Origin of the sequence: Plantactinospora sp. WMMB782 (genome assembly GCF_049179135.1) — a bacterium.
Lineage (GTDB): Bacteria > Actinomycetota > Actinomycetes > Mycobacteriales > Micromonosporaceae > Plantactinospora.
Genome location: NZ_JBMHMC010000007.1, coordinates 2446150 through 2501194, shown reverse-complemented (window position 1 = coordinate 2501194; position 55045 = coordinate 2446150). Strand labels below are relative to the sequence as shown.

Genomic DNA, 55045 nt, shown 5'->3' with positions numbered 1-55045 from the left:
TCTGGCAGACGCGCCGAGTCGCACGCCGTGGGTTACGCCGCCAGCCGCGGCATCGCTCCGTCGCGGGTGCCTTCGTCACCCCGGCAGGTGCGGCGCAGCGGTGGTGGCGCGTGCCTTTGCCGGGCCGGCAGGTGTGGCGCAGCGGCGGTGGCGCCGGCCTCTGTCAGGCCGGCAGGTGCGGCAGGCGTTCGGCGCGGCGCGGGCCGGGGCGGCGGCCGGGCGAGAGCCGGACCACGGAGCCCTGGTCGTGCAGGGCGGGAGCCAGCGTGCCGGGACGACCGCCGGCCCCCTGGTGCAGGGCGGCGAGCAGCCGGGCGGCCGGCATCGGCCGGGCGAAGAGGTGCCCCTGCCCGGCGGCGCAGCCCAGCTCCCAGAGCGCCCGCCGCTGCGGCTCGCTCTCCACGCCCTCGGCCACCACGCTCAGGTTGAGGCTGCGTCCCAGGTCGACCGTGGACCGGATCACGGCGGCGGCCTCGGCCGAGGTCTCCATCGCGGTGACGAACCCCCGGTCGATCTTCAATTCGTGTACGGGAATCCGGGACAGCACCGACAGCGACGAGTACCCGGTGCCGAAGTCGTCCAGGGCGAGTTGGATCCCGGCGTCCCGCAACTGCCCGAGCACCTGGTCGACCACCTCGAGCTGGCTGAGCGTCAGCGTCTCGGTCAGTTCCAGCACCAGCCGGTCCGGCGGCAGGTCGTGCGCACGCAGCCGGGCCAGTACCGAGCTGGGGAACCGGGCGTCCAGCAGGCTGCGCGGCGAGACGTTCACCGCCACCGGCAGGTCGAACCCGGCCTCCCGCCAGGTGTTGACGGCGATCAGCGACTGGTCGAGTACGGCTTCGGCGAACGCCGGCAGCAGCCCGGACCGCTCCACCGTCTCCAGGAACCGCAGCGGGTCGATGGTGCCCCGGGCGGGATGCCGCCACCGGGCCAGCGCCTCGGCCGCGACCACCTCACCGCTGCCGAGGTCGACGATCGGCTGGAAGTTGACGGTGAACTCCTGGTCGGCGACGGCCCGGGGCAGGTCCCCGCCGAGCGAGAGCCGGCCGAGGTCGGCGGTGTCCCGGGCCGGGGCGTACGTGGCGATCCGCCGTCCGGCCCGCTTCGCCTGGTACATCGCCACGTCGGCGCGGCGCAGCAGTTCGGTCATCCCGCCGCTGCCGGGCGCGACCGCGATGCCGCCGCTGGCCTCGACGCTGATCCGCATCCCGTCCAGCTCGATCGGCTCGTGCAGCGCGCTGAGCAGCGCCTCGGCCCGGTGCGCGGCGACCGCCGGTGCGGGCAGGCCGTGGAAGAGCACCGCGAACTCGTCGCCGCCGAGCCGGGCGACCAGGTCCTCGCCGTGTACGGCACCGCGCAGCCGCTCGGCCACCTGGATGAGTACCCGGTCGCCGGCCGCGTGTCCGAGGGTGTCGTTGACCTCCTTGAAGTGGTTGAGGTCGATCAGCAGCAGCGCGACGACCCCCTCGGTGCGGCGCTGCCCGAGCTGCGCGGCGCCCCGGTCGAGCAGGTGTCGCCGGTTGGCCAGGCCGGTGAGCGCGTCGTGTGCGGCGGCGTGCGCGTGCTCCTCGGCCACCCGGTTCAACTCGGCGTACGCGGACGCGTTGCGGACCGCCGTGCAGAGCGCCGAGGCGAAGGTACGCAGGGTGTACTGCTCCCGCTCCGACAACTTCACCGGCCCCCGGAAGCGCAGTCGCAGCATCCCGATGTGACTCCCGTCGTACCCCTTCATCTCGATCGGGACGACCGATCCGTTCACCGTCGAGGGCTCTGCGGCGAGCCCGTCGTACGTGACGGTCTCGCTGTTACCCCGCACGGTACGCCCGGTCGCCCGCAACTCCACCTCGACCTCGTCGGCGGAGAAGAGGTTGGCGGCCTGGGCGACGGCCGTGTGCAGTACGGCATTGATGTCCACCACGTTGAGCGCGTCCGTGGTGTGCGCCAGGTCCTGCCACGCCTGCCGTTCGGCCCGCGCCCGCACCCGCGTCGAGTACGCCAGGTGCAGGCTGAGCGCCAGCGGCGGCACCGCCACCAGCAGCCAGGTCTGGACCTGGAGGAGGATCAAGGTCAGGACGGTCACGACGAATCGCACGCCGTAGCCGATGAGTCTGAGGTCCCAGTTGGAGGTGAACTGCCGGAGGATCTTCCGCCGGGCCGCCAACGCGAGGACGGGCATCGCGACGATCTCGTCGACGAGTGCGGCGACGGCGTACGCCAGGGCGACTGGGGCGATCATGTGATGCAAGGTGGTGGGCGTCCATACCCAGTCGATGAGTGACAGCGTGGTGCCGGCTGCGGCGGCCACCAGCATGTTCTTACTGACGTTGAATATCGTCTTAACCAAAGATGAACGATGGATCCGACTCGAGATTACAAGGCTGATCCCGGTGCAGAGCACCACCCACGATGTTGGCGCGACGGCCACACCGATCACGATCGCGGTGTCGTTCCAGGTAATGGCGTGCGTGGTGGAGCGGATGCGGATCGGTGCCCGCACGTTCGCACTCACCGTGATCATAACGATGAGCGCCAGCGCCATCACGAGGTCGCTCGTGGACCGGGGTGGCTGGGGAATCCGCAGCACGGACCACACTGTCGCGACCGCTGCGAAAACAGCGACGAGACCGAGGAGCGGCACCAGCCGCTGATCGGTCTCGTTGTCGAGGCGCTGTCCCTGGCTCACATCGGTTCCTCAACGTCACCGAACCCTGGTGGTCAGTAACGGTAGCAACCTGACGTGCGCTGTGTGACGGGTCCTATCTCCTAGTACCAGTCGTTGGAACGCATCGGCCCTGCTCCCTTCACGGTGGGGGTGTCCGCGAGCAACCAAATTGTTCGATTAGTCCCCGTCGCTTGTTGCTCTCGATCGATGGTTGAAGCTTAGGACCAGAAGCAGACGGTTAGCGACAATAAATGTCGCTATAATCAGTATTAGTCAACTAGCGCCTGATTCGTCACGCTCTGTCCATATCCCCGAAACTCAGAGCGCCAGTTCGGGCCCTTCGTGGCGGGCTGAACCGCCCACTTTCCAGAGGTACCCGCCGGGGTTGGCTTGAGCCTCGCCCGGAATCAGCGACTCGGTCGTAAGGGGTGATGGTCTGGTAGGGATCGGCGGGGCATGCACTCGACCCGACTGGCATCGAGTGTCGACCGAGTCTTGCTGCGTCTCCATCAGGTGACCTGGTAGAACTCGCTTCGTGTCGATCTGCTGACCCTGGGTTCCGGTCCCGGATGGGCCACCGATGCTCCCAGAAGGCCGTCTCATTGTGTCGAACTACGTGTGACACCACCGGAAGACGTCGAATGACGTCGGTGAATGTATCTGTGTGTCCGTCGATACACTGCGGGGGGTCACCTGTTCGCCTCGTCCTTTTTGTGCGTCTTGGGGTCGTAGATGATCGAGGTTCGGCTTCTCGGGCCGGTGCAGGTCCGCTCTGACGGCGAGTCGCTGCCCCTCGGCCCACCGAAGCAGCAGACGGTGTTGGCGATGTTGGCGATCCGCCCGGGGCGGATGGTGACTTTGGGGGAGTTGATCGACGAGCTGTGGCCGGCCACGGCGCCGGCGTCAGCTGTCGCGAACGCCCGCAGCTACGCGGCGCGCCTGCGGCGGACGTTCGACCAGGCGGACGCGACCAGAGAACTGTTGGCCCGATCCGGTCCCGGCTACGAACTCCGGGTCCTTCCGGACGACATCGACCTGATCGCCTTCGAGGCGGAGTGCCAGCAGGCCGGCGAGGCTCTCGCGGTCGGGGATCTGTCCCGCGCCGATGACCTGCTGCGCCGCGCCGAGAACCGATGGCGGGGACCGATGCTGTCGGGCGTACCGCTCGGACCTGTGCTCTCGGCACGGTGCACGACGGCGCTCGAGCAGCGATTCGGCCTGGTCGAGCAGCGGGCCGAGCTGCACCTGGCCGCAGGACGGCCCCGCCTCGCCATCCCACTGCTCCGGGACCACCTGCGGGCCAGTCCACTCCGGGAACATGGCCATGCCCTGCTGATCCGGGCCCTCTACGAGGACGGTGACGTGCCGGCCGCCCTGGCGGCGTTCGCCACCGCACGGTCGGAGCTGGTCGACCAACTCGGCATCGAGCCCGGCGACGAACTGCAACAACTGCACAAGGCAGTACTTAATCGCGATCCTGCTCTGGAGCGACTCCAGACCACCACCCGACAGGCGCAAACCGGCTCGCCGATCGTGCCGGATGCGCCGATCCTCGATTCCTTTGCGGGTGTCGGTCCAGAGCCGGGGGTGCCGTCCTGCTGGCTCCCCCGGGCCGTCACGGACTTCACCGGGCGGACCGAGACGTTACGCAAACTGACGGAGGCCGTGGAACAGGCGAGGGCGACCGCGCCCGTTATACATGTCATAAACGGAATGGCCGGGATCGGCAAGACCGCGCTCGCCGTACACCTGGCTGGTCGGCTCGCTGGCCGCTATCCCGACGCGCAGCTATTCATCGACCTCCACGGACATAGCAGCAGCGCCCCGATGGAGCCGGCGGCCGCCTTGGTCACCCTACTTCGGCAGCTCGGCGTGCCGGCAGGCCGAATTCCAGCCGATCTTGATCACCGAGCTGCTTTGTGGCGGGCAGTACTGACCGCCCGCCGAGTCATCGTCCTGCTGGACAACGCCGGCAGTCGCAAGCAACTCGAACCCTTGCTGCCGTCCGCACCTGGAGCACTGGTGCTGGTGACCAGCCGTCACCGACTGCTCGCCGGTGAGGGCATCGTCCCGGAATCCCTACCAGTCCTTTCCCAGAACGAAGCGGTCGAACTGCTGACGACGGTTGTCGGGCCCGAACGCATCCGAGTCGAGGCGGAGTCCGCAGTTCACGTGGTGCGCAGGTGCGGGTACCTGCCATTGGCACTGCGACTGGCGGATGCTCGCCTAGCGCACCGACCCGGGTGGAAGGTCCGGGATCTTGCGGAGCGGCTCGACCGGGATTTGGCGGTGCTTGGCGAACTCTCTGTGGAGGACCAAAGCCTGGCGAGCGTCTTCGCGCTCTCGTACGAACCACTTCGACCGCCCGTGCAGCGGATGTTTCGGCTATTGGGCCTCTACCCGGGTGAGTCGTTTCGAATGACCGTGGCTGCGGCACTCAGCGGTCTGCCGCTGGCGGATGCCGAATCCGCTCTCTCTGAGTTGGTGGATCGGCACCTTGTCGACGAGCCCAGTGCCGGGCGCTTTCGCCTGCACGACCTAATTCGTCAGTACGCCCATCACCTTGCCGTCACGACCGACTCCGAGGCGCAGCGTCGACAGGCGCTCGAACAGCTTCTCGACCACTACCTGCAGATCGTGGCCGTCGTGTCGGAGATGTTGACGCTACCTCCGCAGAACCTACGAATGCCGCTAGGTGCACCGATGCGTCAGGATCTCCTAGCGGCTGCGGTACCCGATACAAGCTTGATGGAACAGGAGCGGGTCAATATACGCTCGCTTATCCGCCTTGCTGTGGAGGGCGGGTACGGAAACTACGGGTGGTTGCTGCCTCGACTTACATGGAGGTTCTACTACATCGGGGGGTACTCGGACGAGATTATCGAGACCCACCGCCTAGGTCTTCAAGCGGCCACTCGGGCTGGAGATGCGGCCGCCACTGCGATGATGCACAATTACATCGCTTCCGGCTATCTCAATCTCTCTGACTATCAAGCGGCTATCCAACACGTGCAGAAGTCGATCGAACTGAGGAAGAACGTCGGCGACAGAGCTGGAGAACAGAGCAGCTGGGCGAACCTGGCGGTCGTCTTCACAAGAATAGGCCGTATCGGGGAATCCGTCGATATACTTCAGCAGGTGCGGCGGGAGGGTATGACCTTCATCGGAACAAACCTCGGAACATCACTGATGCTGCTCGGCAGATACGAGGAAGCGCTTCGCGTCCAGCGAATCACCATGTTCGCGGCAATCGACTTCAAAGAAGAGCTTCGCCGTTGCGCAGGACCTGGGCAATCTAGGGGCGATCCGATTGCGTATGGGCTACCCCGTGCAGGCAGCACGATTGATCAAGGCGTCTCTGGCGCTCCGAAAACGAGTGGGTCATCGGAATGGCGAAGCCGGCGCGATCAACGAGCTCGGCAGCGCGTACCGCCAGATGGGCCGGCTGGCCGAGGCCCAACAACTGCACCGGAGGGCGATAGCCGCAGCCGCCGATGCTGGGGAGCGGGACGTCGAGTCGGCAGCGCTGAATGATCTAGGACTTACTCTGTCGGCGACAAGCCGGCAACCAGAAGCGTTGGAAGCACACCGGCGTGCACTCGAACTCGCTACCCGGATAAGCCATCCATACGAGCAGGGGCGGGCGCTGGCTGCGATGGCGGGCTGCCTGCAACCGCACGACCAGGCTGAGGCGCGTCGCCACTGGGAGCGAGCGCTGACCATATTTCAGAAGTTGGGCGTACCGGAGCGCTTCGAAGCTCAGCGTCGTATTGCCATGCTGACCTAGTACGAGCGGTACCGGTCCAACCAGGCCGTAGGTCAACGCCTAGCCCTTACCTGCCTGGCGGCCATGATCGAGTCGATGTGGACGACGTATCGACCGCGTATCGAGTTTCTATCGTCGGCACGGTTAGTTTCTTCCACGTCGGCCACGGGGGTTGTCCGGAAGACGGACAGACGGCGCGGGGACCGGCTGACGGTGATCGCCCCCCGGTCACCGCAGCGGGTGAGGGTGAGGGAGCGGGTACGGCTGTCGTGTGGCACTCGCGACAGAGTTCAGAATGGGGATCGCTCCCTCGCCCGAACCGCCCGACAGAGGTCGGAAGACGAACCGGACCCTGCCGCTCGAATTGACGTACTCTCAGATTGCGTGACCAGGGCCGTCACCTCGCGGAGCAGCTGATGACCGATCCAGTCCCTTCCGGGGCGGCGCGAGACTCTGCCGAGGCTGGCCGGCCGCCAGTACCGGGCGACCCGCCTGTCCGGCCGTCGCGTCGGTGGCTGACGGTCTGGAGCCTGTTCTTCGTGCTGGTGTGGATGAGGTGGGATGTCCCGGCGGCAGCTCAACGCTGGTACGCGCTGCTCCTGCTCGCGGTTGCGTCAGCGCTGCTGGTGGGCGCGATGCGCATCGACCGGAACGTCCCTTCGCCGTCGACGAGGAGCGGGTGGCGTGCCTGGGTGCTGTTCGCGACCGTCGCGATCCCGTCCTGTGCCGCCGTGGTCGGCGGCGGACTGACCCTACGGAGCCCTGCGGTTCCGTTCCCCTTCACGGCGAGCAGCATCGTGGTGGTAATCGGCGTGCTGGGGTGGACGAGCTGGTGGCGTCAGCGGCGGAAGAGGTAGCCCGTCACCAGGGAGAGGAAGGGGCAGCCGTCACCAAGGAGAGCTGGCCCGCTGCCGTGGCGAATCCGGACAGGACGGCGGCACGGCCCGTCGGCGGACGCGGGCGGGCGGCGCCGGCCCGGCCGGTAGGCTCGCGGACGTGACCGACCCCGCGCAGCTCGAGCAGACCCACCCCGCGCAGCCCGAGCACGGCGAGCGCGCGCGACCGGAGCAGACCGACCCCGCACAGCTCACCCACGTCGACGCCGCCGGGTCGGCCCGGATGGTCGACGTCGCCGCCAAACCGGTTTCGGTGCGCCGGGCCGTCGCGGCAGGCCGGCTGCGGACCACGACCGAGGTTGTCGACCTGCTGCGCCGGGACGGGCTGCCGAAGGGTGACGCGCTGGCGGTCGGCCGGCTCGCCGGCATCATGGGCGCGAAACGCACCCCGGACCTGATCCCGCTCTGCCATCCGATCGCGTTGCACGGGGTCACCGTCGACCTGGAGCCCGGCGACGACACGGTCGAGATCACCGCGACGGTCCGGACCGCCGACCGGACCGGCGTGGAGATGGAGGCGCTGACCGCCGTGGCCACCGCCGGGCTCGCGCTGATCGACATGGTCAAGGCCGTCGACCCGGCCGCCAGCATCGAGGGGGTGCGCGTGTTGCGCAAGGAAGGCGGCAAGACCGGCGACTGGAACCGGCCGGCGGACCGGCCGTGATCCGGGCGAGGGTGGTCGTCGCCTCCAACCGCGCCGCCACCGGCGTCTACACCGACACCAGCGGCCCGCTGCTGGTCGAGGGCCTGACGAAGCTCGGCTGCCAGGTCGACGAGCCGGTGGTGGTGCGCGACGGCGATCCCGTCGGCGTCGAGTTGCGCCGTGCCGCGGCCGAAGGCGTCGACGTGGTGCTGACAAGTGGCGGCACCGGCGTCAATCCGACCGACCGGACCCCCGACGTGACCCGGGAACTGCTCGACTACGAGATCCCGGGCATCGCCGAGGCGATCCGGGCACACAGCCGGCACAAGGTGCCGACGGCCGCGCTCTCCCGTGGCCTGGCCGGCGTTCTCGGCCGGATGCTCGTGGTCAACCTGCCGGGTTCGACCGGCGGTGCCAGGGACGGGCTCGCCGTACTCGGGCCGATCCTCGGGCACGCGGTCGACCAGCTCCGCGGCGGCGACCATCCGCGTACCGACTGAACTCGTCGGCGGGTGGTCGTACCGCGAGGATAGGCTCGGACGGTGAACGTGAGGAGCGGGCAGCAGGCCCCGGGACGTGCGACGGACGGGGCGTCATGACTGCCGAGACCGCCGTCGCGAGCGATTCGTCGACCGTGCCGCCGACGCTGGGCTGGGCGCAGGCCCGGTCCCGGGTGTACGAGGCCGGCGTCGCCGCCGCATCGGAGCCGGTCGAACTGCCGGTCGCCGAGGCGGACGGCCAGACCCTCGCCGAGCCGCTGATCACCCTCACCGACCTGCCGGCGTTCCCGACGTCGAGCGTGGACGGCTGGGCGGTGCGGGGCAGCGGGCCGTGGCGGGTCGTCGGACGGGTCCTCGCCGGCAGCACCCCGGCACCGCTCGCCGAGGACGGCACCGCCGTCGAGATCGCCACCGGTGCGATGCTGCCGGACGGTGCGACCGGAGTGCTCCGGGTCGAGGAGTCGACGCGGACGGCCGACGGGCTGGTCACCGGCACGCTCCGCTCGACGCCGGAGTGGCGGGCTCCGGGCGAGGAGGCGCACGCCGGGGAGGAGCTGCTGCCGGCCGGTACCCCGGTCGACCCCGGCGTGATCGGGCTGGCCGCCTCGTGCGGCTACGACACGCTCCGGGTCCGCCGGGCGCCCCGGGCCGCCCTGATCATCTTCGGCGACGAGCTGCTCACCACCGGCCGCCCCGGCGCCGGCCGGGTACGCGACTCGCTCGGCCCGGCCGTCCCCGGCTGGCTGCGCCGGTACGGCTGCTCAGTCGGCGCCGCCGACGTCGTCGGGCCGGTGGCCGACACCCTGGAGGCGCACGTCGAGGCGCTCCGCCAGGGGTTGCGCACCGCCGATCTCGTCTGCACCACCGGCGGCACCATGCACGGGCCGGTCGACCACCTGCATCCGGCGCTGCGCGAACTCGGCGCGGAATACGTGGTCAACACCGTTGCCGTACGCCCGGGTTTCCCGATGCTCGTCGCCCGGGTGACCGGGCCGGACGGCCGGGTCCGGTTCGTCGCCGGGCTGCCCGGCAATCCACAGTCGGCGATCGTCGCGATCGTCTCCCTGGTCGCCCCGCTGCTGGCCGGGCTGCGCGGCCGGGTGCTGCCGGAGCTGCCCCGGGTGACGCTGGCCGAGCCGGTGGCCGGACGTGGCGACCACACCCACCTGGCGCTGGTCCGGGTCGACCCGGCCGGCGACCTCGCCACCCCGGTCCGGCACGTCGGCTCGGCGATGCTGCGCGGCCTGGCCGGGGCGGCCGGGTTCGCCGTCATCGCCCCCGGCGGCAAGGGCGAGCCGGGTGACCGGGTGCCGCTCGTACCGTTGCCACTGCTGCCCGGCGAGCGCCCCCAGTGAGGAGTGTGAGATGAGCGTACGCAGCGAGCCCGCCGTCGAGACCGGAGCCGTGCCCGTGCCGTCCGGCACCCGGGTGCACGCCGCTGTCGGCACCGACCCGTTGGACGTGGCCGCCCACGAGTCCCTGGTCGCCGACGACGCCGCCGGGGCGGTGGTCTCGTTCCAGGGCGTGGTACGCGACCACGACGACGGCCGGTCGGTGCTCCGGCTGGAGTACGAGGGGCATCCGAGCGCCGCCGACGTGCTCCGGGAGGTGGCCGCCGAGATCGCGGCCGATCCGGACGTGCACGCGCTGGCGGTCTCGCACCGGCTCGGCCCGCTGGAGATCGGCGACGTGGCCCTGGTCGCGGCGGTGAGCACGGCGCACCGGGCGGCGGCCTTCGCGGCCTGCGCCCGGCTGGTCGACGAGGTCAAGGCCCGGCTGCCGGTGTGGAAGCGGCAGCTCTTCGCCGACGGCACCGAGGAGTGGGTGAACTGCCCCTGACCGGTGCGGCCGGGCTGCCGACCCGGCCGCGACGCTCCGCGCGCAGCTAGCGCTGGTCGGCCAGCCGGCGGTCGGACCGGGAGCGGTCGAACCGGGCGTGTTCGGCGTAGAACGCCGGCTCGGCACCGGGCCGCCACGGCAGCGCGGCGACCAGCAGGATGACCGCCAGGGCCAGCGAGTTCTCCATCAGGGCGCCGAAGAAGCCGTCCTGGTAGTGCGAGACCTCCGGCAGTTGGTGCTCGTACGGCCAGATCGGCGAGATCAGGAACAGCAGGTAGAGCCCGATCGCCGCCCCGCCGTGCCGTAGGCCGGTCAGGGTCGGGAACCAGATCGGGGCACGCAGCCCGGTCATCGCGGCCGGACCGGCGCCGGGGTTCGACAGTGGGTGCCGTGGTCCCCGGCTGGCCGTCCGGCGTCGGCTCGCGGCGTCGGCCAGGATCAGGATCGCCGGGATGACCCAGACCAGGTGGTGCGACCAGGAGATCGGGCTGATCACGTTTGTGGTGAGCCCGACCAGGGTGAAGGCGGTCAGCTCGTCGCCGTCGGCGTGCGAGTGCGAGGCGCGGGAGAGCCCGAGCGCCAGCAGCAGCATCGCGAACGCGAGCCAGAGCAGGGTGGGAGTCTCGATCGAGTCGTAGAGCCGGGCGAGCACCCCGGCCAGCGACTGGTTCGGCGTCATGTCGGCGGCGCCCACCCGCTCGGTCTGCCAGAGCACCGACATGAAGTAGGTGGTCGACTCGCGACCCGCGATCGCGAACGTACCGACGGTGACCGCGATCGCGGTGCCCACCGCGGTCATCGCGGCCCGCCACTGTCGGGTGATCAGCAGGTAGACGATGAAGAGCGCGGGGGTCAGCTTGATGGAGCTGGCCAGGCCGATCCCGACCCCGGCCCAGACGCCGCTGAAGAAGAGCCGGCGCAGTGGGCCGTCACCGGCGGCGACCCGGCTGCCGCGCCGGGCCCGCCAGCGCAACGCCACCAGGTCGGCCAGGACGAGGCCGAAGAGCAGCAGGTTGACCTGGCCGTAGCCGAGCGTCTCCCGGGCCGGCTCGATGGCGACCGCCATCGGCACGGCGAGACCGAGGGTGAACCAGAGGGACCAGCCGAGCCGGTCGGTGATCGGCTTGAGCAGCGCGGCGAGTACGACCGCCAGGGTCGCGACGCTGGCCACGATGTTGATCCAGCCGGCCAGGCCGAGCGGGATGCCCGCCATCGGCAGCATGACCAGGCCGGCGAAGGGCGGGTAGGTGAAACCGAGAGTGGTCCTGGGCGCGATGAAGTCGTAGAGCTCGTGCCCGCCCGCCCACCAGACCACCGCACCGTGGTAGATCTTCATGTCGAAGAAGTTGTACGGCCGTCCGAAGGTGCCGATGGCGAGCCAGGCGGCGTAGCAGACGACGGCGACTATGCCGATCCGTACGACTGCTCGACGGTCGATTCCACGAGCAAAGCGGCGGGCTGAGGCGAGGCGGCCTAGCCGTCTTTCGACGGTCGCCGGCATGGCGTGGCCACCCCCGTACCGATGTCGGTCTTCCGTCCAGGTCCTCCAAGGAGCCTAGAACGGCGTGTCACCTGAGTGCCTCCTGCGTTATGCGACCGTGTCCGATCCCACACTGGTTCGCGACATTTCCACCGCGTTAACGCAGGGAGTGCGGTTCAGGTGATTCACAGCCGCTCGGTGAGGTGAAACTAGCATATGTCCGGCATGGACCGTGGCCGGATCGGCGAACCCCGCCGTCAGCCGTGGGCCGGTCGGCTGCTGGTCGCCTGCTCAGCCCGGAAGTTTACGGGCTGCCGCCGCGGAACGTACGGCGATCCGTGCGTCCCGGCGGGCGGACCGGACCGCCCGGCGTACCCGCCGACGGCCGCCGTGCACCGCGTGACTGGTCCGCCAGCCGAGGCTGGGCCGGCCCTGCGTGTCGGCGGCCGCGAGCAGCAGGCCGCCCATCAGCCCGAGGTTCTTCATGAAGTGGATCTGGTGCAACCGCCGCTCCGCCGGATCCTCGTGCTCCCAGAACGGGTGCCCGGCCAGCGTGGTCGGCACCAGCGTGCCGGCCAGCAGCGCCGCGGCCGGCCGGGTGAAGTGCCCGGTGGCCAGCAGCAGTCCGCCGAGGAGCTGGGCGGCGCCGTTGGCCCGGACCAGACTCGTCGGGTCGGTCGGGATTCCCTCGTGGACGCCCTGCAACAGCGGGGTGACCTTGCCCGTCACCCGCTTCGCCCGGTCCACGTGCAGTTCGGGATTGGCCACGGCGCGGGCGCCGCTGACCACGAAGATCGTGCTCAACAGGGTGCGGGCCACGGTGCGTACGGGTTTCATGGGTCAAGTCTTACCCGTTCCAGGCGTCTTTCACCCGTCGAAGTGGGAGACTGGACGGCGCGTTCGCGGTACCGTCGCGAGCTGTGACGACCGTGCGTCTCCGCGCAGAGGGCCCCGCCGACGCCGTGGCGATCCGGCAACTGGTGGCGGAGGCGTTCGCCAGCCCGGACCACCGGCTGCCCGCGGAGGTACGCCTCGTCGAGGCGTTGCGGGGCACCGACGCCTGGATCCCCGAGCTGTCCATGGTGGCCGAGGTCGACGGCGAACTGGTCGGCTACGCCCTGCTCAGTCGGGTCGAGGTCTGGCCGGGCGCGATACCGGCGCTGGCGCTCGGCCCGGTGGCGGTGCGCCCGTCCCGACAGCGTCGCGGCTACGGACAGGACGTCGTCCGCGCCGCCCTGGACGCCGCCGCCGAACTCGGCGAGCGCCTGGTCGTGGTGCTCGGCAACCCCGCCTACTACCGCCGTTTCGGCTTCGCCCCGGCGGCCAGGTTCGGGTTGACGAGTCCCTGGTCCGGGCTGGGCGATCCGTGGCAGGCACTGGTGCTGCCCTCGGTGGACGGCTCCGACGATCCGGTGCGGGCCGGCGAAGTGACCTTCCCGGCGCCCTGGTCACAGCTGTGACGGGCGCCGGGCCGGCCGCGCCGGTGGTGCCGGCGCCGGCCCAGCCCGGCTGCGCGGCGGTGCCGGTCAGGCCGGCTGGGTGCGCAGGTACCGGCCGAAGTGCGGGACGGTGAAGGCCACCGTGCCACGCTCGCCGGAGTAGATCAGCCCCTTCTTGATCAGGGCGTCCCGGGCCGGCGAGAGGCTCGCCGGCTTGCGCCCGAGCGAGCGGGCGATCTCGGCGGTGGAGACGGCCGCGTCCAGGTCGTCCCGGAGCCCGCCGCCCGTTCCGCCGCCGGTACCGTCGCCGCCGGTGCCGTCCTCCCCCTCGGGCGTCTCGACCAGGGAGAGCGTCGCCATCGCCCGCATGTACTCCCGTTCCGCCGGGGTCGCCCGCTCGAACCGGGAGCCGAAGAACCCGACCGCCAACTCGGCTTCGGCCTCCGGCGCGGCGACCCGGACGTCGGCGGCGGTCACCGGGGACCGGGGCGCGGAGTCCCAGGTCGCCTTCCCGTACGCCTGGACGAAGTACGGGTAGCCGCCGGACTTCTCGTAGAGCAGGTCGAGGGCCTTCGGCTCGTACTCGACCTGCTCGCGGGCGGCCGGGGCACAGAGCGCCTGGTCGGCGGCGATCCGGTCCAGCCGGTCGATGCGCTGGTAACGGAAGAGCCGCTCCGAGTACGACTTCGCGGCGGAGAGTACCGCCGGCAGGTGCGGCAGCCCGGCGCCGACCACGATCAGCGGCGCGCCGAGCTGGGACAGCTCGTGGCAGGCCGCGCAGAGCCCGGAGACGTCCTCGGGGCCGAGGTCCTGCATCTCGTCGAGGAAGACCGCGACGCCGGTGCCGACGTCGGCGGCGACCTCGGCCGCGTCGGTGAAGAGTTCGACGAGGTCGATCTCGATGTCGCCGGAGTCCGCCCGCCCGCTCGCCGCCGGTACGTCGATGCCGGGTTGCCAGCGGTCCCGCAGCCGGGTCGCCCCGGCACCCCGGCCCGCACCGGTCGGCGCCGAGCGCAGTGCGAACGCCTTGAGTACGCCGAGGAAGTCGTCGATCCGGTCCGGTGCCCGGTGCCGGGGTGCCAGCTCCCGGATCGCCATGTGCAGGGCGGCGGCCACCGGGCGGCGGATCGACTGGTCCGGCCGGGCCTCGATCTTCCCGGTGCCCCAGAGTCGGGTGATCGCCTGGGAGCGGAGTGTGTTGAGCAGGACGGTCTTGCCGACGCCGCGCAGGCCGGTGAGGACCAGGCTGCGTTCCGGGCGGCCCCGTGCGATCCGTTCCAGCACGATGTCGAAGACCTCGAGCTCCCGGTCCCGCCCGGCGAGTTCGGGCGGGCGCTGGCCGGCGCCCGGCGCGTACGGGTTGCGGACCGGATCCACGTATCGCACGCTATCGGGCCGTCTAGCCGGGACGCTAGACATCCGTAGATCGGGGTATTCGTGTCGCGCCGGCCGGGTAGCCGGGCCGGGCCGCTTCCGGTGCCGTCGAGTGAAAACTAGGGCTGTCTAGCATCCACGCTAGACAGCCGTAGTTTTGTCAACGCCGCCGCAGGCAGAGTACGAAGTCCAGCTCGTCCAGTTCGCTGTTGAAGAAGTAGAAGTTCGTGTAGTTCCGCACCTCGGCGCACTTGGCCTTGGCATCCGTGGCGCCGGTGGTGACACCGTTGAAGCGGGCCAGCACCTCGTAGGCCTGCGGCGCACAGTTCGTGATCGCCAACCTCGGCACCGCCTCCGTACCCTCGTTCCGGACGCACTGGCCGACCTTGACGAACCGCGCGTCGGTGGAGGGCTCGACCTGCTCGACCGGTGCGGTCGTCGGCGCCGGCCCGGCCGGGGCGCTGGCCGTGTCGTCCGGCGCCTCGGTCTGCTCGCTGGCCGGCGGTTGCGCGTCCGGCTCCTGCTGCTCGCGGCCGAACAGGTAGATCCCGGCCGCCGCGCCGCCGAAGACCAGCGCGGCCAGGCCGATCAGCACGGCCGCGAACGCCCGGTTGCCGCGGCCCTTCGGCATCGGGTCCGGTGCCGAGGTGGACCAGGACGGATCCGGAACCGGAGTCGCCCACACCGGATCGGCGTCGGACGCCATCCAGCCGTCGGCCGGCCGGGTGTGCGGCGCGGGTCCGCCCGGGTACCCGGCAGCCCCCGCCTGGTCGTGATCGCCCCAGGGGTCGACCGGCTGGCCGTACTCGTCGGAGGCCTGCCGGCCGGGATCGTTCCACGGCTGTCCCGGCGGGCCGGGGTACGGCCCGCCGGGCGGTCCGTAGTTGGCCATCGACTGTCCTCCTGGTACGGATCGGGAAGGGGCTCACCCCCCGTCGGGGAGCGGCCCGCTGTGGTCACCGTAGCGTGACCGTCGATGACCCCACCTCCCGGAAGCGCGCCAAACTCACTGACGGTCGCGGTGGCGGCCGGGCTCCTCGGAGTACTGCTCGGGCCGCTGCTGCGCCGGCAGGTTCGCCGGTACACCCGCCCCGCCGGCCCACCCACCGGGCTGGTCGGGGCCGTCGCGGCCGTCGTGTTCGGCACGCTCGCCGCCCGGGTCGACGGCGTACTCCCGTTGCTCGGCCACCTGTGGCTCGCCGGTTTCGGAATCGTGCTCGGCTTCGTCGACGTGGCGGTGCGACGACTCCCCGACCGGCTGACCCTGCCGGCGGCGGCCGGTCTCGCCGGGCTGCTCGGCGCGGCCTCGGTCACCTCCGGCCAACTCGCCCGGTACGCGCTGGCGGCGACCTGCGCCCTGGCGCTGGCCGGGGCGTACGCCGGGCTGGTCCTGCTCTCGCCCGCCGGGCTGGGGCCGGGCGACGCCAAGCTCGCGCTCGGACTCGGCTTCGCCACCGGCTGGTACGGCTGGAGCAGCACCCTGACCGGTGCACTCGCCGGCCTGCTGCTGGCCGGTGGCTACGCCGCCGTGCTGCTCCGGCTGGGGCGGATCGGCCGACACGACCACCTGCCGCACGGCCCGGCGATGCTCACCGGCACCCTCGGCGTGGTGCTCCTCGCCGCCTGAAGCCCGGCTGGCCGCTTGCCACTTGCCGCCGGCTCACCACTGCAAGCCCGGCTCACCAGTGCAAGCCCGGCTCACCAGTGCAAGCCCGGCTCGCGCGTCAGAGTAGTCGGAGCTGGCGGTCCCGCGGCCGGCGCGGAGCGCTGTCGCCGAGCCGTTCGAAGAGTCCGGCGTCGATCGCGTCGAGGAACGGCGACGGTACGCACTCCCGCTCCTGGCCGTGCCGCAGCCGCCGGCCGACGTGGCTGAGGTAGAGCCGGTCCTGTGCCCGGGTCAGTCCGACGAAGAAGAGCCGCCGCTCCTCCGCCACCTCGTCGTCGGTCGGGGTCGACCCGGGGAAGCGCAGCGGCAGCAGCCCGTCCTCGCAGCCGGGCAGGAAGACCACCGGGAATTCCAGGCCCTTGGCGGCGTGCAGGGTGAGCAGGGTGACCGCCTCGGCGCGCGGGTCGAGGGCGTCCACCTCGGCACCGGTGGCCAACTGGGAGAGGAACAGTTCCAGGTCGTCGCCGCAGCGCCGGGCGAGCGGGGTGAGCAGGTCGGCGGCGGTCCAGATGTCGTCCGGGCCGATCCCGCCGGTGGCGTCCAGGGTGGGGGTGGCGTGCCGTTCGGCGAGTACCTGCCCGGCCAGGCGCACCCGGGCGGCGACCGAGCCGCCGAGACCGTCGGCGTGCCGCAGCTCGCGGGCGATCACCGAGACGCCGGGCCGGTCCCGCAGCCGGTTGTGCGAGCGCTTCTGCACCGGGATGTTCGCCCGGGCGAGCGCGTCCAGGATCGGTGCCGCCTGCGCGTCCGTGCGGTACAGCACCGCGATGTCGGAGAACGAGACGTTCGAGGTGCGCCCGTCGATCCGGCCGGAGTCGAGGGAGCGGTGCGACAGCCCGCCGACGAGTTCGTCGACCGTGCGTACCACGAAATCGGCCTCGTCCGCGACGGAGGCCGCCGGGTAGCGGCCGACCAGCGGTGCCTCCGGGTCGAGCCGGGCCGGGTCGAGCCGGCGGCCCCGGACCAGGGTGGACGGTGCGATCGCCTGCACGGCGGCGGCCAGGATCGGCGCCGACGACCGGTAGTTGCGGGTCAGCCGGACCAGCCGGGCGTCCACGAAGTCCTGCGAGAAGCGCAGGAAGTACGTCACGTCGGCGCCCCGGAACGCGTAGATCGCCTGGTCCGGGTCGCCGATCGCGCAGAGGTTGCCGTCGGCCGGGCTGAGCAGCCGGAGCAGCTCGTACTGCGTCGCGTCCACGTCCTGGTACTCGTCGACGAAGATCCACCGCCACCGGTCCCGGTACCGCTCGACCAGCTCCGGGTCGTCGCGCAGCAGCGCCACCGGCAGGTCGACCAGCTCGTCCAGGTCCACCAGGTCGGCGGCGCGGAGCAGTTTCAGATAGGTGGCGTCGTCGTCGCCGGCCTCGGCCCGCGCGGTCGCCCGCTCGGCGTCGTCGGCGATCCGGAAGTCGTCGGGCAGTCCGGCGGCGCGGGCGTTCTCCCGCAGGATGGTCAGGCCGAGCGAGTGGAAGGTGCCGACGGTGACGTCCTCGGCGACCGGCCCGAGCAGCCCGTCCAGCCGGTGCCGCAGCTCCTCGGCGGCCCGCCGGGTGAAGGTGATCGCCAGGCAGTGTTCCGGATAGACGTTCAGCTCGGCACAGAGGTACGCGATCCGGTGGGTGAGGGTCCGGGTCTTGCCGGTGCCCGGCCCGGCGACGATCAGCAGCGGTCCGCCGGGCGCGGAGGCGGCGACCCGCTGCATCGCGTCCAACCGGTCCAGCAGCCCGGTGCCGACCTCCTCCATGCCGGCGAGCATCGGTTCGAACGGCTCGTGCGGCGACGGCGACGGCGCGAGCGGCGGAGCCGGCTCGGCCGGCGCGGCGGCGGCCCGGGGACGCCGCCGCGACGCCGTCGGGGCGGCCGGCGCCGGCTCCGCCGGACCGTCGGCCCTGGCCGCCGCCTTCGGCTCCGCGGGCGGTCGCTGTCGCGGCACGGGTACGTCGAAGAGCGCGTCCGCGAAGAGCGTCTCCGCCTGCCCGGCGGCACCACCCCGACCGGTCCCGCCCCGGCCGCCGCCACTCGAACCGGCGGGCAGTTCACCCGGCTCGAAGAGGGTGATCACGCCGTACTCGCCGTCGTAGCCGGGGATCCGGCGTACCTGGCCGCGCCGGAGTCGGGTGATCGCCTCGGCGAGCGGTTCGCCGCCGACCCGGCGGATCTCGTCGACCGGGCTGACGGTGAGGATGTCCAGCTCGGCACCGAGGCCGGCGACCAGGGTGTTGAGCTGCCCCTCCACCGTCTTCGACTTCGGCCCGACCCCGTTGATCTCGCCGAGGATCTCGGCCAGTTGGATCAGGTGGGTGACCCGGGGCGCGCTCGCCGGCCGGTGCCCGTCCGGCCGGTCGGCCAGGTCCTCGACCCGGCTCAGTACGCCGACCGTGAGCGGCTTGCCGCACTCCGGGCAGCGCCCGCCCGCCTCCCGGGTCCGCTGCGGTTCCCAGTTGACCCCGCAGAGCCGGTGCCCGTCCGCGTGGTACTTCCCCTCCTCCGGGAAGAACTCGATGGTGCCGGCCAGCCCGTCCCCGGTGCGCAGTGCCTCCCGGACCGCGTAGTAGTCGAGGTCGGTGGCGAAGAGGGTCGCCTCCCGGGCCAGTGCCGGTGGCGAGTGCGCGTCCGAGTTGGAGACCAGCCGGTAGCGGTCCAGGCTGGAGACCCGCCAGTTCATCTCCGGGTCGGAGGAGAGGCCGGTCTCGACCGCGAAGATGTGCTCGGCGAGGTCGGCGTAACAGTCCGCGATCGCGTCGAAGCCGGACTTCGAGCCGAGCGCGGAGAACCACGGGGTCCAGATGTGCGCCGGCACGAGATATCCGTCCGGGCTCGCCTCCAGGACGATTTCCAGCAGGTCGCGGGAGTCGAGGCCGAGGATCGGCCGGCCGTCGGAGCCGATGTTGCCGATCCGGCCGAGCGTGGTGTTGAACCGGGCCACCGCGTCCAGGTCGGGCAGGTAGATCAGGTGGTGCACCTTGCGGGTCCGGTCGTCCCGCTTGTAGATCGTGGAGATCTCGACGCTGAGCAGGTAACGCATCGGGCTGGCCTCGGCGACGCTCGCCAGTCGGGGCGGCAGCCGGCGGGCGATGTCCCGTTCCGCCTCCGGGCTGAGCCGGTAGAGGCCCGGCTCGGCCGGGTGCAGCGACTCGCGCAGGTGCTCGTACCAGGCCGGGTGGGTGAAGTCACCGGTGCCGAGCAGGCTGATCCCCTTGCGCCGGGCCCACCAGGCGAGGTTCGGCATGGTCAGGTCACGGCTGCACGCGCGGGAGTATTTCGAGTGGATGTGCAGGTCCGCGACGAAGGGCACGGCGGCGGAGGGGGAGCCGTCAGCGGGTGCGGCGCGCAACGGAGACACGCCGCATCCTGTCACGGACGCGTACGCGAGCGCGTGTCGCCACGCGAGAGTGTGATTTGCCGCCCGCCGCCATGCTCGGTCCGGGTCCTGCCGGGGTGGCCGAGACCTGTTCGTGTGCCGGGCTCGTCGAGGACGAGCCGGGACGGGGGTGGACAAGCCGAGCAGACGACCGCCCGGCCAGCCAACGCAGGTACAGGCGTCCAAGCCCCAGATACTTCACGCCGGACGTCAACGCACAATGTCGCGGGCAGCGTCTTCAACATGTGACGTTCGAGCAGTACGTGAGCACCTACGGCCCGGCGCTGTTGCGGTTGGCCCGATTGTTGACCGGTGATCAGCACCGGGCCGAAGACCTCGTCCAGGACGTGTTGGCGCGGGCGTGGTCGCGATGGAGGCGGATCGCTCGGTCGAACCAGCCGGACATGTATGTCCGACGGATGCTCATCAACGCAAACACGTCCTGGTGGCGTCGGCGTCCCAATCGTGAGATAAGCACCGCGAGCTTCGCCGATCGGCCACAGCGCGGCGACGTGGGCAGCGAGACCGTCGCAAGAGACGAAATGTGGCGGCTGATACAGGAACTGCCAGGCCGCCAGCGCGCGGTCGTGGCGCTGCGCTACTACGAGGATTTCGACGACTCGACGATCGCCCAAATCTTGGGCTGCTCGTCGGCCACCGTCCGTACCCACGCAATGCGGGCACTTAACACGCTGCGGGAACGCTACAGGACGCTGGCGACCGCGACCCGTTGAGAGGAGAACTGTACATGACAGATCTTGAGGAACACATCACCATCGCATTGCGAGATCACGCAGAGGGTGAGATCGATGCGGAACTGCTGCTTGCCCGCGCCACCACGAGGGGCCGGGCGCGTCGTGCCCGGCATGGAGCGGTGCTTGCGGCGAGCCTGCTCGCTCTTGCAGGCTTCGGGACAGTGGTAGGCATCAGTGATCCTCGAACGCCACCTGCCCCGTCAGAGGCTGCGACATCCACCGGATCGCCAGAAATGCGACTGGCCGCCGCCGCCATGGCTAGCGAGACGACCAGCTACGAGTACTCGATGACCTGTGCTCTTGCCGCCCGGCCCGGTGCCACGGTCACGGACGGGGAGCGGTCGATCCTCAACTCTTCTCGTTTCCGTATGGACGTTACCGGCGCCTTCGATCCGGCCACCGTAACCGGCTACCTTCGGATGCGGAAGTCCAACCTTGACTACGAGCAGCGACTAGTAAGAGGCGCCAGGTTCACCCGACTGCAGCGCCCAGGACTGAAGCCGGGCGAGAACAATTGGAGCAAGCCGGTCAACGGGCAGCAAGGCTTTGAGTTCGGAAGCTCGATCCCAAACCTTCCCAGCGCGGTTGCCGATCCAGCCGGTCTGCTGAAGCTACTTCGTACTCGTGGTTCAGTGAGCGAGCCGAAAGCCGGCGAATATCACTTCACAATATCGCCGCCACATGCGGGGAACTTCGAGCACACCGGTGATGTACTGATCGGCGCCGACGGCAGGGTGGCTCAGGTGACCATCTATCCGAATAAGTTCATGAACTACGATGGCATCACCAATCTCTGCACCCTCAAGCTGTCGAACTACGGCACGACCGTAACGGTCGAGCGACCGCCCAACGGATAGATCAAGCCGAACTGCTCCGCGCCACCGTGCCGTGATCGTGTCGCCGTACGCGGCGTCGGATACAAGCTGGAGAGTATCGATACCAATGGATAATCCGATCGTCGGGACGAAGACGGGCTATTGCCGGGCAGGTCGGCGATGCGGTGTCCTCGGCACCCGGTCCAGCCCGGCCGACCCTTCTCGATCACCCCGTGCTGCGTAGCTCGACCAGGGTCACCTGAGGCGGGGCGCCGACCCGAACCGGTGGGCCCCAGAAGCCGGCGCCGTTTGTAACGTAGAGCTGGGTGCCGTCGATGGTGGCGTGCCCGGAGACGACCGGCTGCTGCAACGCGACGAGCAGGTTGAACGGCACGATCTGCCCGCCGTGGGTGTGACCGGAGAGTTGCAGGTCGACGCCGTGCTTCGCCGCCTCGTGCACGTTGACCGGCTGGTGTGCGAGCAGCACCACCGGCCGGCCCGGGTCCCGGCCGCCGAGCGCCGCGTCGAAGTCGGGGCCCTGGGCGGAACCGAGTTCGCCACCGGTCGGGTCGTTCACCCCGGCGAGGTCGAGGGCGCCGCCCCGGGCCAGGATCTCCGCGCGGCGGTTCTGCAACACCCGCAGCCCGAGCCGGTCCAGCTCGACGACCCACTCCTCGACGCCGGAATAGTATTCGTGGTTGCCGGTGACGAAGAAGTTGCCGTACCGGGAGCGTAGGTCGCGCAAGGGTGCGGCGGCGGGACCGAGTTCGCCGACCGTGCCGTCGACGAGGTCACCGACCACGGCCACCAGGTCGGCGTCGAGCCGGTTGATGAGCGACACGATCCGCTCGGTGTGTGCCCGGCCGGTCAGCGGTCCGATGTGGATGTCGGAGACGGTGGCGATCCGCAGCCCGTCCATGCTCCGGGGGAGCTTGGCCAGCGGGATCCGCACCCGGTCGACCTGTGGCGGGCCGAGGGCGGTGCGGACGCCGTAGCCGACGATCCCGGCCGAGGTGAGCCCGGCGAAGATGGCGGCGCCCCGGGCGAGCAGCAGCCGCCGCCCCGGATCGTGCCCGGCTTCCGGCGGTGCGTCCGGGGTCGGCGGTGCGTCGAGGGCCGGCGCTGCCCCCGGGGTCCGCGGCGCGTCCGAAGCAGGCGTGGCGTCCCGGGCCGGCGTCGCGTCCACGGTCGGCGGCAGGTCCAGGGTCGGTGGTGGGGCCGGGGCCGATGGTGCGGGCGAGGCGGCGCCGGCAGGTGCGGGTGTGGCCGCCCGGACCCGGCGGCGGCGCAGGGCCAGCCGGGCGGCCAGCATCGGGATCTCCAGCACGGCCAGCAGGACGAGCAGGTAGAACATCACGGCCAGCCAGAGGTAGCCCGGCCAGGCCAGCCAGTAGTAACCCTGCCGGGTGCCGACCAGGGTCGCCGGGGTGAGCACGGCCAGCAGCAGCACGGCCACCCCGCCGGCCCGGCGCCAGCGCCCCGGCCGGGTGGTGTCCCGGACCAGCCGCTTCCACAGGTAGAGATGAATCAGGCCGACGACCAGGGTCAACGTGCCGACGAAACCGAGCAGAGCCAGCACGGGCGCCTCAGCCGCCCGCGAACGGAGGCAGGACGTCGACCGTCGCGCCGGCCGGCAGCGGTGCCCGCCGGTCGTGCCAGGCCACGCCGTCGACCAGGAAACTCGCCATGGTCAGCACGGTGGCCAGCCGGGCACCGTGCCGGTCGGCCAGCGCACCGGCGAGCGCGTCGAGGCTGCCGGCGCCGGGCACGGTCTCCTCGGGTACGCCGGCAGCGGCCCGCGCGGCGGCGAAGTAGCGTACGACCAGGGTGGGTGCGGAGGTCATCGTCAGCCGCCGATCGCCGACATCGGTCGGACCGGTTGCAGGAACGTCGGGTCGTCGATGCCGTGCCCGGCCCGCTTGCCCCACATCGCCGCCCGCCACCGGTCGGCGAGTTCGTCGTCGGAGGCGCCGCCGCGCAGTGCCGCCCGCAGGTCGGACTCGTCGGTGGCGAAGAGGCAGTTCCGGACCTGCCCGTCCGCGGTGAGCCGGGTCCGGTCGCAGTCCCCGCAGAACGGCCGGGTCACGCTGCCGATCACACCCACCCGGGCCGGCCGGCCGGCGGTGTCCGTCCAGCCTTCCACCAGCCACGTCTCGGCCGGTGCCCCACCCCGCTCGGCCGGATCGGGCAACAGGGTGAACTCGGTCCGCAGGGCGGCGAGGATCTCCTCGGCGGTGACCATCGTCGACCGGTCCCAGCCGTGCTGGGCGTCCAGCGGCATCTGCTCGATGAACCGGAGCTGATAGCCGTGGCGCAGCGCGAAGCGGAGCAGTTCGGGCGCCTCGTCGTCGTTGACTCCGCGCATCAACACCGAGTTGATTTTCACCGGGGCCAGCCCGGCGGCCACCGCCCCGGCCAACCCGTCGAGTACGGCGTCCAGCCGGGGCCGGCGGGTCAGCTCGGTGAACCGGGTCGGGTCGAGGGTGTCCAGCGAGACGTTGACCCGGTCGAGTCCGGCCGCGCGCAGCGGCCCGGCGAGCCGGTCCAGCCCGATCCCGTTCGTGGTCAGCGAGAGCACCGGCCGGGGTAGGAGCGCGGCGACGGCGGCGACGATCTGCGGCAGCCCGGGGCGGATCAGCGGCTCGCCACCGGTGAACCGGACCTCGGTCACCCCGAGCAGGCGCACCGCGACGCCGACCAGGCGGACGATCTCGTCGTCGGTGAGCACCTCCGACTTCGGCAGCCAGGGCAGTCCCTCGGCCGGCATGCAGTAGGTGCACCGCAGGTTGCACCGGTCGGTGAGCGAGACGCGCAGGTCGGTCGCGACCCGGCCGTACCGGTCGACGAGCCCCCCGACGGGAATGGTCATCGCTCGACGGTAGCGCGTCAGACCGACAGTGCGGCCCGAGCCGCCGTACCTACCGCATCCCGGTATGCCGCACCGAAGAGCGCGGTGTGCACCAGCAGCAGGTGGAGCTGGTGCACCGGCCGCCGCTCCCGCCAGCCGTCGGCCAGCGGCCAGACCTCCTGGTAGGCGTCCACGATCGTGCCCAGCTGCGGGGCACCGCCGAAGAGGGCGAGCTGGGCCAGGTCGGTCTCCCGGTGCCCGCCGTGTGCCGCCGGGTCGACCAGCCAGACCCGGCCGTCGGCGCCCCAGAGCAGGTTCCCCGGCCACAGGTCGCCGTGGATCCGGGCGGGCGGCTCGGCGCCGCCGTACTCCTCGATCCGGGCGATCACCTGCTCCACCAGGGTGACCTCGGCCGCGGCGAGCGCGCCGTTGTCGACCGACTGCCGCAGGTAGGGCGCGAGCCGGTGCTCACCGAACCAGACCGGCCACGGGCCGGCGGACGGGGTGTTGTCCTGCGGCAACGCCCCGACGAAGCCCGGCCAGGCCGCGCCGAAGGTGTCGGCGCCGGCCCGGTGCAGGGCGGCCAGCCCGGCGCCGAACCGCCGGGCCGCCGCCGGGCTCGGCTCGCCCGGCTCGACCCACTCCAGCGCCAGCAGCTCCGGCAGGGCCGCGATCACCTCGGGCACCGGCACCGCCCCGGCGGCGCGCAGCCAGCGCAGCCCGGCCGCCTCGGTGGCGAAGAAATCCTCGGGTACGGGCTCGGCGGCCCCCTCCGGCCAGGACTTGGCGAAGACGGAGTTGCCGTCGTCCAGGGTGAGTCGGCTGGCGGCGCAGATGTCGCCGCCGGGCACCGGCGTCTCCCGGATCCGCTGGTGGGTGAGGAAGAGCGGAAGCTGGTTCGGATGCTCCCGCAGGTACGCCAGGTCCATCTGGGCAAGGTAGCTGTTCGGATGCCCCGATCACGAGTACGTCAGGTGCAGCGTCATCCCGGCGTCGGCGTGCGCCAGGTTGTGACAGTGGTTTGCCCACGTCCCCGGATTGTCGGCCCGGAACGCCACCTCCCAGACGTCGCCGGGAAGGAGGTCGAACGAGTCCAGCCACAGCGGACTCCCGGTGACCGGCCGGCCGTTGCGGGACAGCACCAGGACGTGGTGCCCGTGCAGGTGCCACGGGTGCACCACTAGCGCCCGGTTCACGATCGTGAACCTGACGACGTCGTCGCGGCGTACGACCTGCGGCGGGATGTCCGGGTGGGCGGCGCCGTTGACGGTGTGGGCGTATCTCGGAACCAGCCCGTCCAGGTCGAGGCCGCGGTCGAGGACCAGGGTGTAGCTCCGGTCGAACCGGGACCACGGCACCGGGGAACCGGCGCCGTAGCCGAGCGGATCCAGCACCGGCCAACCGTCGGTGGTCGCCGAGGACACCGGCCCGGTCGCGTAGACCGCCCGTCCGTCGACGAACAACGCCACCGGGGTGGCGGGCGCACTGAACACCAGGTCGTAGCGACCGCCGGCCGGGATGAGTACGGCGGTGTCCAGCAGCGGCGTCGGGCCGGCCAGGTCGTGGCCGTCGATCGCGTGGACCCGGAACGGCGTCCCGGCCAGGGCGTACCGGTGCGTGGTGCTGTCGGTGTTGATCAGCCGCAGCCGTACCGGCGTACCCGGCCCGACCGGCTCGGTGCGCGGTGCGGGCAGCGGAAGACCGGCCAGCGTGTGCACCGGCACGGTGACGTCGACGCCGGTCGCCGGCCCCGGGCGCACCACGAGAACCCCGTAGAGGCCCATCCGCACGCCGATGTCGGACACCGCATGGGTGTGGTACCAGTACGTTCCCACCTGGTCGGCCCGGAACCGGTAGACGTACTCCTGTCCGGGCAGTACCGCATCCTGCGTCACGCCGGGCACGCCGTCCTGGCTGTTCGGCACGTCGTACCCGTGCCAGTGCAGTGTGACGCCGCGGCCGATGTCGCGGTTGTGCAGCGTCACCTCGATGATGTCGCCGAGGGTGGCGGTCAGCTCCGGTCCGGGTACCTGTCCGTTGAAGGCCCAGGCCGCGACGTCCCGGCCGCTGACCTGCACCGTCGCGGTCCCGGCCGTCAGGCTGAACCGTCTGGTCGGCTCGCCCACGGTGCCGGGCGCCTCCGGAAGAGCATGATCATGAACGCCGGAGTCGGCTTTCGGAGCGGCGACGAGTACGGCGCCGGTCAGCAGTGTCGCCACCGCCACCGCGCCGGCTCCCCTGGTCACCGCCCCGGACGGGCCCGGGCCGACGAGCCGCCACGAGACAACGGTCGCTCCGACGATCCCGGCGACCGCCAGGAGTCCGCTGCCCACCGACGCCGGGTAGCCGTGCAGGACCGTCACGAGCAGGGCGGCGCTGTGGGCGTACCCGGCGAAGAGCAGCGGGACCGCGACGGTGCGGATGTCGGCCGGGGGCCGCAGCAGCCGCGAACCGGCGACGACCGAGGCCACCAGCGACAGCGGGGCGGCGACGAGGACCTTCTCCGCCGCGAACCACCAGCCGGCGCGGGCGAGTGCGGCGACGGTGACCGCGCGGGCGGCGGTGGCGAGCACCGCGAGGGCGACAAGTGCCAGGCTCAGCCGGCGGCGTCGGGCCGCCGACGCGGCCCCACCGCCCAGCCAGCTCGCGGCGGCGAGGACCGCGATCACCAGGTCGCCGACGAGCAGCGCGCCGACGCTCATGCCGACCCCTCCGCCCGGACGGCCGGGCCGACCGACCGAGGGACGCCGGCTGTCGGGGTGGCGCTGGCCGGCGTCGACCGGGCCAGGTCGCGCGCTGCCTGGAAGACGCTGACCACGACGTGCACCGCGATGATCCCGTTGACCGCGTGCAGGGCGGCGATGGTGAGCCCGATCGGGGTGCTGCCGCCCACGGAATCGGTGGCCGCGTTCGCGAACATGGCGAGCAGGGCCTGCACGAGGACGAGCCCCAACGGCAGGACGGCCAGCCCGACGAGCCGGCCGGGTGCCTTCGCCAGCACGGCGAACAGGATGGTGAGCAGCGTGAGTGCCGGGATCACCGCCGTGCCGTTGACGCTGTGCAGCACGTACGCGCCGTCGACAGCGGGCCTGGTGAACGCGCCCACGGCGGCGAAGACGAACTGCAGGGCGAACGCGACGAGCAGCACCGCACTGAGGATGACGAAGATCTTGCGCATGATGGCCTCCTGGAGCAGGGTCCGGGGACTCGATGCTCGCCCGGGTGGCCGGGGAAAACGTCGTACCGCCGCAGGCACCTGCTCGGGCGCGGATACCACGGCCGCGGTATGCCGGCCGTACCGCGGTCGCGGGATGCTCGTCGACGACAGCCCGTTCTACAGTTCGGTGGTGCGCCGTGACCTGCCGTTCGCTCTCGCCGGCCTCGCCCTCGGTGTCCTGCTGGTCGGGAACGCCGCTCTGGCACCGGACGCCGGACCGGTGCGGGCGACGGACATCGTCCTGGTGCTGGTCATGGTGGTGGCGACGGCGGTGTGCCAGCGGCACCCGGTGCCCGCGTTGCTCGTGGTGACCGCAGCCATGCTGGCCCTGCACGTCCGGGTGCACCCGGGTGCGTTCGCCGCGTACCCCGTTCTCGGCACGGTCCTGGTCGCCGCCTGGCGGGGGCACCGATCGGTCGCCGCCCTGGCCAGCCTCGTCTTCCTCGGCGGTTTCCTGGCCGGGGACGTCTCCGCCGCGTCCGCCGACCGACCCGGCCAGCTGATCGTCGAGCGGACCAGCCTGCTGCTGGGCTGGTTCGTGGCGGCGAACGTCGCCGGTCTCGTCGCCCGGCAACACCGGGCCTACCTGGAGCAGGTCGAGCAGCGGGCGATCGAGGCCGAACGCACCCGCGAGGAGACGGCGTTGCGGCGCGCCGGTGAGGAGCGGCTGCGCATCGCCCGGGACCTACACGACTCGCTGACCCACAGCATCTCGGTGATCAAGGTGCAGGCCGGGATCGCCGTGCACCTGGCCCGCAAACAGGGTACGGAGCCGTCGGCCGCCCTGCTGGCGATCCAGGAGGCCAGCGCCACGGCAATGCGGGAACTACGGTCCACGCTGGATGTGCTGCGCTCACCCTCGGACGTGCACCGGCTCGGGCTGGCCCGGATCGGCGAACTCGTCGAACGGACCCGGGCGGCGGGCGTTCCGGTGCGGGTGACGGTCACCGGTCAGCCCTGGGACCTGCCCGCCGAGGTCGACCAGGTCGGCTATCGCGTCGTCCAGGAGGCGCTGACGAACATCGCCCGGCACGCCGGCCCGGCCACCGCCGAGATCCGCGTCGAGTACGCCCCGGCGGAGCTGACCGTCTCGGTGACCGACGACGGGCAGGCGTCACCGGTCCGGCCGGTGCGGCCCGGTCTGGGCCTGCACGGCATGCGGGAACGGGTCACCGGGTTGGGCGGCAGCCTGGACGCCGCCCCGCGCGACGACGGCGGATTCAGGGTGCGGGCCACCTTCCCGCTGGACCGGCCCGGCGCCGACCGCGTTGCCGTCGACCGTGGCGCCGCCGACCGGACCGAGCAGGCGGAGCAGACGGCGTGATCCGGGTCCTGCTCGCCGACGACCAGGCTCTGATGCGGGCCGGCTTCCGGGCGTTGCTGGACGCCGAGGACGACCTGGAGGTCGTCGGCGAGGCCGCCGACGGTGCCACGGCCGTCCGGCTCTCCCGACGGCTGCGGCCCGACGTCGTACTGATGGACGTGCAGATGCCGGAACTCGACGGCATCGAAGCCACCCGGCGGATCGCCGCCGACCCCGACCTCTCGGCGGTCCGCGTCCTCATCCTCACCAACTTCGAAATCGACTCCTACGTCTTCGACGCACTCCGGGCCGGCGCCAGCGGCTTCCTGCTCAAGGACGCCGACCCGGCCGACCTGTTGCAGGCGGTCGCCGTCGTGGCCCGTGGCGACGCGCAACTCGCCCCGACGGTGGCGCGGACGCTGATCAGCGAGTTCGCCACCGCCCCGCCGCCGGCCGACCTGGCGGCCGGACGCGACGTGCTGACCGCCCGTGAGCAGGAGATCGTCGAACTCGTCGCCCGCGGACTGACAAACGACGAGATCGCCGAACGGATGGTGATCAGCCCGTTGACCGCCAAGACACACGTCAACCGGGCGATGAGCAAGCTGTACTGCCGCGACCGGGCCCAGTTGGTCGTCTGGGCCTACGAGTCGGGGCTGATCACGCCACGTCGCCGCTGACGGCTCACGGGCGGGTCAGGGTGGCGGTGGCGGCGTTCGTGGGCTCGCCGAACTGCTGCCAGTACATGGCGATCCGGCCACTGTCGACGACGATCAGCGTCCAGTCCGCCGCGGCAACGCAGATCGACTTCGGGTTGCTGGTGGTGCGTTGGCGAAGATGCATCTCCCGGACGGTGGGTCGGGGAGCCATGATCGTGAGGGTGCCTCGGCAGCCGAGGCTCGAGGAACGGAAGGTGCCGATGTCCGAACCCGCTGTGAAGCTGACGGAGACCTGCCACGTCCGCACCACCCCGCCCGGCTGACTGACCCGTCCGGTCCAGTGCCCGACGAACGGTGCCGGTACGACCGCCAACGCATCGGTCGGTGACGGCGGTGGTGCCGACGGTGATGCCGAGGTCGGCGTGCCGCTGGGTGTCGACGCGTTCGCCGGCCTGGTCGGAGTTCGACCGGAGTCGGACGCGAACTTGTACGTCAGACCGACCGCCACCATCACCAGGACTAGACCGAAAGCGGCGGCCGTCCAGCGCCAGCGCCCGCCCAGTCGCGTCCACAGCCCGCCCGGCGACCGGTCGGGCCCGGCCGGGACGGCGGGCCGAGCCCGCTCGACCGGCAACCGTCGAGTGACAGGTGGCGGCTGGTCGACCGGCAGTCTCTGGTTGACAGGTGGCGACTGGTCTACCGCTGGCGGTCGGTCGACCGGTACGGGGCGGGTGTCGGTGGTCGGTGGTCGGTGGGCCGGGGGACGCGGCCCACCGATGCTGCCCTGGGCGACCGCGAGTTCCGGCTGGTCGAGTACGACGGGTGGGCGGCCGAGCGCCCGGTGCAGCAGTGTGCCGACCAGCGGGATCCGGGTCGAGCCGCCGACCAGGAAGATCGCCGCCAGGTCCGACTCGTCGACGTCGGCGTCCCGGAGTACCGCCCGGGTGGCCGCCACCGTCCGTTCGAGGATTGGCCGGGCAAGTGTCTCGAACTGTTCCCGGCCGAGCGGCACCTCCGCGTCCAGCACGGGTACGTGGATCGACGTTTGGGAGGTCCGGGAGAGCATCTCCTTGGCCGCCCGTACGCCGTCGGTGAGCAGTTGACGGTGACGCAGGTCCGCCTGGGTCCGTGGCTGGCGGAGGTAGCCCCAGGCGTCGTCGTCGGGACGGAGGTGGGCGGAGATCGACGCCACGACGGCGGCGTCGATGTCCAGCCCTCCGGCGTCGGGCAGCCCCTGGCTGGCCACCACGTCGAAACCCGCGTCGGTGCGTCGGATCAGGGTCGCGTCGAAGGTCCCCGCGCCGAGGTCGTAGACGAGGGCCAGTTGTCCGGCGGACAGGTCGACGTCGGGGAGCCCGACGAAGTGCGCGGCGGCGGAGACCGGTTCGTGCACCGTCGTCGGCTCGGGCAGGCCGGCGAGCCGGGCGGCGGCGGTGAGGGTGGCGAGCCTTCGTGTTCCCCAGGTCGCCGGATAGGTCAGGCAGACCGCGCCTACCTGGCCGGCGGCCTGCTCGGCGGCGTCGCGTACCCGGCGCAGGATCGCGGCGAGCAGCGCCTCGACGGGGATCTCCTGCTCGCCGAGGAGGACGGTCCGGTCGTCGATGCAGCGTTTCGGGTTCGGTTCGAGCAGTGCCGGCCGGGAGACCCCGGCGTGCCGGGCGTCGAGGCCGACAAGGGTGGTGTCACCGTCGACGAAGACCGCGGAGGGCAGCAGCAGGGCGCCGTCGAACAGGACCGGCCGGACCTCGTGGTCGCGACCGCGCAGTGCTGCCACCGTGTTCGACGTGCCGACGTCGATGCCGAGGTGCACCGTGCCAAGTGGAGCCGGACTCTCACCCATCAGCCGGAAATTCTAGGCCCATCCCGCACCTTCCCCGGCCCGCTACGGACTGACGGGGTGACCGCTGTGCGCGCCGCCAGGCCGCCTGTCGCCTGAGCGGTAGGATGAAAGTATGACCGTGAAGCTCAGCATCAGCGTGCCCGACGACGTCGCCGCCTATCTGCACAGCCAGGGCAACGCGTCCGCTGCCGTCGTCGATGCTGTCCGACGGGTCCTTCCGGAAGCACGCCGGGCACGTCAGCGGGAGGCGGCCCAGGCGTACGGCGAATACCTGCGTCGGCGGTCCGCCCGACAGTCCGCCGACGATCGGGCACTGATCGAGGAGAGCAACGACATCGCGCTGCGCGACTCGCAGTGGTGAGGCGCGGCCAGATCTGGACCCTGCTGCGGGGTAACAGTCAGCACCGCGTCCTGGTGATCAGCAACGACGAGTACAACAGCGTCGAAGAACTCGCCATCTGGGCGCTGACCGTCGTCCGCGACGTACCGCATCCGAACCATCTGGCAGTGCGGCTGGGCGACGACGACCCGCTCGCCGGGGCGTACGTCAGGATCCACAGCGTCGTGCAGATCCTGGACCGGACGGCCCTGCGCGACAGTCACGGCTTCGTCTCGCACACCACCATGGGCGCTGTCGAAACCGCACTTCGCGAGTTCCTGGAGCTGCCGTAACAGCGGGGACGTCTCCCCCCGAGGCCCGCCTGGGGATCGCTGCGGTTACAGGTCCTCGATCAGGTCGTTGGAGATGTCGCGGATCGTGTCCCGGAAGTCGTCACCCAGCCGGTGGCTCGGGCTGCTCGGCGAACTCGTGCTCGCGCGCCGAGGCGCGCTCGAACCGCTCCCGGGCCTTGTCGGTGCTGCCGCTCCAGAACGACCGGGTGTACCGCGTCGCGTCCACCGCCACCTGGACGCCGGTACGCGTCTTGTCGGGTGCCCAGTGGCAGCCCTCGGACGGCCATCCGGCATCCGATCGGCGGCGTTCGTAGGAAGACCCGGGGCCGATCAGGGAGCGGAACCGCTCACCCGACAACGCGGTGCAGACGTTGGGCAGGCTGTCATGCGGGCCGGTCTCGAAAGTGGCGTACCGGATGCCGAAGAAGGCGGCCGGGGCAGCACAGAGCACCAGCAGGCCACCGAGGAGAACGACAGTCAGTACGAGTCCGGTACGACTCCTGCGCGGCGCCGGCATCTGCGCAGGGGGCGGAGTAACAGCGGCATGGGAAGGCTGCACGACGCGTAGGGTAGCCATCCTTTCCGTCGCCGACTGCCCCGTCGCCCGCATCGGCACGGTCCACTCTGGCCGGAGCAGGAGTCGCCGGTCCCGGCCACCCCCGCTCCGGACTCGGGGTCAGTGCAGCGCGGAAAGGAGCATCGGCAGCGAGCGGTGCAGTTCCCGCTCCCAGTACGCGGGCTGGTGGGTGCCCCGGTAGTAGTGGGTCACGACCGGGACGCCCCGACGGCGTAGCTCAGCTTCCAGGGAGACGTTCAGGACGCGGTCGAACCTTTCGATGTCCTGGTCCACCTCGCCGGTGTCCGGGCCGTCCAACGGGCCGAGCTCGCCGTCGCCGCAGCTGAGGAAGACCGGCGTGTGCCGGAGCGCACCCGCGAGCTGGTACGGGTCGTGGCGCTCCCAGTTCGCGCGCTGCGCGACCGGGTCCCCCCACAGGTCGAGATAGGGGGCGCCGTTCGGGTCGTCGAACGCGAACTGCCAGCGGGCGACCGATTCCGGATGCAGCAGGTGGACCGGGCCGCTGTAGCTGGCCACCGCCCGGAACATGCCCGGCCGGTGCCCGGCGTAGAGAAGCGCGCCGTAGCCGCCCATCGACGCCCCCGCAACGGCCCGGCGGGTGCCGGCACCGTAGCCGCGTTCCAGGATCGAGCGCACCTCGTCGAGATGGAACGTCTCCCACGCCGGTGCCCCGAACCGGCCCCCGTTCCACCAGTTGGTGTAGTAGCCGCCGGGATTCCCGCCGTCCGGCATGACCACGAGGACGTTCCTGAGCGCGTGTAGTCGCGCGACGTCGGTCTGCGTCACCCAGTCCTCGTGCGAGCCGAACATGCCGTGTAGCAGGTAGAGCACCGGCCACCGGTCGTGCCGGTCACGCCGGTCCCAGCCGTCCGGCGTGAGCAGCCGGACCTTCGCGTCGCCGCCGAGCGCGGGCGACGCGATCGTCAGATCGACCAGACGGTCGCCGACCCGCTGCTCGGCGACCACCGCGGCCTTCGATGCCGCCGTGCCGGTCGTGCCGACGCTCGCGGCTGCCGGCACGGAGCCGATCACCGCCGCCGTCAACAGTCCCGCCACCAGCGGTGTAGCGATTCTTCTCATGCGACAAGGGTCGTTTCCGGCGCGGTGCCGGAACATCGGGTACGGCCCGCACGTTCCCCTGAATCCAGCACGACATTCAGGTCAGGGGTGTCGGGCCAGCTCCCTGACGAAGACGTGCCAGGTGTCGGGGGTGAAGGTGAGGGTGCCGCCGTCACGGTCCTTGCTGTCCCGCACGAGCACCCGCCCCGGCAGGTTGTCGGCCACTTCGACGCAGCTCCCGCCGTTGGGAGTGGAACGCGTGCTTTTGCGCCAGGCAGCGCCGGTCATGTCCATGACTTTGCCACTTCCTTGAGCAGGTCCAGGGATTGACGGGCAGGCAACGCGACCGCGCTGACATCGTCCCAGACGGCGTGCAGTGCTGTCACCTGACTGGGGCTGGTGACAGTCTGTCCCTCCAGGTGGTTGTCGAGATAGCCGACGTCCTCGGCGTCCGTAAAGCTGGCGAGTTCCAGCGGTCCGCCCCAACCGAGGTGGGCAGGGGCGTCTGACGGGATGACCCGGATGGTGATGTTCGGTCGCTCCGCGAGTGCGACGAGGTGCTGGAGTTGCTCCGGCATGATCTCTGGCTCACCGCGTCGGAGAACGAGTTCGTCGACAACAGCCGAAACGCGTGGTGGATTCGGGCGATCAAGAATGGCCTGCCGGCTCAGTCGAAGCTGAACTCTGCTTTCCAACTCGTCGGACTGGAGTGGTGCGCAGGAGAGAACCATCCGGGCATACCGTTCGGTCTGGAGGAGGCCAGGGATCACGAGGGCGCCGTACAGCCGCAGTGCGGTGGCCTTCTCCTCGTATTCGAGCCAGGGGCGTAGCCAGACCGGGGCGAGTTCCTGCATGACGAAGCTCTCGTAGAAGACCGCCAGCGAGGTGCCGAACTCGTTGTCGACGGCCTGGAGATAGTCGGGCTTCGCCGGCCGGGTGCCGCGCTCGACGGCGCTGACGTGCTGGGCAGAGAAGTAGAGCCGGGCTCCCCACTCGTCCTGGCTGAGCCCTTCGGCAGCTCTCCGGCGCCGCAGCTCCCATAGCACGAACTCACTCGCTGACATAGTCATTCGTACTCTCCGAATCTCTACGAAAAATCTATGATCCGCTACGCCCCTACACCTCCGTGGCCGGCCCGAACACCCGGCCGTCGCCCATCTTCCCGGGTCGGCCATTCGGCGTCCAGAGTGGAAGGCAAGCGCATTCGTCCGGACCCACCGCGCTGTTCTCCCCAAGGACGGGCGGATGTGCGCGGGGACGGCGTCGGGGTGTACGCCACCGGTGCCGTCCCCGCTTCCAACGCATCGTGTCGACGGCCGAGGAAGGAGTGACGGAATTGCGATCTCGATCAGCTCTGCTGCACCGTCGGGACTGGCGCCGACTCTGGCGCTACTGCCAATGCGGATACCGCTGCGGATTCCGTCGGCGATGCGCCGGGTCCACCGCGTCCGCGCCGTTCCCGTTGTCGCGCCTGCGGTCCAGGAACTCCCGGTGGTGACGCGCCGGCCGTACGCCGGGTTCCGGCCGCACACCCCGGTCCGCCCGGTGTTCCGCTGCCGGGAGTGCGGCGGAGCCTGGCCGTGTCAGCCGGCCCGGCTGGTGCTGCTGGCGATGTACCGGGACGACCGGCACCGGTTGGCCGCCTTCCTGGCCGCCCGGCTGCTGGCCGCGATCGAGGACCAGCCCTACGGCGAGCCGATGGAGCTTGCCGAGCGGTTCCTGGGCTGGCTTCCCGCAACATCGAAGACATCCGATGCAAAAGGCGGCAGCTCGCGCATGACGTCTGACCAGCGGAACTACCGAGAGTAGCTGTGGATGGCCTCGGGCGTGTCGTCCACAGGGTCTCCGGCCACGGTCGCCGGCTCGGCAGGCTGCCCGGCATGACCTCGAACGACCGGGCCGTCCTCACCGTCCGCTCGACCGCCGACCTGCTCGCGGCCGTGCCGTACCTGCTGGGTTTCCATCCGGCCGACAGCCTGGTGGTGATGGCGCTGCGCGGCAACCGGGTCGTCTTCGTCGCCCGGGGCGACCTGCCCGAGGTCACCGGGCCGGCGGCGGCCGACGAGATCGGCGAGGCCGCCGCGCAGGTCGCGGCGATCGTCGCCCGCCAGCGCGTCGAGATCACGACCGTCGTCGGGTACGGCGAACCGGCCCGGGTCACCCCCACGGTCGACGCGGTGACCGCCGCCCTCGGCCGGGCCGGACTGCCGGTGCTGGAGGCTCTCCGGGTGACCGGCGACCGCTACTGGTCGTACGTCTGTGACGAGGCCGGATGCTGTCCACCGGACGGGCGGCCGTTCGACTGCTCGACCAGCCAGCTCGCGGCGGCGGCCACCTTCGCCGGCCAGGTCGCGCTGCCCGACCGGGACGCCCTGGCCCGGCGGCTCGCCCCGGTCGACGGCCCGGCCCGGGACGAGCTGCGGAAGGCGGCCGGCCGGGCGGAGCTTCGCCTCTCGGCGTTGCTGGCCGAGGGCCGGCCCGACCATCCGCAGGGTCGCCGGGCGCTGCGCCGGGCCGGCCGTGCGGCGGTACGCGAGGCCACGGACCGCTACCGCAACGGCGGGCAGCTCACCGACGACGAGGTGGCCTGGCTGTGCCTGCTCATGGTGCACCTGCCGGTCCGGGACGACGCGTGGCAGGCGACCGGCGGCGAGGAGTGGCACCTCGCGCTCTGGACGGACGTGCTCCGTCGAGCGGAGCCCGAACTCGTGCCCGCCCCGGCCACCCTGCTCGGCTTCGCCGCCTGGCGGGCCGGGCAGGGCGCCCTGGCCAGCGTGGCGGTGGAACGTGCGCTGGCGGCGCAGCCCGACTACTCGTTCGCGCAACTCCTGGCCGAGGCGTTGCAGGCCGGCATCGGACCGTCCGTACTCGACGGCTGGCCCGACGCCGATCTCGACTTCGACTCTGACTCGAACTCCGACTCTTGCCCCGAGACGTGAAGATAGACAAAGATGATCACCACTTCGACGTGCACGGGGGCGCACGCGTCGGGATGGCGTCCCCGCAGAGCTTTGGGGGACCTGTGAGGCTCAGGCCACTGATCGTCGCACTGCTGCTCGCCGCGACCGGACCCCTGGCCGGCACGCCGGCCGCGACCGCGGCGCCGACGCCACCCGCCGTGCCGGAAACGTCAGCCCGTGCCGCGGGCACGCTCGATCTGGTCGCCGGACAGTTCAACATGGCCGGCGGGCATCCGCAGCACGGCCTCAAGGGCAACGAGGTGGCCGACGCGCTGGCCCAGGACATCAACCGGCGGGTGCCCCAGCTCGCGTTCCTGACCATCAACGAGGGCTGTCTGGACTGGCTGGAGCGGATAGAGGCGCAACTGCCGGCGACGTACACGGTGCGTTTCGACCCGATCCGGGGCGGCAACGGCCAGGTGGCGAACTGCAAGCACGAGTCGCCGTTCGGCAACGCCGTCATCTACAACCAGGGCGTGCTGCCCGATCCGCAGCCGGTGGCCCACGACCTGCACGCCCAGGAGGGTGCCGAGAAGCGCGAGATGCTCTGCCTGCGGTCCGTGGCCAGGATGCTGGTGGTCTGCACCGCGCACCTCGTCGCCTCGGGCGAGAACGTCGAGCAGCGCCGTCGGGAGGCGGCAGAGGTCAAGCGGGTACTGGCGACCGACTACGCCAACTACACGGTGCTGCTCGGCGGCGACCTCAACGACGACCCGCTGTCCCAGGCGACGAGCAACATCTACCACAGCGGCTACCAGGGCATTCCGACCCAGGAGGCACACGGTGCCTTCAAGGAGGCGTTCAGCCCCTGCCGCAACGAGATCAAGATCCGCTATCTGGGGCCGGGCGGCGAGGAGAACTACTGCCGGGGCGGACCGGCCACCCACGGCATCAACAAGTACGACTACCTCTTCGTGCCGCCGGCCGCGGTCGTCCACTCGTCGACAGTCGTCTCGTCGCCGCACTCGGACCACAAGCAGCTCTGGGCCGAGCTGACGATACCGTCGAACATCGGGCCGCTGGTGGACTCGATCATGGTGGTCGGCGACTCGATCAGCCAGGGTCTCGAAGGCGACTACACCTGGCGCTACCGGCTCGCCCAACACCTGAGGTCGGCCGGTCGGGACGTCACGTTCGTCGGCCCGTACCGCGGCACCACCCGGCTGCCGAGCACCCTGCCGGCCAACTTCCCGGACGAGTCGGCACCGCCGTACTTCAACGGTGTCTACCGGGACGGGCTCACCTTCGACAGTGACCACTTCGCCCAGTGGGGACGCCAGGCGCACCAGGCCAAGGACGACATCCGGGCCCGGGTGGCCCAGTACCAGCCGACCTACCTCCTGGTCGAGCTCGGCTTCAACGACCTGGGCTGGGGCGTCTCCGACCCGGACGGGCTGATCGCCGACATGCGCACCCTGATCGCGAACGCCCGAGCCGCCCGGTCCAACCTCCGCATCCTGGTCGCCAGCGTTCCGCAACGCACCCCGCTGGACGTGCAACCGGACCTGGGCGCCCGGATCAGCGCCTACAACGCCAAGCTGGGGCCGGCGTTGCAGGCGCTGAACACGTCGACCTCACCGGTGCGGCTGGTGGACATCACCACCGGCTACGACCCGTTCGCGGACGCCTACGACGGCCTGCACCCGAACCCGTTCGGCGAGCACAAGATCGCGAAGGCGTTCGCCAACGTGCTGTGGAGCCAGTTCCAGGTCGGCGCCCCGTACAGCACCCCGTCCGGAAGCATCCCGCACCTGGTGCCCAACGCTCCGGGGTGGATGCGTGCCAGGTCGACCGTCGCCGGGATCGAGTTGGAGTGGCAACACTCGTTCGGCGCCGGTGGCTACTGGCTCTACCAACGCGACGCGACGAACGGCGAAGACTTCCAGCGGCTGCCGTTGCAGATCCCGGCCGACTCGTGGCACGTCGGCTGGGTCGTGCCCGGCCACCGTTACGAGTTCTTCGTGGTGGCCACCCGGGGCAACTGGCAGGCCAACGGGCCGTCGCCGACCGCCGCCGTCACGGTCGCCAACCAGGAGACCGCGGCCGGCCCGCCCAACGTCACCGCGACCGCCGGGCCGGGCTACCTCGACGTGCGCTGGGACGCCGCGACCGGGCCTTACAGCGAGACGGTGCGCAGCTACACCGTCTACTACCTGGACAGCTCCGAGCCGGGCGCCATCGTCTCGACGAAGTCCACCACCGGCCGCTCGATCCGGTTGTCCGGCCTGGTCAGCGGGCACACGTACGTGCTGGCCGTCTGCTCGGTGAACGCGGCCGGGGAGGGCCTGCCGGCACCGGGGCCGACAATCACCGTCGGCTAGCGTCCCGGACCGGCAGTCGACTCGGCACCCGTAGCGGCAGCCGGTCCGGGAGTCGGTTCGGGAGTCGGGTCGCAGGCGAGTGCGACGACGAGACTGTCCTCGTAGACATGGTGCCGGACGATCAACCCGTCCTCGACGGTGAGGTGCAGGGCGAACCGGGTGTTGAACCGCCGGCCGGTGGCCCGTACGGTCTGCGCGGTCTCGCCGGTCACCACCGCGTGCCGGCCGTCCACCAGGATGCGCTCGATGGTGACCGAGCCCTGCCCCGGCACGCAGTTCGCGGCCAGCGTCCGGTGGTGGTCGACGACGTCCGCCCGGCTGGACCGGGGGCGGATCCACGGCACCGCCGGATGGGTCGGCTCGGGCCAGTTGACCTTCCAGTCGACCCGCTCGGCGTAGAGCGCGGCGGTGTGGTCCGGATCGCCGGTGCCGATCCGACGCAGCAGTTCCTCGACGGTGTTACGGGTGTCCATCACGTGCCTCCAGTGCCGATCACGATCGTCCGTGCAGAGCCTGCCAGCGCGAAGTCCTGCCGGCGATTACCTCTGAGGTAGGGCACGGGTGCTCGGGTCCCGGCACGGCTCACGGATCAGACCTGGATCCGGCTGTCCCCGGCGTACACGTTCATGGTGTTGCCCCGGAGGAAGCCGACCAGGGTCATCCCGGCCTCGGTCGCCAGCTCGGCGGCGAGGGTGCTCGGCGCGGAGACGGCGGCGAGCAGCGGGATGCCGGCCATCCAGGCCTTCTGGGTGAGTTCGAAGCTGGCCCGGCCGGAGACCAGCAGCAGGTGCCCGCGCAGCGGGAGCCGCTGTTCCCGGACGGCCCAGCCGACCACCTTGTCGACCGCGTTGTGCCGCCCGACGTCCTCGCGCAGCACGACGAGTTTCCCGTCGGCGCTGAACAGCCCGGCGGCGTGCAGCCCACCCGTACGCTCGAAGCCGCGCTGGGCGGCCCGGAGCTGCTCCGGCAACTCGGCGAGGGTACGCGCCGGCACGGTCAGCGGGTCCGTCGCCACGTCGTGCCGGGAGCGGGTCCGGACGGCGTCGATGCTGGCCTTGCCGCACACCCCGCACGAGCTGGTGGTGTAGAAGTTCCGGGCCGGATCGGTGGCCGGTGCCGGTACGCCGTCGGCGAGCACGACGTCCACCACGTTGTAGGTGTTCGGCGTGTCGGTGCCGGCGCAGAGCTGCGCCGTGCGCACGTCGTCGGCGCTCCTGATGATCCCCTCGGTGAGCAGGAATCCGATCGCCAGGTCGATGTCGTCGCCCGGGGTACGCATGGTGACCGCCAGCGGGGCACGCCGGTCCGGGCCGGCCGGACCGACCCGGATCTCCAGCGGCTCCTCGGCGGCGAGACTGTCCTGCCGGCGTACCGCCAGCCGATCACCCGGCTGCGCCGGGGCCAGGTCTATCCGCAACACGCTCCGCCGGCCACTGGCTCGTCCCATGCCACAATCCTGCCTCGCGACCCGCCGGCCGTCGCCGCAAGCCCGGTTACCGTTACCGGATGACCGGTCTGGACTCGTCCACCCCATCCGTCCCGCCCCGGTTCGCGGCGGTGGTGCTGGCCGGCGGGGCCGCCCGCCGGATGGGTGGCGCGGACAAGCCGGCCCTGCCGGTGGGCGGCCGGCCGATGCTGGACCGGGTACTCGCGGCGGTCGCCGACGCCGACCCCCGGATCGTGGTCGGCCCGGCCGGTGACCTTCCGGCGGGAACACTGACGACACGTGAGCAGCCGCCCGGCGGCGGCCCGGTCGCCGCCCTCGCCGCCGGCCTGACCCTGCTCCCCGACACCCCTGCTCGCGGCGGTACTGCCACCGACACCGGCATCGTCGCACTGCTTGCCGCCGACCTGCCGCTGCTGACCACGGACGCGGTGCGCCGGCTGCGTACCACGCTGCTCCGGGTTGCCGAGGCCGACGGCGTGGTCTATGTCGACGACGACGGGCGGGGGCAGTTCCTCTGCGGGGCCTGGCGGGTGGCGCCGCTGCGGGCCGCGTTGCACCGCCTTGCCGCCGGCCGCGACGGCGTGCTCACCGGTACGTCGATGCGTGCGCTGGTCGCCGAACTGACCGTAAGCACGGTGGGGTGGCAGGGGGCGGGGCCGCCGCCCTGGTTCGACTGCGACACTGAGGACGACGTACGCCGGGCGGAGGAGTGGATCAGATGAACGCGATGGACCGCTGGGTGGCGGCGGCCTGTGCCGAACTCGACCTGGAGCCGGCCGACGTCGACGTGCCCCGGGTACTCGACCTGGCCCGCGACGTGGCGCACAACGTGCTCCGGCCCGGCGCACCGGTCACGGCGTACCTGCTCGGGGTCGCGGTCGGTCGCGGCGCGGACCCGGCGGTGGCGGCGGCCGGCCTCGCCGACCTGGCCAGCCGGTGGCCGGCCCCGGGTGGCGACGACGCAGCGGGCCGGAATACGAGACGGAGTTGACCAGGGGATGAGACGAGTTGTGGCGGGCGCCGCCGTCGTGCTTCTGCTGGCGGGCTGTGGGTCGCCGGCGGCCCCCGTGGATGGTGAGTCAGAACCGCCATCCCCGGCGGGGTCCACCGCCCCGGCCGCGGAACCCGACCTCGGCGCGGTCTGCGACGCGCTGCTGGATGTGGTGAACCTGCCAGCCGCCGGGACCGTCCGGTACACCGCCAGGTTCAACAAACCGACAGGCTGGGCGACCAACGCGCCGATGTGCGATATCGAGCCGGACGGCGAGTACTACGACGTTGCCACCAAGGCACCTGCCTTCGGCCGAGCCGAGTTCGACTACGGCATCCTCACGGAGGCAGACCTGCAACGGGTGCGGTATCCGGCGTACACCCCTGAGCGGGTGCAGAAACTTCTCACCCTCGACCACTCCGACCCCTTGACCCACGAGCTACCGTGCGCGAGCAAGCCCTGCAGGAACGGTATCAACGGTTACGTGTACAACTTCCGCTTCGAGACCGTGCTGGACGACGTAGCGGTGATCGCGCAGTTCGACTACATCACCACCGACGTGGGTGGCGACAAGAACCCCCAGTATCGAAGCCAGGCGATCGAGGCGTTCACCGCGTCGATGGAGGTCGTCGCCGCCCGGCTCCAGCGTGCTTTGTCGGCTACCCCAAGGCGCTGAACAGGCAGTTCAGCTTCTCCTCCGGCGCCGAGCTGACGTACGCGCTCGGGGTCGAGGCGGCCGAGGTGTTCGCGGCGATCGCGCCGGTCAGCGGCGCCTTCGCCGGCGGCCCGGCGGCCAGCGACCCGAACTACAAGCCCGGCAGGCCGGTCGCTCTGATCACCTTCGTCGGCCGGGAGGACCGCGACTCCGCCCGATCAGCGTGAAACCGGAAGTGCCTCCCGGTCCGCCGGCCAATCGATCATCTAAGTGTCCGATCGGGGTCCGCGCTATCCCGGCCGACCGGTCGGCTGGGTAGGGTGTGCGGTGCCCTGACGGACGGAGGCGACTATGGCGGCTGACAACCCTGCGGCGCCGCGGGACGAAGTGACCGGGAGAGGCCCGACGGCGAAGGGGGGCCCGATCGAGCACCACGAGTCGATCCTCCTCGACGAACCGACCACCGCCGACCTTCGGGTGAAGGTGACCGAGGCGTGGCAGGAGTTCGCCCGGGCCCTCGCCGGCCAGCTGCGCGGCCTGCCCACCGGCACCCGGATCGCACTCACCCTCGATCCCACCGCCTCCGGCACCGGGGACGCCGTCTACTCGCTCAGCATCGAGCTGGGCCCGGACGACCAGGTCGACCTGCGGGCGGTGGGCAACGCCGTACTGCCCCAGGGCTACCGTCTGGACCGGTCCGCGATCGCCGACATGATCGCCCTCGGCTGGTCGCCGCCCGGGGTGGTCGAGGGCTCTGGCGAACACTTCGGGATGCGGGCCAGTACGGCCGAGGCGCCCCGGCTCGCCACCACCGTGTCGCGGACCCTGCGCGACGTGTACGGCGCACCGCACCCGGCCTTCCTCGTCTTCCTGGTGCACGACGAGTCGGACGAGCCGGTACCCGTCGAGCCGCTCGGCACCGCCCGGCCCGAGGTCGCGGCGGACCCGACCCTCGACCTCGACCTCGACGAGGCGCTCGCGGCGGCCAGGGCCGCGCAGAGCGGTGACGACACGCTGGCCCTGGAGGACCGGGTCCGGACGGTGGTCTCGGCGATGCTGAAGTCGTCGGCGGACCAGCTCCAGCTCGACTCCGACGGCGACATCGGCATCCGGGCCGGCTCGGCGATGGTCTTCGTGCGGGTCCGGGACAATCCGCCGCTCGTCGACGTCTTCTCCCCGGTGCTCACCGAGGTCGAGCCGACCGAGCAGCTCTACGTCAAGCTCTCCGAGCTGACCAACCGGATGCCGATCGGGCGTCTCTACTGCACCAACGACACCGTCTGGGCCTCCATCCCGGTCTTCGGCCGCAACTTCCAGGCCACCCACCTGATGCTCGCCGTCCAGGTGATGACCGGGCTCGCCGACGAGCTGGACGACCGGCTGCACGGCGAGTTCGGCGGCCGGCGGTTCTTCGGCGAGGGCGACAAGCCGCCGCACCGGGACGCGGGCGAGCACCGGACCGGGATGTACCTGTAACCGTCGTCCCGGGCGCCGGTCGTCGAGGGCGGCGGTCGTCGAGGGCGGCGGCGGTACCGGCGGATCACAGCGGGATCGTGGCCAGCGTGCCGAGGGTGCCGAGGTCTGTCGCCCTGACGGCCGCGTCCGAGACGGTCCAGAGCACCCCGTCGACCATCAACGACCGGCGGATCAGCCCGCTCGTGTCGTTGGTACGCGGCTCGGGGTGCTCGACCAGCCCGCTCTCGGTGAAGCCGCCGTCGGCGACCCGCAGCACCATCGCGCCGCCGACGGGTGCGGACCCGCCGTCGACACCGGTCGGCTCGTACCTGCTCAGTGGCACCACCAGGGTGCCGGTGGCCGGCCAGTAGAGGAACGCGTGCGGGTCGAACTCGGCCTCGGAGTGGCCGTACCGGACGTGGTGCTGGGCGATCCGGGTCGGCCTGGTCGGGTCGGAGACGTCGAAGAGGGAGACCTGGGTGCCCTCGGTCCGTCCCTGCGCGTTCGCCTCCTGGCCGATCCCGATCAGCCGCCCGTTCCCGGCCGGATGCAGGTACGACGAGTACCCGGTGATCTTCAACTCACCGGTGACCTTCGGCTTCCGGGGATCGCGCAGGTCCACTGTGTAGAGCGGGTCGGTCTGCCGGAAGGTGACCACGTAACCGGTGCCCTCGACGAACCGTACGCTGTAGATGCGTTCGCCCTTGCCCAGCCCGGTGACCCGGCCGGTCTCGGTCAACGTCCGTCCGTCGGCGCGCAGCACGTACACCGCGGAACTGGACTTCGGCCTCTCCCCCCAGGTACGTCCCGTGGTGGTGGCCACCCGCAGGTGCCCGTCCCACTCCGACAGCGCGTACTGGTTGACCAGCCAACCCGGCACGCTGGCGGCGGTGACGTAGCGGGGGCGACCGGTGCCGGAGACGTCGAACTGGTAGATCTCGGTCTGCTCGTCCTTCGGGTCGGGCGCCCGGTCGGCGGCGGTGAGCGCCGGGAGCACCCGCCAGCGCTGGTCGCTGGCGAGATAGAGCCGGGACCCGTTGCTGTAGACGGTGTCGCCGTCGGCGGCCACCGCCACCGGGTCGCCGTCGCCGAGGCCGGCGGCGCCGAGGTCGAAGCTGAGCAGGGTGACGATCGAGGTGCCGGAGTAGACGGCCGGCCGGCTCAGCCGATCGCAGCCGACCCGCCCGGTGCTGACCTGTCCGCCGCCCGTGCTGGTCTCGTAACGGGGCAGCCAGGCGTCGATCGGCGCCCGGTCGATGATCTTCCGGTTGGCGGCGAGGTTCTTCTTCTCGTCGACCGGCCCCGCTCCCTTGTTCAGCGGGAAGTCGAGCCGGGGCTGGGAGCGGATCACCACCCGGACCGTCGGGCCGACCTGCCGGGCGTCGACAAGTCCACCGTCGATCCGGAAGTCGCCGACGACCTTCGGCGGGCCGGCCAGGTCGACCAGGACCAGCCGGGGGCCGGCGATGGCCTGCCGGTCGTCGGCCGGCGGCACCCCGGGCCGGCCCGGCCGGACACCGCCGCGATACGCGATCCCGTGCTCCCGGACCAGCACCAGCGCCCGGTCCCCGTGCAGCAGCAGGTCGGCATCGGCCCAGCCGTCGTCCGGGTCGGTGTCCAGCCGCAGGGTGCCGGTCAGCCGCCGGCTCGCCGGATCGATCACCCGCAGCGTGCCCCCGGCGACCGTGACGATGCGCCGGCCGTCGGTCTTCACCAGGTCCGGTTCGTCCACCCCGGCCTCGTGGGTGTTGGTACCCGAGTAGCCGGTGTCCGCCTTGGCCGCGGTGTCGGCGGCGGCCGCGTCCGCACCGACGGCGCGTTCCGCGCCACCGTTGTCGGTCTGGAACGCGGGTCCGATCCCGACGCCCGGCAGGCCGTACGGCCCGACGTACGCCCTGGCCGCGGAGCGCAACCCGGCGAGTGCGCTCGCGCAGGAGTCGAAGGCGACCAGCCGCATCCCGCCGGCCGGTACCCCGGGGTCGCGCGACGGCGACGGCGCGGGATCCGGCGCGGAGGTGCAGCCGGTGAGCAGTGTGCCGGTCAGTGCCAGACCGGCCACGATCGCCGTGCCGGTGCCGGCGCCGGATCGAGTTCCCCGTCCAGGAGTCATGTCCGGTTCGACGCGCCGTACCGCGCCCACGGTTCCCGTTCCGCTTCCGGCGTCCGTCAGGCGTCCGGCGTCCGTCAGGCGTCCGGCGTCCGTCAGGCGTCCGGCGTCCGTCAGGCTTCGTCTCCGGCGTCCGTCAGGCTTCGTGTCCGGCGTCCGTCAGGCCGGAGCGGGTACGACGGTTGGCGAGTCGACCAGCCGGGACAGCACGATCATGCTCCGGGTCGAGGTGACGAAGGGCTCGGCGCGGAGCCGCTCCAGCGCCTGCTCCAGGTGGGCGATGTCGGCCGCCCGCAGGTGGACCAGTGCGTCGGCCTCGCCGGAGACGGTGTAGGCGGCGACCACCTCGGGATGCCGCCGGGTCGCCACGGTGATCTGGGTCGGCGTCGTCCGCCCGGTGCAGAACAGTTCCACGAACGCCTCGGTGCTCCAGCCGACCGCCGCCGGGTCGATGACGGTGGTGAATCCCCGGATCACCCCGGCCGCCCGCAGCCGGTCGACCCGCCGCTTCACCGCCGGCGCGGAGAGCGAGACCCGGGAGCCGATCTCCGCGTACGAGGCGCGGGCGTCGGCGACGAGCGACGCAATGATTCGCTGGTCCACACCGTCGATCTGCAACGTTCCGCCTCTCTCAGGCAACAGTTCTGGCTGTTAGTGAACCTGTACCGTACCTACCCTTGGATCCGTGAACCAGCCGAGGATCCCTAGAAAGCGGACATATCTTCTGTGTCCGCCGGAGTACTTCAGCGTGGAGTACGCGATCAACCCGTGGATGGACACCGACACCCCGGTCGACCGGGAGCTGGCGGTCAAGCAGTGGCACGGGTTGCGGGAGGCGCTGCTCGGTCTCGGTCACACCGTGCACGAACTCCAACCGGAACCCGGGCTGCCGGACATGGTCTACGCGGCCAACGGTGCCTTCGTGGTCGACGGCACCGTCTACGGCGCCCGGTTCCGGCATCCGCAGCGGACCGCCGAGGCGGCGGCGCACCGGGCCTTCTACGACGAGCAGGGCTGGCCGTTCGTCGCACCTGCCGAGATCAACGAGGGCGAGGGTGACTTCGCGTACCTTCCGGCGGCGCACGGCGGCCTGATCCTGGCCGGGTACGGCTTCCGCACCGAGCCGGCCGCGCACGCCGAGGCGCAGGAGGCACTGGGTCGGCCGGTCGTCTCGCTGCGCCTGGTGGACCCGCGCTTTTACCACCTGGACACCGCGCTGGCCCCGCTCGACGACGGCAACATCGCGTACTTCCCGGCGGCGTTCTCGGTCGCCGCCCAGCGGGTACTGGCCCAGCTCTTCCCGGACGCGGTCCTGGCCGACGAGGTCGACGCGTTCGCGTTCGGGCTGAACCTGGTCAGCGACGGCCGGCACGTGGTGCTGAACAGCGAGGCCAGCGGGATGGCGGCAAAGGTCGCCGCGGCCGGTTACCTGCCGGTCCCGGTCGAGCTGGCCGAGCTGAAGAAGGGCGGCGGCAGCGTCAAGTGCTGCGTCGCCGAACTCCGCGCCTGAGCCACCCCGCCGCGACGCCGCGACGGCCTCGCCCCGCCCTGCCGTGCTCACAGTCAGCCGAGCGTCGCCAGCTCGCTGATCAGCACGTCAGCCGAGCGTCGCCAGCTCGCTGATCAGCACGTTGGAGAGCACCTGCCCGTCCGGCTTCACCTCGCGCATGTACCACTTCTGCTGCGGGGTACGCGGCTGGTTGAACTGCCACAGGCCGCGCGGGCTGTCGATCTGGCCGACCCGGCCGAGCGCCAGGTTGAGCTGCAACGGGCTGAGGTCCGCACCGGCGATCCGGATCCCCTTGTCGAGCACCTGGGCGGCGTCGTAGGAGGCCATCGCGTAGGTCGTCGGGGTCGAGCCGTGCGCCTTGCGGAAGGCGGAGGCGAACCGGCGGTTGGCGGCGTTGTTCAGGTCGGCGGAGTAGTTCAGCGAGGTCACGATCCCCTCGGCCTCCGGCCGGCGGAGCTGTTCGAGCACCGATCCCTCGGTCAGGAAGCCCGGCGCGTAGATCCGGCTGCGGTAGCCGGCCAGGCGCAGCTTCTTGAGGAACTCGACAGCCGACTCGCCCGAGAAGAAACAGTAGATCGCGTCGGGATCGCGGTCGACCAGTTGGTTGATGTGCGCGGCGAAGGCGTTCCGGTCCGGCTTGCCGGGGAAGTACTTCGTCCAGATCACCGGGTCGGCGATCCGGTCGTCGGACTCCCCGAAGCTCTGCCGGAATCCCTGCACCGAGTCGCGGCCCGCGTCGTAGTCCGGGCCGATGATCGCCACCTTGCCGTTCGCCCCGACCGCGTTCTTGACGTACGGCGCCAGCGCCCGCCCCGGCTCGTCGTTGATGTACGAGGTACGCCAGATGTAGACGACGCTCTGCAACGTCGACGGGGACGCGTTCGATGCGATCAGCGGGATCTTGGCCTGTTCGACCGCGTCCCGCAGGCCGAGCAGGACCGCCGAGTTGACCACGCCGGTGAGCGCCGTCACCCGCTGCTTGACGAGCTGGTCCAGAGCGGCCCGGCCGGACTCGGGCGTCTCACCCTCGTCGGCGACGACCAGGTCCACCGGATGGCCGCCGAGCCGCTGGTCGTTCAGGTCGAGGTAGAGCTGGAACCCGCGCAGCATCTCGTCGCCGATCGGCTTGTAGACGCCGGACTGGGCGACGATCATGCCGATTCGTACCGGCTCGTCGCTGAGCGGCTCCTCGGTCTCCAGGCCGTCGGAGCCGCCGCACGCGGCGGCCAGCCCGGTGGCGCCGAGCGCGCCGAGCGAGCCCAGCAGTTTGAGCGCTCGTCTGCGGTCCATCTGCGACACGGATTCCTCCCGGAGCGGCGTTGGGGGGCCGCAGCCCTCCCGGGGTTCTACCGGGAACGAGATGCTGCGTCAATGCCGCCTGATCTTCCAGCTAGCCAATGTAACTCGGCCAGCACCGCCGGCCACGCGCGGGACAGCGGGTCGATCACCCCGAAGTGCTCGCATCCGGGCAGCTCGACGAAGCGCAGGGCGGTTCCGGGCGCAGCCGCCGCGTACCGCCGGCTCGCCGCCACCGGCACCTGCCGGTCCAGGGTGCCGTGCAGGATCGAGGTCCGGACCGGAGGAGGCGCCGAGCGGGTCGGGTCGGCCGCGGCGTACCGGTCCGGGAACTCCTCGGGGCCGCCGCCGAGCAGTGCGGCCACCGCCCCGCCGTCCAGGTCGAGCCGGTACGCCTCGGCGAGGTCCAGCACCGGGGCGAGGGCGAGCACCCCGCGTACCCGGTCCGGGGCGTGCTGCGCGGCCCAGAGTGCCAGGTGCCCACCGGCGGAGTGCCCGAGCAGGATCGGCGGTCCGGGTGCCATCCGACCGGCCGGGATCACCCCGTCGACAAGTCCCGGCAGCGCGGCGAGCCCGGCCGCGACGTCGTCGAGGGTGCCCGGCCAGCCCCCGCCCGGCTGCCCCGTCCGGCGGTACTCCAACTGGACCACCGGGTAGCCCCGGCCGGCCAGGTCCGCCGCGAGCGGTCCGGTGTGCCGGCGGTCGTACCCGGCCCGCCAGAAGCCGCCGTGCACGACCACCACCAACGGCCGGGCCGCCCCGGCCACCTCGACCGTATCGGCGGGCCCGCCGGGCAGGCGCAGGTCGGCGACCTGTTCGGGGTCGGTGCCGTACCGCAGCCGGACGTCCGGAGGCGGCGCCGGCCGGTCCAGCACCGCCCGTGGGTCGGCGGCCGGCCCGGCACCGTGATCCTCGGTCATGCCGCCGACCGTACGGTGTCCGCCGCAGGTCGTCCCGCCGAGGGCACCGGCGACGTCCCGACCGCCCCCGAAGGCACGGCCGGTGACGGGCTGCGGTGACGCGGGGCTGCAGTGGCTGCGGTGACGGGTCGTGGTGCCGTAGTGCCGCGGTGCCGCGGTGCCGTGGAGTGGGCCGGAGGATGGGCCCGGTGGGCGGCGCGTGTGGCCGGAGGAGGTTGCGGGAAGATGGTGGGCATGACCGACGTGCCACGCTCCCAGGAAGACAACGACGACTCGGCTCCGGCGGGCAAGCGTCCCGGCGGTGGCGCCGTGCTGGTGGTCGGCCCGGACGGGCGCCCCGTCGGCACCGTGCCGACCGACGGCGAGACGCCTGGCGAGGACCCGTCGCGGTTGATCGAGCAGCCGGCGAAGGTGATGCGGATCGGCAGCATGATCAAACAATTGCTGGAGGAGGTGAAGGCGGCGCCGCTCGACGACGCCAGCCGGCAGCGGCTGCGTGAGATCCACCAGCGGTCGATCGTCGAGCTGGAGGACGGGCTCGCCCCGGAGCTGCGCGAGGAACTGGAGCGGCTCTCGCTGCCGTTCGGCGAGGGCGCCGCGCCGAGCGAGGCGGAGTTGCGGATCGCCCAGGCGCAGCTGGTCGGCTGGTTGGAGGGGCTGTTCCACGGCATCCAGGCGGCGCTTGTCGCTCAGCAGATGGCGGCCCGGATGCAGTTGGAGCAGATGCGTTCCGGTGGGCGTCCCGCGTTGCCGATGGGGCCCGGCGGGATGATCCCGGGGATGCCCGGCAACAACCCCGGGCAGCCCGGCGAGGGCCCCGGCCCCGGCCAGTACCTGTAACCTGGCACGCCACCCGTCCACCCCGGGGCCGGCTCAGCACGGAAGCCGCCGGCCCGGGGGCTGGCGGACCACGACGGTTCAGGCCGGCGGATCGACGAGACCCGACTCGCCGTCGCCGGGATCGAGCAGCGCCTCCAGGTACGCCGCCACCCCGTCCTCCTCGTTGCCCGCCGTCACGTCGTCGGCGATCTCCAGTACCGCCGGGTGCGCGTTGGCCACCGCCACCGCCCGGCCGACCCAGGTGAGCATCGGTACGTCGTTCGGCATGTCCCCGAAGGCGACCACCTCGGCGGCGTCGAACCCGTGCCGGGTGCAGTACCAGGCCAGCCCGGCCGCCTTGGTCACCCCGGCCGCCGAGATCTCGACCAGCCCGCTGTACGACGAGTGGGTAGCCTCGGCGAGCCCGGCCAGCGCCCCGGCGACCACCTTGACGAAGACGTCCGGGTCCTGGGCCCCGGCTCGGGCCAGCAGTTTCACCGCCGGTACGGAGTGCAGGGCGGCCGGGGTGTCGAGCATCCGGATGTCCGGGTAGCCCCGGTCCCAGCTCAGCGGATAGGCCGTCTCGTGCCGGAACTCGCGGCTGTCGGTCACCTCCACCGCGAAGGCCACGTCGGGCACCTCGGCGCGCAGCCGGCGCACCACCTCGGCGAGCAGCTCCGGGGCGAGCGGGTCGGCCCGGAGCACCTCGTCGGTGACCGGGTCGTAGACCACGGCGCCGTTGGCGCAGACCGTCGGCAACGGCTGGCCCAGCTGCTCGTAGACGTGCCCCAGCCAGCGGATCGGGCGGCCGGTGACCAGGACCACCCCGACTCCCTCGGCGGAGATCCGCGAAATCGCCTCGACGGTACGCGGACTGACCGTCTTGTCCGCCCGCAGCAGCGTGCCGTCGAGATCCGTGGCCACCAGCCGGGGTAGTCGTCCCATCAGCGCGAGAGTAGCCGGTCGAGGTAGACCGCCACCCCGTCGTCGTCGTTGCGCAGCGTCACCTCGTCGGCGGCCCGCCGCACGGTGGGGTGGGCGTTGGAGACCGCCACCCGGCCCCAGCCGGCCCAGTCGAACATCGGCAGGTCGTTCGGCATGTCGCCGAAGACGAGTACCTCGGCCGGGTCGACGCCGAGAGTCTGGGCCACCACCGCCAGTCCGGTCGCCTTGTCCACCCCGGGCGGGCAGATCTCGATGAAGCCCTGCCCGGCCTGGGTGATCGACGCCAGTTCGGCCGGCACGATCCGGCGGGCCGTCTCCAGCAGGGCGTCCACCTCGTGGTCCGGGGTCCGGGCGAACGCCTTGATCACGTCGCCGCTCAGGCAGTCGATCCGGGTCCGCGCCTCGAACCGCTCCGGGTAGGGCCACACCGCGTCGAAATCACCCCAGAGCGGGGCACCCGGGGCGTCCAGGGCCTCGACCATCACGGTGAGCGGACCCACCTCCGCCTCCAGGGCCCGGACCAGCTCGGCCAGGTCGGAGCCGGGCAGCCGCTCGTCGCGGAGGATCACCGGCCCGTCCGGGTCGGTCTGGTCGACCACCCGGCCGCCGCCGGCCATCACCAGGAAGTCGGCGGCCCGGATGTCGTTGCGGGTCAGTTCGGCAAGTCTCGGCCCGCGCCCGGTGGCGCCCACCACCGGGATGCCGGCGGCCCGCACCCGGTCCAGCACCTCGTGGGTGTACGCCGACACGCTCTCGTCGGTGCGGACAAGTGTGCCGTCGAGGTCGGTGGCGATCAGCTTCGGCAACCCGGGTCGGGGCATGGCTCCTCCTCCACCCCGCGACCCGCCGTGCTCGCAAGACTGCCGGATCCTGTCGCTACCGGGTCGGGCCGGCGGTGACGGGGCAGCAACCGTATCTCACCTCTTGCGGTCGCTCCATGACTTTTGTGTGAAGTTCCAGCGGTGATCCGCTGACCAGGAGAAACGCTCCGATACACCGGCTGACCAGCCGAGATCCTACCTACCCACTCGCACGGATACGCACCGTTTCTCAGTGCCATGTGCCCCGGATGTGCCCCCGTGCCCCGCCCAATCGGCGGGCCCGGACGCGGTGATCGCAACACCGGCCGGGCCCTTGATCAGGAAGCGAGTCCTGACCCATGCGCACCCTACCGAGCCTGCCCGGCTGCGGGCAGCCCGCGACCGTTCGTATCGAGATCTACAGCCCCGGCCCGACCGGGAACGCTCACGGCTCCCTGGACGGCGTGGCCTACGGCTGCGGCCAGCACGCCGGAGCCATCGTCCAGATGATCGCCGACGCCGGACTCACCCCGTGGCACGACCCGACGCCGCTCGACGCCGCCGACACGTCGGTCTGCGGCCGGCTGCGGGACTTCGGCGCCCCGGTGTACCCGGCCGGGCCCGCCGACCACAACGGCGAGCCGGCGGCGGAACTGGCTAGTACTAGCCAGTTGCCGGCCGAGGAACCTACCGACGTCGGTAAGTTGCCGACCGGCGACGGCTCCCCGGCGTCCGTCGCCGCGTTCGTCGCCCGGAACAAGGTCCCCGTGCCCGGCCCCGTCCAGCACCCGCGGTGGTGCACGCGGGGCGAGCGCGACGGCCGGGTGCACCAGTCCAACCGGCTCGCCACCACCCCGGACGGCCCCGACGGGCGGCGGTTCCACGTCTTTCTGCAGGAGCAGTACGACCTCGACGTGCCGGAGGTCGTGGTGCAGGTGGACGACCCGGCCGGACTGGTCGAGTACGTCCTGGTGCTCGACGTCGCCCGGTCGCTGACGCAGGGCCTCCGGATCGCCGTGAGCCTCGCGGGGATGGACCGGTGAGCGCCCGGACGGCGGCCGAGTCCGCCGGGTGGCTGGCTGAGTGGGTGCTGGACCGGCCGGTCAGTGCCGAGGCTGAGGCGCACGCCGAGTCGGTGGCCGAGTTCCTGCGGGGACTGGTCGGGCCGGCGGCGACCGGCCGGCGGTCGTGGTGCATGGGCGACTCGGTGAAGCCGTGCGACGGGACCGACTGCATGTCCCCCTACGTCGACATCCCGGCGACCGGCGGGGAGAGCGTGCACGCCGACGACGGCGGTATCCGGTTCCCGTTCGTGTCGGTGTACGCCGAGACGGACCAGGCCGGGCGGCCGGGCGTGCACGTCTACGTCGAGGGTCCGATCGACTGCGGCGACGTCCGCGACGCCTGGGCAACGCTGACGCCGGCCGAGGCCCGGCGGTACGCGGCCGAGCTGCTACGGCACGCCGACCTGGCGGAGTGTGAGCAGTGAAGCGGCTGATCTACCGGGGCCGGCACCGGCTTGGGACTGTGCCGGCGGCGCTGGCGTACCGTCCGGCTGCCCGGCCCGGCGGGGCGCACCGGCGGGCGCAGGGTGGTGCGCGGTGACCGCGCGGAGGGTCGACGTGACCCGGCCGCCGGGCCGGCCGACGTCCCGGACCCGGGTCTGCCGGCGACTGTTCAGCGGCCGACGGATTCGGAACGTGGGTGCCGAATCCGGGTGCCCGCCGTGGTGCGAGATTGACCATGCCGCGATCGCCGATGGCGAGACGGCGGCCGGCGGCCGGGATCACGAGGTGGAGGTGACCCGCCTGCACCGGAACGGCGAGCTGCTGGCGACGGTGCACGTGTCCGTCTACGAGGACACCGACGAAGGCACCATCACCCCGCCGTGCGTGCTGGTGGAGACCGAGGATGGGTTGGACGACCGGGCGGCGCTGGCGCTGGCGGCCGGCATCCTCAGCGCGGTGGACCTGATGCGGGGTGGACGGTGAAGCCCCCGGCGCGGGTCGCCGCGGCGCTGGCCCGGGTCCAGGCGGAGGCGCGGCCCCGGGTGACGGCGGCAGCGTGGTCGCCGACGCTCGACCCGGCGCTGATCGTGAACGCGACGGCGCGGGTACTCCAGCAGCGGCGGGTGAAGTGGTCGATGCCGGACGAAGAGTTGACCGCGCAGGTTGCCGGGGCGCTGTTGCTGACGCTCGGCGTTGAGCCGTTGCGGCCGCCGGCCGGGTACCAGGTGATCGAGCGGCCGGAGGATGGGGAGGAGTTGGACGCGAAGGCGCTCAAGCGGTCGCTGCGGTCGATCGAGCGGCCGGGCGGCGAGCCTGGGCAGCGACCGAAGCTCCTGCGGTAGATCGCGCATACTTCTGCGCGATTCGGCAAGAGCTTGCCGAATCTGAGCGGCCCGGACCAGCCTGGTCCGGGCCGCTTCTTGCTGGTCGGGCGTCAGCCCTGCATCAACTCCAGCAGCCGCGTGAAGGCGTCGGCGGCCGTCGAGCAGCGGCCGTCCTCGTCGAGCTGCTGACCGCACGCCCGGCACGTCCAGGTCTCCGGCTCGGGTCGGTGTTCGAGCAGCGTCGTTCGGAGTTCGGACCGTTCGGTCGGCAGGTCGATCTCTGGCGGGAGGTCGTCGGAGTACACGGTTCACCCTTCCGTGATGGGCCTGCCCCCGGGCCGGCACACCCGTTGCAAGCGGGTGCGGGGTGATCCGGCCCGGGGGTGGCCGGTGATCGCGTGTACCGCCCCCGAGCACCGCCCAACGGGCGGCACAGCGTTTGACCCAGCAGCATCACTTTCAACGTGCGCACCGTCAAGGTTGGAAGTGGCAACGTTCACCCCTTGCACGTTCGTACCTTCAAGGTCATGAGGCTGGTTGCCCTGTCCGACATCGCCGAGATGCTCGGCGGGGTGTCGCGGACCAGGACGACCGAGATCACGAACCGGAAGACGTTCCCGGCGCCGATCGACACCGTGGCGTCCGGCAAGGTGCGCGTCTGGAACCGCGCCGACGTCGAGCAGTGGATCCGCGACCATCGACCGTCGCAGCGAACGGACGAAGACGAGTAAGCGCCGTAGCGCACTCCGAGCGTTACCAGCGCTGTCCGTCGTGTCCGTTCGTGCACACTGATTGATCAACTCAGGTGTTCGGTGGAACCACCGCAGGTCAGACACCCCAGGAAACGACAGTGCGGGCGGTCGAAGTGTGCTCGCACTCCAACCACCCGCACTACTCGGCGCAGGCCGCCTCACCGGCCCCAGAACGAAGGGGAAGGGCCTCAGCGACCTTCGATCCCGACACGGCCGGAGCCCGGAAGAGAGGGAACCGTGCGGGTGACGTTGACGCCTGCGACGTTCACTCCCCGGCCGTACCCGCCGGGTCGCTCTGCTCCGGCTCGCCGCGCCGACGCCGACCCGCACGACGCGCCCGCCTGTCCGGCACCAACTGGTCGAG

The 55045-nt window shown here is 71.5% G+C and carries 55 protein-coding genes and 1 pseudogene (1 of these 56 cut by a window edge); 29 read left to right on the top strand and 27 right to left on the bottom strand.

Going from position 1 to position 55045, the window contains the following annotated elements; translation table 11 throughout:
• Positions 1–163 precede the first annotated feature (163 nt).
• The gene (locus ACN28A_RS13510; protein ID WP_421395469.1) at positions 164–2683 is read right to left on the bottom strand and encodes a putative bifunctional diguanylate cyclase/phosphodiesterase; all 2520 of its coding nucleotides are present in this window, start codon (positions 2681–2683) and stop codon (positions 164–166) included.
• A 711-nt stretch (positions 2684–3394) separates the two neighbouring features.
• On the opposite strand from ACN28A_RS13510, the pseudogene ACN28A_RS13505 reads away from it, so the two are divergent.
• The 6 genes and pseudogenes from ACN28A_RS13505 to ACN28A_RS13480 all read left to right on the top strand — a co-directional run.
• Positions 3395–5002: pseudogene (locus ACN28A_RS13505) on the top strand (BTAD domain-containing putative transcriptional regulator); the annotation flags it as partial.
• A gap of 976 nt (positions 5003–5978) precedes the next feature.
• Positions 5979–6449, top strand: coding sequence for a tetratricopeptide repeat protein (locus ACN28A_RS13500; protein WP_421395467.1), 471 nt, complete (start codon positions 5979–5981; stop codon positions 6447–6449).
• 975 nt (positions 6450–7424) lie between these two features.
• Positions 7425–7988 (top strand): cyclic pyranopterin monophosphate synthase MoaC, encoded by a 564-nt coding sequence (gene moaC, locus ACN28A_RS13495; protein ID WP_421395466.1) that lies wholly within the window; start codon positions 7425–7427, stop codon positions 7986–7988.
• Positions 7985–8467: a MogA/MoaB family molybdenum cofactor biosynthesis protein gene (locus ACN28A_RS13490; RefSeq protein WP_421395465.1), complete on the top strand. Its 483-nt coding sequence runs from the start codon at positions 7985–7987 to the stop codon at positions 8465–8467. The genes moaC and ACN28A_RS13490 overlap by 4 nt, the downstream gene beginning before the upstream one ends.
• Before the next feature lie 95 nt (positions 8468–8562).
• Positions 8563–9822 carry a molybdopterin molybdotransferase MoeA gene (locus ACN28A_RS13485; RefSeq protein WP_421395463.1) on the top strand — a complete coding sequence of 420 codons (1260 nt, stop codon included), beginning with the start codon at positions 8563–8565 and terminating at the stop codon, positions 9820–9822.
• A gap of 10 nt (positions 9823–9832) precedes the next feature.
• Positions 9833–10306, top strand: a complete 474-nt coding sequence (locus ACN28A_RS13480; protein ID WP_421395462.1) for a molybdenum cofactor biosynthesis protein MoaE — start codon at positions 9833–9835, stop codon at positions 10304–10306.
• Between the two features lie 46 nt (positions 10307–10352).
• On the opposite strand, the gene ACN28A_RS13475 is transcribed toward ACN28A_RS13480, so the two are convergent.
• Both ACN28A_RS13475 and ACN28A_RS13470 read right to left on the bottom strand, forming a co-directional pair.
• Positions 10353–11807, bottom strand: coding sequence for a glycosyltransferase 87 family protein (locus tag ACN28A_RS13475; RefSeq protein ID WP_421395461.1), 1455 nt, complete (start codon positions 11805–11807; stop codon positions 10353–10355).
• Positions 11808–12077: 270 nt separating this feature from the next.
• The gene (locus ACN28A_RS13470; protein WP_421395459.1) at positions 12078–12623 is read right to left on the bottom strand and encodes a DoxX family membrane protein; all 546 of its coding nucleotides are present in this window, start codon (positions 12621–12623) and stop codon (positions 12078–12080) included.
• Positions 12624–12706: 83 nt separating this feature from the next.
• Here ACN28A_RS13470 and ACN28A_RS13465 point away from each other — a divergent pair, with 83 nt between their 5' ends.
• Positions 12707–13246, top strand: coding sequence for a GNAT family N-acetyltransferase (locus tag ACN28A_RS13465; RefSeq protein ID WP_421395458.1), 540 nt, complete (start codon positions 12707–12709; stop codon positions 13244–13246).
• Between the two features lie 66 nt (positions 13247–13312).
• Here ACN28A_RS13465 and ACN28A_RS13460 read toward each other — a convergent pair whose 3' ends face one another.
• Both ACN28A_RS13460 and ACN28A_RS13455 read right to left on the bottom strand, forming a co-directional pair.
• Positions 13313–14602 carry an ATP-binding protein gene (locus ACN28A_RS13460; RefSeq protein WP_421395457.1) on the bottom strand — a complete coding sequence of 430 codons (1290 nt, stop codon included), beginning with the start codon at positions 14600–14602 and terminating at the stop codon, positions 13313–13315.
• Positions 14603–14759: 157 nt separating this feature from the next.
• Positions 14760–15491, bottom strand: coding sequence for an LppU/SCO3897 family protein (locus ACN28A_RS13455; protein WP_421395455.1), 732 nt, complete (start codon positions 15489–15491; stop codon positions 14760–14762).
• Between the two features lie 84 nt (positions 15492–15575).
• Here ACN28A_RS13455 and ACN28A_RS13450 point away from each other — a divergent pair, with 84 nt between their 5' ends.
• On the top strand, positions 15576–16226 hold the full coding sequence (locus ACN28A_RS13450; RefSeq protein ID WP_421395453.1) for a prepilin peptidase: 651 nt from the start codon (positions 15576–15578) through the stop codon (positions 16224–16226).
• 97 nt (positions 16227–16323) lie between these two features.
• On the opposite strand, the gene ACN28A_RS13445 is transcribed toward ACN28A_RS13450, so the two are convergent.
• Positions 16324–19608, bottom strand: a complete 3285-nt coding sequence (locus ACN28A_RS13445) for a UvrD-helicase domain-containing protein (protein WP_421395452.1) — start codon at positions 19606–19608, stop codon at positions 16324–16326.
• A 263-nt stretch (positions 19609–19871) separates the two neighbouring features.
• Here ACN28A_RS13445 and ACN28A_RS13440 point away from each other — a divergent pair, with 263 nt between their 5' ends.
• Both ACN28A_RS13440 and ACN28A_RS13435 read left to right on the top strand, forming a co-directional pair.
• Positions 19872–20360 (top strand): SigE family RNA polymerase sigma factor, encoded by a 489-nt coding sequence (locus ACN28A_RS13440; protein WP_421395450.1) that lies wholly within the window; start codon positions 19872–19874, stop codon positions 20358–20360.
• Between the two features lie 14 nt (positions 20361–20374).
• The gene (locus ACN28A_RS13435) at positions 20375–21238 is read left to right on the top strand and encodes a hypothetical protein (RefSeq protein ID WP_421395449.1); all 864 of its coding nucleotides are present in this window, start codon (positions 20375–20377) and stop codon (positions 21236–21238) included.
• 184 nt (positions 21239–21422) lie between these two features.
• Here ACN28A_RS13435 and ACN28A_RS13430 read toward each other — a convergent pair whose 3' ends face one another.
• From ACN28A_RS13430 to ACN28A_RS13405, 6 genes are read right to left on the bottom strand one after another with little or no spacing between them, the layout of a single operon-like run.
• Complete coding sequence (locus ACN28A_RS13430; protein WP_421395447.1) at positions 21423–22775, bottom strand: metallophosphoesterase; 1353 nt, start codon at positions 22773–22775, stop codon at positions 21423–21425.
• A gap of 7 nt (positions 22776–22782) precedes the next feature.
• Positions 22783–23040, bottom strand: a complete 258-nt coding sequence (locus ACN28A_RS13425) for a MoaD/ThiS family protein (protein ID WP_421395445.1) — start codon at positions 23038–23040, stop codon at positions 22783–22785.
• A 2-nt stretch (positions 23041–23042) separates the two neighbouring features.
• Complete coding sequence (gene moaA, locus ACN28A_RS13420) at positions 23043–24065, bottom strand: GTP 3',8-cyclase MoaA (RefSeq protein ID WP_421395443.1); 1023 nt, start codon at positions 24063–24065, stop codon at positions 23043–23045.
• 17 nt (positions 24066–24082) lie between these two features.
• Positions 24083–24973, bottom strand: a complete 891-nt coding sequence (locus tag ACN28A_RS13415; protein WP_421395442.1) for a fructosamine kinase family protein — start codon at positions 24971–24973, stop codon at positions 24083–24085.
• Positions 24974–25003: 30 nt separating this feature from the next.
• A complete protein-coding gene (locus ACN28A_RS13410; RefSeq protein ID WP_421395441.1) occupies positions 25004–26746 on the bottom strand; it encodes a multicopper oxidase family protein in 1743 nt (580 codons plus the stop codon).
• Complete coding sequence (locus tag ACN28A_RS13405; protein ID WP_421395440.1) at positions 26743–27222, bottom strand: DUF6220 domain-containing protein; 480 nt, start codon at positions 27220–27222, stop codon at positions 26743–26745. Before ACN28A_RS13405 ends, ACN28A_RS13410 begins: the two co-directional genes overlap by 4 nt.
• Before the next feature lie 133 nt (positions 27223–27355).
• On the opposite strand from ACN28A_RS13405, the gene ACN28A_RS13400 reads away from it, so the two are divergent.
• Both ACN28A_RS13400 and ACN28A_RS13395 read left to right on the top strand, forming a co-directional pair.
• Positions 27356–28585: a sensor histidine kinase gene (locus ACN28A_RS13400; RefSeq protein WP_421395439.1), complete on the top strand. Its 1230-nt coding sequence runs from the start codon at positions 27356–27358 to the stop codon at positions 28583–28585.
• Positions 28582–29244, top strand: coding sequence for a response regulator (locus tag ACN28A_RS13395; RefSeq protein WP_421395437.1), 663 nt, complete (start codon positions 28582–28584; stop codon positions 29242–29244). Before ACN28A_RS13400 ends, ACN28A_RS13395 begins: the two co-directional genes overlap by 4 nt.
• A gap of 4 nt (positions 29245–29248) precedes the next feature.
• Here ACN28A_RS13395 and ACN28A_RS13390 read toward each other — a convergent pair whose 3' ends face one another.
• Complete coding sequence (locus ACN28A_RS13390) at positions 29249–31063, bottom strand: Hsp70 family protein (RefSeq protein ID WP_421395435.1); 1815 nt, start codon at positions 31061–31063, stop codon at positions 29249–29251.
• A gap of 112 nt (positions 31064–31175) precedes the next feature.
• On the opposite strand from ACN28A_RS13390, the gene ACN28A_RS13385 reads away from it, so the two are divergent.
• Positions 31176–31424 (top strand): hypothetical protein, encoded by a 249-nt coding sequence (locus ACN28A_RS13385; protein ID WP_421395434.1) that lies wholly within the window; start codon positions 31176–31178, stop codon positions 31422–31424.
• Positions 31421–31735, top strand: a complete 315-nt coding sequence (locus ACN28A_RS13380; protein WP_421395433.1) for a type II toxin-antitoxin system PemK/MazF family toxin — start codon at positions 31421–31423, stop codon at positions 31733–31735. The genes ACN28A_RS13385 and ACN28A_RS13380 overlap by 4 nt, the downstream gene beginning before the upstream one ends.
• Before the next feature lie 100 nt (positions 31736–31835).
• Here ACN28A_RS13380 and ACN28A_RS13375 read toward each other — a convergent pair whose 3' ends face one another.
• From ACN28A_RS13375 to ACN28A_RS13360, 4 genes are all read right to left on the bottom strand, one after another.
• Positions 31836–32252: a hypothetical protein gene (locus ACN28A_RS13375; RefSeq protein ID WP_421395431.1), complete on the bottom strand. Its 417-nt coding sequence runs from the start codon at positions 32250–32252 to the stop codon at positions 31836–31838.
• Between the two features lie 159 nt (positions 32253–32411).
• The gene (locus ACN28A_RS13370; protein WP_421395430.1) at positions 32412–33392 is read right to left on the bottom strand and encodes an alpha/beta hydrolase; all 981 of its coding nucleotides are present in this window, start codon (positions 33390–33392) and stop codon (positions 32412–32414) included.
• An 81-nt stretch (positions 33393–33473) separates the two neighbouring features.
• Complete coding sequence (locus tag ACN28A_RS13365) at positions 33474–33665, bottom strand: DUF397 domain-containing protein (protein ID WP_421395428.1); 192 nt, start codon at positions 33663–33665, stop codon at positions 33474–33476.
• A complete protein-coding gene (locus ACN28A_RS13360; protein ID WP_421395427.1) occupies positions 33656–34417 on the bottom strand; it encodes a helix-turn-helix domain-containing protein in 762 nt (253 codons plus the stop codon). Before ACN28A_RS13360 ends, ACN28A_RS13365 begins: the two co-directional genes overlap by 10 nt.
• A gap of 445 nt (positions 34418–34862) precedes the next feature.
• On the opposite strand from ACN28A_RS13360, the gene ACN28A_RS13355 reads away from it, so the two are divergent.
• From ACN28A_RS13355 to ACN28A_RS13345, 3 genes are all read left to right on the top strand, one after another.
• Positions 34863–35180, top strand: coding sequence for a flavin reductase (locus ACN28A_RS13355; protein ID WP_421395425.1), 318 nt, complete (start codon positions 34863–34865; stop codon positions 35178–35180).
• Positions 35181–35251: 71 nt separating this feature from the next.
• Positions 35252–36310, top strand: coding sequence for a DUF4192 domain-containing protein (locus ACN28A_RS13350; RefSeq protein ID WP_421395423.1), 1059 nt, complete (start codon positions 35252–35254; stop codon positions 36308–36310).
• An 83-nt stretch (positions 36311–36393) separates the two neighbouring features.
• Positions 36394–38652, top strand: a complete 2259-nt coding sequence (locus ACN28A_RS13345; protein WP_421395422.1) for a GDSL-type esterase/lipase family protein — start codon at positions 36394–36396, stop codon at positions 38650–38652.
• On the opposite strand, the gene ACN28A_RS13340 is transcribed toward ACN28A_RS13345, so the two are convergent.
• Positions 38649–39125 carry a nuclear transport factor 2 family protein gene (locus tag ACN28A_RS13340; RefSeq protein WP_421395421.1) on the bottom strand — a complete coding sequence of 159 codons (477 nt, stop codon included), beginning with the start codon at positions 39123–39125 and terminating at the stop codon, positions 38649–38651. The genes ACN28A_RS13345 and ACN28A_RS13340 overlap by 4 nt on opposite strands.
• A gap of 116 nt (positions 39126–39241) precedes the next feature.
• The gene (gene fdhD / locus ACN28A_RS13335) at positions 39242–40099 is read right to left on the bottom strand and encodes a formate dehydrogenase accessory sulfurtransferase FdhD (protein WP_421395419.1); all 858 of its coding nucleotides are present in this window, start codon (positions 40097–40099) and stop codon (positions 39242–39244) included.
• 59 nt (positions 40100–40158) lie between these two features.
• On the opposite strand from fdhD, the gene mobA reads away from it, so the two are divergent.
• The 5 genes from mobA (at position 40159) to ACN28A_RS13310 (ending at position 43221) form a co-directional block, all read left to right on the top strand.
• A complete protein-coding gene (gene mobA / locus ACN28A_RS13330; RefSeq protein ID WP_421395417.1) occupies positions 40159–40821 on the top strand; it encodes a molybdenum cofactor guanylyltransferase in 663 nt (220 codons plus the stop codon).
• Entirely contained in the window at positions 40818–41090 is a 273-nt protein-coding gene (locus tag ACN28A_RS13325) for a DUF6457 domain-containing protein (RefSeq protein ID WP_421395415.1), read from the top strand. The genes mobA and ACN28A_RS13325 overlap by 4 nt, the downstream gene beginning before the upstream one ends.
• A gap of 7 nt (positions 41091–41097) precedes the next feature.
• Complete coding sequence (locus tag ACN28A_RS13320; RefSeq protein ID WP_421395413.1) at positions 41098–41766, top strand: hypothetical protein; 669 nt, start codon at positions 41098–41100, stop codon at positions 41764–41766.
• 65 nt (positions 41767–41831) lie between these two features.
• The gene (locus ACN28A_RS13315; RefSeq protein ID WP_421395412.1) at positions 41832–41972 is read left to right on the top strand and encodes a hypothetical protein; all 141 of its coding nucleotides are present in this window, start codon (positions 41832–41834) and stop codon (positions 41970–41972) included.
• A 124-nt stretch (positions 41973–42096) separates the two neighbouring features.
• Positions 42097–43221, top strand: a complete 1125-nt coding sequence (locus ACN28A_RS13310; RefSeq protein ID WP_421395410.1) for a T3SS (YopN, CesT) and YbjN peptide-binding chaperone 1 — start codon at positions 42097–42099, stop codon at positions 43219–43221.
• Positions 43222–43285: 64 nt separating this feature from the next.
• On the opposite strand, the gene ACN28A_RS13305 is transcribed toward ACN28A_RS13310, so the two are convergent.
• Together ACN28A_RS13305 and ACN28A_RS13300 are read right to left on the bottom strand one after the other, a co-directional pair.
• Positions 43286–45310, bottom strand: a complete 2025-nt coding sequence (locus ACN28A_RS13305) for a beta-propeller domain-containing protein (protein WP_421395409.1) — start codon at positions 45308–45310, stop codon at positions 43286–43288.
• A gap of 156 nt (positions 45311–45466) precedes the next feature.
• Positions 45467–45925: an Lrp/AsnC family transcriptional regulator gene (locus ACN28A_RS13300; protein ID WP_331210100.1), complete on the bottom strand. Its 459-nt coding sequence runs from the start codon at positions 45923–45925 to the stop codon at positions 45467–45469.
• A gap of 67 nt (positions 45926–45992) precedes the next feature.
• Between ACN28A_RS13300 and ddaH the strand changes: the two genes are divergently transcribed.
• Positions 45993–46817 (top strand): dimethylargininase, encoded by an 825-nt coding sequence (gene ddaH / locus ACN28A_RS13295; protein WP_421395408.1) that lies wholly within the window; start codon positions 45993–45995, stop codon positions 46815–46817.
• 87 nt (positions 46818–46904) lie between these two features.
• On the opposite strand, the gene ACN28A_RS13290 is transcribed toward ddaH, so the two are convergent.
• Both ACN28A_RS13290 and ACN28A_RS13285 read right to left on the bottom strand, forming a co-directional pair.
• Complete coding sequence (locus ACN28A_RS13290; protein WP_421395407.1) at positions 46905–48116, bottom strand: ABC transporter substrate-binding protein; 1212 nt, start codon at positions 48114–48116, stop codon at positions 46905–46907.
• Positions 48117–48163: 47 nt separating this feature from the next.
• Positions 48164–49033, bottom strand: coding sequence for an alpha/beta hydrolase family protein (locus ACN28A_RS13285; RefSeq protein ID WP_421395405.1), 870 nt, complete (start codon positions 49031–49033; stop codon positions 48164–48166).
• Between the two features lie 225 nt (positions 49034–49258).
• On the opposite strand from ACN28A_RS13285, the gene ACN28A_RS13280 reads away from it, so the two are divergent.
• Positions 49259–49873, top strand: a complete 615-nt coding sequence (locus ACN28A_RS13280) for a bacterial proteasome activator family protein (RefSeq protein ID WP_421395403.1) — start codon at positions 49259–49261, stop codon at positions 49871–49873.
• A gap of 78 nt (positions 49874–49951) precedes the next feature.
• On the opposite strand, the gene ACN28A_RS13275 is transcribed toward ACN28A_RS13280, so the two are convergent.
• Positions 49952–50797, bottom strand: coding sequence for an HAD family hydrolase (locus tag ACN28A_RS13275; protein ID WP_421395401.1), 846 nt, complete (start codon positions 50795–50797; stop codon positions 49952–49954).
• On the bottom strand, positions 50797–51618 hold the full coding sequence (locus ACN28A_RS13270) for an HAD family hydrolase (protein ID WP_421395400.1): 822 nt from the start codon (positions 51616–51618) through the stop codon (positions 50797–50799). Before ACN28A_RS13270 ends, ACN28A_RS13275 begins: the two co-directional genes overlap by 1 nt.
• A 338-nt stretch (positions 51619–51956) precedes the next feature.
• Here ACN28A_RS13270 and ACN28A_RS13265 point away from each other — a divergent pair, with 338 nt between their 5' ends.
• The 4 genes from ACN28A_RS13265 to ACN28A_RS13250 all read left to right on the top strand — a co-directional run bounded on the left by ACN28A_RS13265 (position 51957) and on the right by ACN28A_RS13250 (position 53947).
• Positions 51957–52640, top strand: a complete 684-nt coding sequence (locus ACN28A_RS13265; RefSeq protein WP_421395398.1) for a hypothetical protein — start codon at positions 51957–51959, stop codon at positions 52638–52640.
• Positions 52637–53086, top strand: coding sequence for a hypothetical protein (locus tag ACN28A_RS13260; RefSeq protein ID WP_421395397.1), 450 nt, complete (start codon positions 52637–52639; stop codon positions 53084–53086). The genes ACN28A_RS13265 and ACN28A_RS13260 overlap by 4 nt, the downstream gene beginning before the upstream one ends.
• A 112-nt stretch (positions 53087–53198) precedes the next feature.
• Entirely contained in the window at positions 53199–53588 is a 390-nt protein-coding gene (locus ACN28A_RS13255) for a DUF6907 domain-containing protein (protein WP_421395395.1), read from the top strand.
• Positions 53585–53947 (top strand): hypothetical protein, encoded by a 363-nt coding sequence (locus ACN28A_RS13250; RefSeq protein WP_421395394.1) that lies wholly within the window; start codon positions 53585–53587, stop codon positions 53945–53947. Before ACN28A_RS13255 ends, ACN28A_RS13250 begins: the two co-directional genes overlap by 4 nt.
• Before the next feature lie 92 nt (positions 53948–54039).
• On the opposite strand, the gene ACN28A_RS13245 is transcribed toward ACN28A_RS13250, so the two are convergent.
• A complete protein-coding gene (locus ACN28A_RS13245) occupies positions 54040–54234 on the bottom strand; it encodes a hypothetical protein (RefSeq protein WP_421395392.1) in 195 nt (64 codons plus the stop codon).
• A gap of 222 nt (positions 54235–54456) precedes the next feature.
• On the opposite strand from ACN28A_RS13245, the gene ACN28A_RS13240 reads away from it, so the two are divergent.
• Complete coding sequence (locus ACN28A_RS13240) at positions 54457–54660, top strand: helix-turn-helix transcriptional regulator (protein ID WP_421395390.1); 204 nt, start codon at positions 54457–54459, stop codon at positions 54658–54660.
• 286 nt (positions 54661–54946) lie between these two features.
• Here the strand turns inward: ACN28A_RS13240 and ACN28A_RS13235 are convergent, their stop codons facing one another.
• A protein-coding gene (locus tag ACN28A_RS13235) for a hypothetical protein (protein WP_421395388.1) crosses the window boundary here: on the bottom strand, positions 54947–55045 show its 3' portion. Its footprint extends 87 nt past the window's final position; 99 of the gene's 186 nt are visible here — the last part of the coding sequence; its start codon lies beyond the right edge, outside the window; the stop codon is at positions 54947–54949.

What these genes read in the sequence shown, in the direction of transcription:
- ACN28A_RS13500 (WP_421395467.1), top strand. Translation starts at nt 5,979, where the DNA reads ATGGGCTACCCCGTGCAGGCAGCACGATTGATCAAGGCGTCTCTGGCG.
- ACN28A_RS13485 (WP_421395463.1), top strand. Translation starts at nt 8,563, where the DNA reads ATGACTGCCGAGACCGCCGTCGCGAGCGATTCGTCGACCGTGCCGCCG.
- ACN28A_RS13480 (WP_421395462.1), top strand. Translation starts at nt 9,833, where the DNA reads ATGAGCGTACGCAGCGAGCCCGCCGTCGAGACCGGAGCCGTGCCCGTG.
- ACN28A_RS13475 (WP_421395461.1), bottom strand. Translation starts at nt 11,807, where the DNA reads ATGCCGGCGACCGTCGAAAGACGGCTAGGCCGCCTCGCCTCAGCCCGC.
- ACN28A_RS13470 (WP_421395459.1), bottom strand. Translation starts at nt 12,623, where the DNA reads ATGAAACCCGTACGCACCGTGGCCCGCACCCTGTTGAGCACGATCTTC.
- ACN28A_RS13455 (WP_421395455.1), bottom strand. Translation starts at nt 15,491, where the DNA reads ATGGCCAACTACGGACCGCCCGGCGGGCCGTACCCCGGCCCGCCGGGA.
- ACN28A_RS13450 (WP_421395453.1), top strand. Translation starts at nt 15,576, where the DNA reads ATGACCCCACCTCCCGGAAGCGCGCCAAACTCACTGACGGTCGCGGTG.
- ACN28A_RS13435 (WP_421395449.1), top strand. Translation starts at nt 20,375, where the DNA reads ATGACAGATCTTGAGGAACACATCACCATCGCATTGCGAGATCACGCA.
- ACN28A_RS13425 (WP_421395445.1), bottom strand. Translation starts at nt 23,040, where the DNA reads ATGACCTCCGCACCCACCCTGGTCGTACGCTACTTCGCCGCCGCGCGG.
- moaA (WP_421395443.1), bottom strand. Translation starts at nt 24,065, where the DNA reads ATGACCATTCCCGTCGGGGGGCTCGTCGACCGGTACGGCCGGGTCGCG.
- ACN28A_RS13415 (WP_421395442.1), bottom strand. Translation starts at nt 24,973, where the DNA reads ATGGACCTGGCGTACCTGCGGGAGCATCCGAACCAGCTTCCGCTCTTC.
- ACN28A_RS13410 (WP_421395441.1), bottom strand. Translation starts at nt 26,746, where the DNA reads ATGAGCGTCGGCGCGCTGCTCGTCGGCGACCTGGTGATCGCGGTCCTC.
- ACN28A_RS13405 (WP_421395440.1), bottom strand. Translation starts at nt 27,222, where the DNA reads ATGCGCAAGATCTTCGTCATCCTCAGTGCGGTGCTGCTCGTCGCGTTC.
- ACN28A_RS13400 (WP_421395439.1), top strand. Translation starts at nt 27,356, where the DNA reads ATGCTCGTCGACGACAGCCCGTTCTACAGTTCGGTGGTGCGCCGTGAC.
- ACN28A_RS13390 (WP_421395435.1), bottom strand. Translation starts at nt 31,063, where the DNA reads ATGGGTGAGAGTCCGGCTCCACTTGGCACGGTGCACCTCGGCATCGAC.
- ACN28A_RS13385 (WP_421395434.1), top strand. Translation starts at nt 31,176, where the DNA reads ATGACCGTGAAGCTCAGCATCAGCGTGCCCGACGACGTCGCCGCCTAT.
- ACN28A_RS13375 (WP_421395431.1), bottom strand. Translation starts at nt 32,252, where the DNA reads ATGCCGGCGCCGCGCAGGAGTCGTACCGGACTCGTACTGACTGTCGTT.
- ACN28A_RS13370 (WP_421395430.1), bottom strand. Translation starts at nt 33,392, where the DNA reads ATGAGAAGAATCGCTACACCGCTGGTGGCGGGACTGTTGACGGCGGCG.
- ACN28A_RS13365 (WP_421395428.1), bottom strand. Translation starts at nt 33,665, where the DNA reads ATGGACATGACCGGCGCTGCCTGGCGCAAAAGCACGCGTTCCACTCCC.
- ACN28A_RS13350 (WP_421395423.1), top strand. Translation starts at nt 35,252, where the DNA reads ATGACCTCGAACGACCGGGCCGTCCTCACCGTCCGCTCGACCGCCGAC.
- ACN28A_RS13340 (WP_421395421.1), bottom strand. Translation starts at nt 39,125, where the DNA reads ATGGACACCCGTAACACCGTCGAGGAACTGCTGCGTCGGATCGGCACC.
- fdhD (WP_421395419.1), bottom strand. Translation starts at nt 40,099, where the DNA reads ATGGGACGAGCCAGTGGCCGGCGGAGCGTGTTGCGGATAGACCTGGCC.
- mobA (WP_421395417.1), top strand. Translation starts at nt 40,159, where the DNA reads ATGACCGGTCTGGACTCGTCCACCCCATCCGTCCCGCCCCGGTTCGCG.
- ACN28A_RS13325 (WP_421395415.1), top strand. Translation starts at nt 40,818, where the DNA reads ATGAACGCGATGGACCGCTGGGTGGCGGCGGCCTGTGCCGAACTCGAC.
- ACN28A_RS13320 (WP_421395413.1), top strand. Translation starts at nt 41,098, where the DNA reads ATGAGACGAGTTGTGGCGGGCGCCGCCGTCGTGCTTCTGCTGGCGGGC.
- ACN28A_RS13310 (WP_421395410.1), top strand. Translation starts at nt 42,097, where the DNA reads ATGGCGGCTGACAACCCTGCGGCGCCGCGGGACGAAGTGACCGGGAGA.
- ACN28A_RS13305 (WP_421395409.1), bottom strand. Translation starts at nt 45,310, where the DNA reads ATGACTCCTGGACGGGGAACTCGATCCGGCGCCGGCACCGGCACGGCG.
- ACN28A_RS13285 (WP_421395405.1), bottom strand. Translation starts at nt 49,033, where the DNA reads ATGACCGAGGATCACGGTGCCGGGCCGGCCGCCGACCCACGGGCGGTG.
- ACN28A_RS13280 (WP_421395403.1), top strand. Translation starts at nt 49,259, where the DNA reads ATGGTGGGCATGACCGACGTGCCACGCTCCCAGGAAGACAACGACGAC.
- ACN28A_RS13275 (WP_421395401.1), bottom strand. Translation starts at nt 50,797, where the DNA reads ATGGGACGACTACCCCGGCTGGTGGCCACGGATCTCGACGGCACGCTG.
- ACN28A_RS13270 (WP_421395400.1), bottom strand. Translation starts at nt 51,618, where the DNA reads ATGCCCCGACCCGGGTTGCCGAAGCTGATCGCCACCGACCTCGACGGC.
- ACN28A_RS13265 (WP_421395398.1), top strand. Translation starts at nt 51,957, where the DNA reads ATGCGCACCCTACCGAGCCTGCCCGGCTGCGGGCAGCCCGCGACCGTT.
- ACN28A_RS13240 (WP_421395390.1), top strand. Translation starts at nt 54,457, where the DNA reads ATGAGGCTGGTTGCCCTGTCCGACATCGCCGAGATGCTCGGCGGGGTG.